Genomic DNA, 57,671 nt, shown 5'->3' on the forward strand with positions numbered 1-57,671 from the left:
TCTGTCTACTTGCCTAATAAAGTATGACTGCAAATGAGTGAAAAATAGGTCGTAAAAAAGTGAGAGAATATTAATAAAGAGCGCATCTCAGAAGAGATGCGCCCTTATATATTTTCATTATTATAGTTACCTCGAAGCATATTCACATTAGTAAAGTGAGAACCTTCTCATTACTCTCTACTTTTCCCAAGTTATCATACAGGGACTTTAGAACCAATTATATAGGACCTCTATAATATTACCTTCATTTACCATTACTTTTGGATCAGAAATTTTATCCATTAAATCTTATTTTCTGTATTTATATGTTATATTCATCATTATTATTCTTTTGTTCTAATGGTTCTACATGCACATTTACATTTAGAATATTATGTTTTTTGAACAGTCTGCGCTCAATTTCATCACATATCGTATGACTCTCAATAAGTGATAACTCTGGATCAACCTGAACGCTAACTTCTACAAGTACATTATTACCATGAACTCTGGCCTTAAGATCTGTAATCTCACATACACCTTTCGTACTCGACACCGTATTATGAAGTTTTGTCAAAACCTTCTCGTCGATGCCATCGGTTAAAGCATGTGTAGATGTTGTAAAAATTTCCCACGCTGTTTTACAAATAATAATACCTACGATTAAAGCAGCCACTGGATCTAACCAAGGCATATTGAGTTGAGCTCCAAAAATACCTACAGCAGCACCAATACTTACTAAAGCATCGGATAAATTATCTTTTGCAGCAGCTTTTAACGCTTGATTATTAATTTTAGTAGCAAGTCGATTATTGTACGTATATACCGCTAACATTACAATTGCTGCTCCTATTGCGACCCAAGCAGTAAGTATATTGGGAGTATGATATTCCCCTCTAATCATTGTACCAATCGCATCAATAAGTACTTGAATCCCTACAGTAGCCATAATAAATGAGGCAACTAAAGCTGCTATCGTCTCTGCACGAAAATGTCCGTACGGATGATCTTCGTCAGGTGGCTTCTGAGATATTTTCAATCCAATCAAAACAGCTATCGAAGCAATAATATCCGTGACATTGTTGTATCCATCTGCTACGAGTGCGCCTGATAAGAAAATATAACCTATAATTAGTTTAATCGATGAAAGGACTAGGTATGCAGCAATGCTAATCCATGCACCCTTTTCGCCTTCTTTTATTTCTTCATACTGCGTCAATGCCTGATACCTCCTGATCCGTACTTAAATCTACTAACGTATCATACACGATACAACTAATGTGGGTCTACAGAAACAGTGTTGACCTAATGCGGAACTTTATGCCCCAGTGCAACAAGTTATGATGAATCCAACAATGTGAGCTTCACTAAAAACCTCAATATATACATAAATAAGCATAAAAAAAAGCCTCTGATGACCTAGATATAGAACAACTAGGTCATTAGAGGCTTATTTATTATTAAAGTGTACCACCGTACATTTTTTCACGAAGTTCTTTAACTTCAGCATTTTCAAGATATTCATCGTAAGACATTAGACGATCGATTACACCAGTTGGAGTAAACTCGATAATACGATTCGCTACTGTTTGAACGAACTGATGGTCATGAGATGTGAATAGAATTGTACAATCCGTATCCATCAAACCATTATTCAATGCTGTAATGGATTCAAGGTCTAAATGGTTCGTTGGCTCATCCATAATGAATACGTTAGCACCTTCAAGCATCATTTTGGAAAGCATACAGCGAACTTTTTCTCCCCCTGAAAGCACACTTGCTTTCTTCATAGCTTCATCGCCGGAGAATAACATACGACCTAAGAAACCACGAAGGAATGTTTCGTCTGGATCTTTGGAATACTGACGTAACCACTCAACTAGGTTCATGTCAACATTATCAAAGTATTCGGAGTTATCTTTCGGGAAGTAGGTACGAGTTGTCGTAACTCCCCAAGAGAATGAACCAGCATCTGGCTCGCGCTCTCCAGAAATAGTTTGGAAAAATGCTGTTTTCGGAAGACCGTTAGGACCTACGAAAGCAATTTTATCACCTTTGTTAATAGCGATCGTCAAGTTATCAATTACTTTTTCACCATCGGCAGAAATCGTAAGAGCTTCTGTCATTAACAAGTGCTTCCCAGCTTCACGTTCACCTTTGAATTGAATAAACGGATATTTACGATTGGATGGACGAATATCGTCAAGAGTAATCTTTTCAAGCGCCTTTTTACGAGACGTTGCTTGTTTAGACTTCGACTTATTCGCACTGAAACGTAAAACAAACGCTTGAAGTTCTTTAACTTTATCTTCTTTTTTCTTATTCTCATTACGCATAAGAGCAAGAGCCAATTGACTGGACTCATACCAGAAGTCATAGTTACCAACATACATTTGAATTTTACCAAAGTCGATGTCAGCAATATGCGAACAAACTTCATTTAAGAAGTGACGGTCATGGCTGACTACAATTACAGTACCTTCATAGTCACCTAGGAAGTTCTCTAACCAACGAATAGATTCAATGTCAAGATGGTTGGTAGGCTCATCCAGCAATAGAATATTAGGTGAACCAAATAGTGCTTGTGCAAGTAATACTCGAACTTTCTCACTACCATCAAGTTCAGCCATTTGCTTGTAATGACTATCTGGACCAATACCTAGACCATTCAGCATTTCAGCAGCTTCCGATTCAGCTTCCCAACCGTTCATATCTGCGAAATCAGCTTCTAATTCTCCAGCACGCATGCCGTCTTCATCAGTAAAATCAGCCTTAGCATACAATGTATCTTTTTCTTTCATTACATCGTAAAGCTTTTTATGACCCATAATAACTGTTTCAAGCACTTGGAAATCATCATATGCATAATGATTCTGACTCAATACTGCAAGACGCTCACCTGGTGTAATGTGAACTTCACCTGATGACTGTTCTACTTCACCAGAAAGTATTTTAAGGAATGTTGATTTACCCGCACCGTTAGCACCGATAAGACCATAACAGTTACCAGGAGTGAATTTAATACTAACATCTTCAAAGAGCGCACGCTTACCAAATCGTAGCGTGATGCCACTTGTACTAATCATTACGTAATCCCGTCCTTCATTATCATTCTCGTTATCTCAGACTATTATAGCATAGTCTTACCTGTAAAAACGCCGTTTTCCATGAATTTTCTTATTCATTGTTCATAATTTACGTAAATCGCTTTATTAATACGTCTATATTTTGATATTGTATAAATAACTGTTACTCTTATAGTGATGAAATAATGCGGGTATCGTTGCAAGAACCAATTGCTGTTCCAATCGGTGTGTTGCGGGTATCGCTGCAAGAACCAATTGCTGTTCCAATCGCCGTTGTCCTCGGATTTATTGTAATAAGCATTAGCTGTAAAAATCCGAGGACAAAAACGAACGCTATCGCTTTTCCACTAGCAATTAGTTCTTTTCGCTACAGCATGTGTGGGGAAGTATAAAAATAGAGTACCGTTACTTTAAACAGCCGAAGTACGTACTTGTGAGTCAATTTAAATTAAGTTGTTACTAGGCGATGGAATAAATTGCATAGGTCATGTAACATCTATGCTTCCAATGTAACTTTTCATTTGCGAGAAGTTACATCAAGAAGCAAATAAATAGTTTTAGGAGGAATTATTATGAAGTTATTATCCATTGAACCTACACCAAGTCCGAATTCTATGAAGTTGAACTTGGATGAATCATTACCTAGAGGTCGCAGACTTACTTATTCGACCAAAGAAGCAAATGAACTTTCTGAACCATATCGCAGTCTTCTTACTATTCAAGGAGTAAGAAGCTTATTCCATACAGCCGACTTTATTGCGCTTGATCGTAAACCTGGAGCAGATTGGGCTGCCATCCTTGCAGAAGCGAGAACTATTTTACAAGCAGATCAAGAGTTAGGTGCAGCGATTGCTCAAGGCTCAGCAAGTTTTGGAGAAGCACAGGTACTCGTGCAAATGTTCCGTGGAATTCCTATTCAAGTACGAGTTCGTACCGTTGATGGCGAAGTTCGTGCTGCTTTACCACAAAAATTTATTGATACTGTTACGAAGGCTGCCGGTTCATCGATGATTCGTGAGCGAAAACTTGAAGAATTCGGTGTTCGCTACGGCGCTCCCGAAGATATCGCTACTGAAATTGTGCAGGAACTAGAAGCAAGCTATACAAGTGAGCGCCTTCAAAATCTCATTGAAGCTTCTCTTGCTATTGGCAGTGGCGATGATACCCCTATCGAAGTTGTAAGACCTTTACCACTTACTGGAGCAGAAGTATTAGAACAATTACATGAAGATGAGTGGCAAGTACGTTATGCCGCTTTTGAACGTTATACATTAGATGACGATGCAGTAGAAGTGTTACAAATTGCATTAGCAGATAGTAATGCATCGATAAGAAGACATGCTGTTATACTGCTTGGTGATCTACGTACAGAAGAAGCTATGTCACTATTATACAAAGCACTAGCTGACAGCTCTCCATCCGTTCGTAGAACTGCGGGAGATACATTGTCTGATCTAGGTGATGTTGGCGCGATAGAGCCTATGATCGTTGCTTTAGCAGATAAAAACAAACTTGTTCGTTGGCGCGCTGCCCGCTTCTTATACGAGGTTGGTGATGAACGTGCATTGGATGCATTACAAGTAGCTTCCAACGATCCAGAATTTGAAATTCAACTGCAAGCAAAAATTGCAATTGAACGTATTGAACGTGGTGAGGAAGCAGCCGGCTCAGTATGGCAGCAAATGACTGCTGCTCGGCAAAAGGAACAACAGTAAAGTAAGCGACATCTACGTTGACATTGCCCATATATATAAAAAGCTCGACTAACGTATCACTTGTTAGTCGAGCTTTTTCTTATATGCGATGGAGGAAATTCCATTCATACAATTCAAGCTAATCAATTACTTATATTCTATTGTAATAGTAACAAGTAAATCTCCTGCTTTGCTCCATTCCTGATAACTAATTCGGTAGGATAGACTCTTGTTCAATGACTTGAAAGCTTTATTGGTGTCATCTACTAATTGATCTCCATCCGTATAGCGAAACTGCAGTTCAGTCTCGCCTTTTCCAACAGCAGACTTGACCATAGTTTTCAACTGCTCATAATTCTCAATCGTATTACTCGAATCTTCCATATGGTAGCCTAATTCTTCTCTTGATTGTTGAATCGCAGTATAAGCTTCTGAAGAAGGATCAGCTGTTGCAAGTTGCTCATTCAGTAATTGTTGGTAGCTCATCGTCGCGATAGGATAATTATCTTCCCACACATGATCTTGTGCTAACTGCGTATCACTAATCAAATAATACTTATATGATACTGCATCTTCAGCCTGACCAATAGGATCATCCCAAGTCAGATCAATCTGATACCATTGCCCATCGATTTTCACTAAGTTCCAAGCATGCTCCCCTGTATTAACACTACCTTCAACAATTCTAACTTCAAAGCCAGCTTCACTAAAGAAACGATAACCTAATAAAGCATAACCTTGACATACTGTCGTACCCTCAGTTATTGCTTCATATGCTGTATACTTCGTTAAGCTTTGATCGTATTGGACATGAGTCACAATCCAATCATGTATTAGTTTTACTTGTTCAAATTTAGAGTGTTGATCTAACTCCAGTACATCAATAACCTGATTCACATAACTTGTAACTTCTGCACTCATCTCACGACTTTCTCTGTAAACGACCTTAATTGTAACCTCAGATCGCAATAATCCACTACTCATAGTATAACTATATGATTCCATCGTATATTTGACGTAATCATCTACATCCATAGCTTGTTGAAGCCAATTAGCGAATTGCTTTTGTATATCATCACCATTACCTCGAATCGTAATAGCAATTTCTGTACGACCTTTTGCAAGCTCATCCGCTATATATTCCACGACTCTTTCACTATCATTGGATGAGAGTTTCTCTTCACCTTCATTACTAGAAGACGAAGATGAATCTACTTTGAGACCATCCTTAATAAGTAATGCCGTTTCATCAACTGTCGCTTGGATTGTAGTTGTGACCTGTTGTTTCCAGTCAATATCTGCGTTTTGCTCAAGCCATTGATAACAGCCAATAGCAATTGCGATGATTACCACTACACCGAATAATTTCCTCATAAGCATCTCCCCCCTCAATCTCGAGTTGAATACTCGCTGTATGAGCATGATTAACAATACTCTCTTAATGCTATGACTTAATAATATGCTATGCTAAAATTAGTTGCATGAACACTCTGCATACAATACTTTGAATTTATAACGTGGCAGCAAGAGTAGTATAGGATTGTACCTGCTTCGTAATTTCGTGAAATTTACCTAATTTAGCATTTTCCAAATTAACTAGTTTCGTTCCCATGCCAACGGCATTAGCGCCTGCTTCAAAGTATTGCCTAAAATTATCATAATTAACACCGCCAGTAGCTATAATAGGCACGTCTTTTATTGGACCACGAATCTCGTTTAAATAGTTCACACCTAGCGAAGCCATGGGAAATAATTTTATAGCTTCCACGCCTGCTTTCATCGCTTGAATAATCTCAGTCGGTGTCATTACTCCAGGCCAAATTGGTACATTATGCTGCTGAGCGTACTGAACAACTTCAATATCTAAATTAGGGGAAATAAGAAATTGAGCTCCTGCTGTAATTGCTCGCTTCGCGTGATCAACATCAATAACTGTTCCAGCTCCAACATAAGCAACTCCATCAAACGTTGTACGCCATTGATGAATCATATGTGTCGCACCATCTGTGTTCATCGTAATCTCCATAAATTTAATTCCACCGTCGACAATGGCCTGACCTGTAGCCATAGCATATGAATCCTCGATACCTCTTAATATAGCAATTATCTTATGATCTAATAATTCGTTAAGCAACGCTGATCTCATAGTATCACATTCCTTTCTTCATCCAATACTTCTGAATGACTTTCAGAAATAAATTTGGGAACGGAAGAGTTTTCATATCCCCTTCATTTATAAATCGATATTCACTATTTAAAGCTGGGTTACTAGTGTACTGTTCACTTTGTTCTGCAACCAGCTGCTCTGAATCACACTGTAACATTTCTGAATTTGCATCCATATCTGCTTTATAAAAACGCATTTTCCAGCGTATATGACTAAAAATATGCTCTTCGTCACTGTACCACTCATATGGACGTACAAGTAGTTTTTCGTCTTTATAGATAGCAGAAGAGATCGCTTCACCTAACTCAGGCTGTTCTTTCGGTTCTGAGGTGAATAATGGTGTAGCACTACTTTCATCTATAAGGACATGTGGTAGTTCCCACATTCCTGCAAGCAATCCTTCAGCAGGACGCTGACGTATAAGGATCTTGCCCTCATTCTCTCTAATACCTTCAACGATTGCGGCAACTCTATACTCAACTCTAGCTTTTTTGGCTTTGGTCTTGATCGGTATTTCAAGTTCTCTACCTTGAATTCTCGCTTCGCAATGCTCCATAACTGGACAAATCAGACAACTAGGAGATTTAGGGGAACAGATTAGAGCTCCTAGCTCCATTAGTGCTTGATTGAAATAACGTGCCTTGCCCTCTGGAATCATCGTTACAACTAGTTTTTCTATATTTGTTCTTGTAGATGCTTTGGCGATATCATCTTCAAGTAAGAAAAACCGTGATAAGACGCGCATTACATTGCCATCTACTGCAGGTACAGGTTCATTGTAAGCTATACTCATTATAGCGCCGCAAGTATAAGGTCCTACACCTTTCAGTTTAGCTACTTCCTCTACACTGGTAGGTACTTGACCATTATATTGTTCCATGACCATGCGTGCTCCCGCTTGCAAATTTCGAGCACGGGAATAGTATCCTAATCCTTCCCAGCATTTTAACACTTCATCTTCAGGTGCCTCCGCTAATGCTCGGACAGTCGGAAACTTCTCCATGAATGTATTATAATAAGGAATTACTGTATCTACTCTAGTCTGTTGTAACATAATCTCTGATACCCATATGCGGTACGGATCATGATTTTGACGCCAAGGCAAATCGCGCTGTATATGAAAATACCACTCTAGTATGTCTAACCCGTATTTTTCTTTTTTCTGTTCAATACTTAATATTGTCATGTAATGTACTACCATCCCTTGTGTACTTGCGTTAGTATTTAACTATAATATATATTATATCATCTCTAGTAAAGCCATGCTTCCAATGTACTTTTCATTTACTGAAAGTGCTTCAAGGAAGTTATGAAAAGTTTTAGCTTCCCTTCCGATGTACTTTTCATTTACTGAAAGTGCTTCAAGGAAGTTATGAAAAGTTTGAGGAGGTTAGTAATGAAAGCATCGATCACTATTATTTCTGTTGTTTGTGCCATTATTGGCATCAGTTATCTTCTTACAGCATGTGGAGAGCAACAAACTTCGAATACACCTGCGAGTGAAGAGCAACAAATTTCAAAGCCAACATCACTTTCGACTGCTTCAAGTGATGTCCAATCGATTTATAAAGCTCGTTGTATTAGCTGTCATGCTTCTGATCTTTCGGGTAAAATGGGAGAGAAAACTAATTTACAACAGATCTATGATTCAAGTAGCTACGACGATATTGTTGTAATGATTACTAATGGTGGTAGCATAATGCCATCATTCAAAGATAAACTATCCGAACAAGAAATCAATTCATTAGCCGCTTGGTTATCTAATCAATAATAGTTTAACAATATATAAGGGGTACACTAGAAGATCTTCTTCTAATGTACCCCTTACTAATTACTGTCTATGTTCAACGACGACAAATGCCGAAGCAAGTTCTCGCTCATGTGTTATGGAAACATGAATTTCAAGATTCATATCAAAGTAGCCAAGTGCTTCAATTGCGGTTGCTGAAACGCCACAAATTGGCTTTCCATTGCTAGCACGCGTCACTTGAATGTCTTGAAATGCTAGCTTAGATCCTATCCCACAACCAAAAGCTTTACTTACTGCTTCTTTCACAGCAAAGCGACCTGCTACATATTCAACCTTACGTAGCTCGCCAACTGTATTGCCTAGTTCTACATATTCATGTTCGGTAAAAATACGACGAAGAAACTTTTCGCTAAGTGCTCCTGCTAGTATTTTTCTAATTCGTGTGAGTTCCGTCATATCATGACCTATGCCAATTATCATTCTAGCTTGCTCCATCCTTCTGCTCTTGTTTGTACAACATATTTAATAATGCTGATTTGTTTGGTAAGAAATGAATAATCTCATCTTTGCTAATTGGTCTGCTAATGTAAAATCCTTGAATGTAATGACAACCTAATTCGTCTAATAACTCCAATTGTGTGCTATCTTCTACACCTTCGGCTACGATACGTAAATCAAGACTTTTAGCAATATTTATTATCGCATTAACGATTTTATAACCCTTATCATCGGTAACCATTTCACGAACAAAGCTTTTATCAATTTTCAAAATTTCAATTGGGAAGTTTTTCAGCACAGATAATGATGAATAACTAATACCAAAATCATCTATGGCTATAGAAATACCAATCTTTCTAATCTCTTCAATTACATTCAATACAACATGTGATTGATCGATAATCGTGGTTTCCGTAATTTCAAATGTCAGATGAGCAGGATTCATCCCAGTGTCCTCTAATATAGCTCGTACAGAAGACAAAAACTGAATGGACTTCAACTGTAGCCCGGAAATATTAATCGATATTTTGATTGGCTCATAACCTTGTCTAATCCATTCTATTCCCTGTATACAAGCTGCACGAATAACCCAAGCACCAATAGGTACAATTAATCCAACTGATTCTGCAATAGGAATGAATTTATCCGGAGATAAAATTACACCACTTTCAGTCCGCAAGCGTAGTAGTACTTCTATCCCGTAGATACGTTTGGAGCGTGCATGTACTTGGGGCTGATATACTAACACAAATTGGTCATTAGCAAGTGCTTCACGTAAAATTTTCTCCATCTTACGTTTATCTTGTTGAAAATTAATCATGTATGGCTCATATTTCATAAAATTATTTTTCCCATTATGTTTCACTTGATATAACGCAATATCTGCTTTTTTCAACAAATCATCGTATTCTTGCCCATCACTAGGATATAGACTAATCCCAACACTAACTGATAAGTTAATATCCCGATTCATTCCTACAATTCGCTCTGAAATAGCTTCTGATATTTCCGCGGCAAAAGCGTCAATCTCATCAACATGAACATACTGGAATAAGATTACGAATTCGTCACCACCAAAACGAGCTATTTGATCGCCTGGTTTAATACAACGTGTAAGTACGTCAGAAAGTGTATCTATTATATCATCGCCAACATGATGACCGTATAAATCATTAATTAGCTTAAAATTATCAATATCTAACACACATAATGCAAATTCACGACTGCCGTCATGAATGACTTGTTTTATTTCCTCGTAAAACCTTCTTCGATTAACTAGTCCATTTGCAAGTTCCTCAATATCATTATTATTTCTCAATTTAGATATATCGCGTATTGAACCAATTAATTTCTGGATATTTCCGATATGATCTCGTGTACTTTCAGCACTAATAATAGCATAGTAATATTGTCCATTATTTATTTGAATTCTTAATTCCGTATAAAACGGTTTGTTATCACGAAAATGTTCATAGAAATGTTTCTTAAGCAGACTTACATCATCTGGATGAACGAATTCTTCCAAACCCAGTAATGTTGTTGGCTTTACTTGAAAATTAAGATTTCGGTTCAACCATACTTTCTTCTTAGCAAAATTCACTTCAAATAAGATATCTTCACTTAATCGGGTAATTACATCTTGACGCTCAGTTAGCTCTTGTTGCTGTTGTCTAAGTGTTGCAGATTCATCTAATAATGAAAGTCTATCAAATGTGTTAGATACGATATCAAATAGATGTACTATTCTCATATAATCAGAAGAACGCTGTTCCGTCTTCTCATGAGATGTACCAAACGAAAGCAAACTCCAATTATTTTGAGTAAGTCGATAAGGAAGCACATAGACAACTTCATTATCCGATTTCAGATGTTGAGATGAAAATATAGGAGGATTAGCGGGAAGGGTTTCATATCCCTTCAGATTGATATGTTTCAGTTCATTTTTTCGAGTTGTAAAATTGAAATATTCTTTCATTACAAGATGAGGTTGCCCCTGAGTATTATATCCTTGTTGCCCCGTAATTGAACCCCAATTAAAGTAATTTTCTAGTAAATCTGCAATATCTCTAACGCGCTTAAAATGATAGCTTAATATATATCTGTTAAATTCATAGTTTACATTGTTTTCAGTGCGTAACGCGTTGATGTGATTTGCATATTCCAATTGTACTGTATTACTCTCTTTGTTCTCTTTTCTCTCTTGAACTTCATTCTCTTCATGAACTTTATTATCAACACAACCACATGATTGACGTGTAATAAGTTTGCAGTCAATCACATCTAATTTGAATGATTGAGGCTGATCTATACGATTCAATAAATTATTAACAGCTCTCATTAATACAATATCCAAATTTTGTTCAATACTTGTAATTGGTATTTCAGAGTATCGTGCAGTACTAGAATTATCAAATCCAATTAAGGCAATGTCCTCCGGTACGCGATATCCTTTTTCAAGTAATTTATCAATCATCCCAAATACGCACATATCGGTGCTTACTAAGGCAGCAGTCACAGGGAAATTTTCCTTAATGATCTTCTCTGCCATTTGTTTGCCACCGAACACGCTCATATTCCCAGGATCAAATACATAGTTTGATTTAACTTCTAATCCTAGATCCTTCATAGCTGACATGTATCCTGCGTAACGATATTTCATATCGTCCATAGTCATACTACCGAAGTAACCAATTTTCGTATGTCCATGTTTATGTAAATGAAAAATTGCTTCTTTTGCAGCCTGCTTATTATTAACAACGACCATTCCACCATTCATATTCAACTTTCGAATATCTTTGGCAACTGTTACAACAGGTTTTCTGTATACTTCTTCTAACTGCTTCAAAAAATGATCTTCAACGGCAAAATTCACAACTAGCCAACCATCTACTTTTTCCATCCCAATAGGAACATCAAAGTATTTACCGCCTGTGCGAATAATGATTAAACTCACATCAAGTTTTCTAGCAGCCATTTGAATGCCTTGGATCACATCTGTATAATAATTTCCACCTAGAAAAGGAGTTAAGACGCCGATTGTTCGTTGACGTTGCATTTATGTTCCTCCTTTTACCCCCATAATATTTCTAATATTAGTAAGAAGTATAGCATATTATGTAAGGCTAATATATACATTTCATGAATTGGGAGCAAAAAATGAAAGCGTTTCAATCACTTATCGTTTTTGAACAAAAAAACCTACCGCTAAGTATGCGATAGGCTCTGTCATCTAGATCCCGGGAATAGGCGATCTTTTATGTTCTGTTTTTACGTATTGTTTCTCAAGTTTCTCACGTACATCGTCTGGAATTTCTTTACCTTCCAAATAATCACTATTATGTGTGTACGTAATCCCTAATTCATCTTCATCCGTTTGACCATGCCATAAACCAGCAGTTGGTGCTTTTATAAGGACAGCTTCTGGTACCCCAATATGTGCACCTACTTGATTAACTTGTCGCTTATTCAGGCTACTAAGTGGTGTAATGTCTACTGCTCCATCGCCCCATTTTGTATAGAATCCAGTAATGGCTTCTGAAGCATGATCAGTCCCTACAACAAGTAGGTTCATATCAAATGCCAGAGCATATTGAACAACCATACGAGTACGAGCTTTCACATTACCTTTGCCACCACGGCTAATATGTTGATGTTTTCCAATGGTTTTGAAAGCATGTTCAACTTCTAATGAAATTTCATCAACAGCTTCTTCAATGTTCGTTTCGACTTTATGAGTTAAATTGAATGCTTCTGCTACAGCATAGCTATCTGCAATATCAACTTGTTCGCCATATGGTTGGAATACGCCAAGTGTAATGTACTCTTTTCCAGTTTCGCTGCTTAGTTCGTCCGTAGCTTGTTTACATAGTCCTACTGCAACAGCACTGTCAAGACCTCCACTAATTGCAATTAACAATCCAGTAGTACCCGTATTACGTACATATTCTTTTAAGAAGTCGACGCGCTTTCGGACTTCATCAGAAGCATTAATACTAGGTTTAACACCAAGTCTTTCAATGATTTGAGCTTGTAATGTACTCATATATTAACCGCAGAATTTATCAAACGCCGCAGTCAAATCAGCAGCAATATCAGCCGCAGAGCGATTTTCAATACTGTGTCGTTCGATGAAGTATACTAATTCGCCATCCTTCATTAGCGCGATGGAAGGTGAAGAAGGTGGGTATGGCGCGAAGTATTCGCGAGCTTTTGCAGTTGCCTCTTTATCTTGACCAGCAAATACTGTAAATAAATGATCAGGTGTAATCTCATGTTGAAGTGCATCAGCTACACCCGGACGGCATTGACCTGCTGCACATCCGCATACTGAGTTTATTACAACAAGAGCTGTTCCTTTTGCTGTAGGAAGGTTAGCTTCAACCTCTTCTGGTGTACGCAATTCTGTAATACCAACGCTAGTAAGATCATCACGCATCGGTTGAATCATATCTAACATATATCTTTCAAATGACATGGACATCCATAACACTCCCTTGTTTTTGTATCTGATTTCTATTATACCTTTGGAGCATGAATCAGTGCAACTCGATAAAGTGAATTTATGAGCTTAAAAGCTGCGTCTCCATCTGCTTCTCAATAGGAAATAATATTTGGAATATTGATCCTCGATCTATATTATTAAGTACTTCTATATGAGCATTGTGTCGTTTTGCTATATCAGCACATAGCGGAAGTCCTAAGCCCGTTCCTGTAGTTTTTGTTGAAACAAATGGCTCAAATATTTTGATTTTCATATCGTCAGCTATTCCTGGACCTTGATCGGAGACTGAGAGCAGTATTCCTTCATTACATATCCTCGTACTAATATGCAAATGACCATCTTGATCCATTGCTTCCATCGCATTGCGAGAAAGATTTAACATAAGTTGCTTAATTTCACGTTCATTAATCGAGATAGAAGGAAGTTGATCAGCTAATGTAAATTCCATCGTTTGACCTCTTAGATTGGCATCTGCAAGTAATAACGGGTATAAATCATCTATAACTTTATTAATTTGTTGCAACTCTTTTTTCACTTCACGTTGCTGGGCAAGAGCAAGAAAATCCGAAATAATCGCATTCGCTCTATCTAGCTCATCTATAATAATACGATAGTACTCATGCCCCTTAGAACCACTTTTTTCTTCGAGTAGCTGTACGAATCCCCGAATAACTGCCATTGGATTACGTATCTCATGCGTAATACTAGCAGCCATCTGGCCAACTAAACTAAGTCTATCCATATGATCAAGTTCATGACGAAGTACATGTAGTTCCGTTATATCTTGAACAAATAATGACACTGCTACTATTTGTTCATTCTCTTGCGAAATGATTGGTACAGCAGAAAACATATAGCAATTCTGACCATCAAATTGTGTAGTATTCGTAGCGAGTTTGTTCATAAATACTTGCTTCACTAGTTGCGTAATGGAAGAATTTACAGGTGAGGAAAGTACATCATCTAACTTTTGAATATATCCTATCTTATTACTTACGCGTCGAAGATTAGTATGCTTCTCATATGCTTTGTTATTTGCATACATAATTTCCCCGTTAACATTTACATTAATTATTGCAATCGGAGCATTTCTAATGACTTGGATCCATGTGTTTAATTCGTATTCAGTGCTATAGCTCATTGATTGGTACAAGTTTATTAAGTTATCTTTATTCTCTTGTCTAATGAGCAACATAAATGAATACAGTATTGTGCAATAAAAAATAATGCCATATCCGATTTCTTCCCACCATAATAGAGTATTGTTACCACTAATTTCAGTACCTGTACTTTGTAAAAAGAGGAATACGCAGACGATAGTTGTAACAGTAATACTACACAATACTAAAATAATTTTCCTTGCACTATGTAATGTTTGATACTTAGAGTATATGGTGAAGTTCACAATAGAAACAATAAATACATACGTTGTAAAGAGTAGGAACTCTTGGGCTGTAGTAAAATACAGTATGTGAAATAATACTGCGCAAACTGCTACCATTGCAAGATAACACCTACCTGCGTAAAGTCCAGCAAAAAATAATGGTATTAGAGCAAAAGAATATTGATAATTATTCATATCTAGTATGTAATGAGTTTGTAAAATGAAAGAGAAAAGTGAAATGGCACTAACAATTAATTTGCGTGAAGTTTGTGATTTAACATTCGTTGGATAGAAATACATATATGCAGCGGGTAAGGCAGAAATAGTAGCGTATAATATAATTGGATAGAACATATAAGAATCCCCCCTCAGCAAAATAACAGCTATAATAGCTCTAGTAAATTTCTGCAGGCAATCATAATCTATGACCATTTATATCGTAATTGAACTTCTATATGGTCTTTTACATATCATGTCATACGATTATTTAGAAAATTTTATGATGGATTCTTGTAAGAAAGGATATGTACAATAAGTGAGTTCTTATACTGGCAATGCTTCGCCTATCTTCTCGATTTATGTTAATATCTAGTATACACAATTACAAGTACCTTTTGTGGACATTTTTACATATTTAGCCAAAATAATTATGTGCAATTTATTAGCTTTTTCGACAAATCATTAATATTAAATGAAAATGAGGATTATTATGTACTACGATATTATTATCATTGGTGCCGGTTCTTCTGGACTAATGGCAGCTGTTGCAGCAGGAAAAAGCAGTACTAACGTCTTGCTTTTGGATAAAGGAGATAAACTGGGAAGAAAATTAGGTATCTCTGGTGGCGGAAGATGTAATGTAACTAACGCAAAAGATATTGATGAATTAATCAAAAATATACCAGGAAATGGAAGATTTTTATTTAGTTCATTAGCTACGTTCAGTAATTATGATATTATGAATTTCTTTGAATCTCTTGGTATAGCATTGAAAGAAGAAGATAATGGTCGAATGTTCCCGGTCTCGAACAAAGCAAAGTCGGTCGTTGATGCTTTAGTTGGAGAAGTTCGTAAGCTAGGAGTTCAGATTAAAGTAAATAGTCCTGTTGCTAAAGTCATTTATAAAGATGGAAAAGTGGCTGGGGTGGAGTTAACTACAGGAGAAATATATCATTGTCAGAAAGTAATCGTGGCTGTTGGTGGGAAATCTGTTCCTCACACTGGTTCGACTGGTGACGGATATGCATGGGCTGAAGAAGCAGGTCATTCAATAACTCAATTATTCCCTACTGAAGTTCCTCTTATATCAAGAGAGCATTTTATTACTGACAAAGAACTTCAAGGATTGTCATTGCGCGATGTTACTCTTTCTGCTTGGAGTTTAAAGGGAAAGAAACTTATTACACATCAAGGAGATATGATCTTTACTCACTTTGGAATTTCTGGACCAATAGTACTTCGTTGCAGTCAATTTGTTGTTAAGGAATTAATGAAGAGCTCAGGTACACCTATTAGAGTAACGGTCGATCTAAAACCTGAGTTAACAGTACAAGAAGTACACGATGAATCTTATCTGCTTTGTCAAAGTGATGCGAAGAAAATGGTGAAAAACGTACTCAAATCATTCGTTCCCGAAAGAATGATTCCACTATTGATGCGACGAGCGAATCTAAATGAAGAAATCACTTTCGATCATATTCCTAAACAAGAATGGCTTGAGTTAGCTAATCTAATTAAAGCCTTTCCGATCCGAATACATGATTCCTTATCGATTGAGGAAGCTTTCGTAACAGGCGGGGGAGTTACTTTGAAAGAGATCAATCCAAGCACATTGGAATCTAAATTAATGAGTGGATTATACTTCTGCGGTGAAATTCTTGATATTCATGGTTATACAGGCGGTTACAATATTACAGCTGCATTCACTACTGGCTATAATGCTGGTCGTGACGCTGCTGAAAGCTTAATGCCACACGAATAAATAATAAAACAGGCTATAGAACTGAAGAATGTTGAATTCCTCAGTTCTATAGCCTGTTTCTAGTCGTACGCTGAAAAGGATGAAAGACCTTCAATCGTTGGAAGCCCATCTTCTTGCGCAATCAAATCTTCATTAACAACATATGCAGGAATTGATATCGCATCTAGTCCATATGCTGTAGAAGCAATTAACTCATCTTGAATATGAGCTTGTTCAACTAAAGTCCCTCCATTAGCTTGAGTGATCTCAAGTGCCGAGGTAAGATCTTCATTAATTACATGAATATGTAACCTCGTTGCATCATGTAAAGAAGGATCGTAACCTAGCTCTTGTAATAATGAAAAAGCATTTAACGTACTTTGTTCATCTGGGAAATCAAATACAATCGCAGTCGGCGATGACATAAAAACAGCTCCTTCTATTGGACAAGTTCATTCCTAAATATAAGCTTTAGGGATATAACTTAGTTATCCAACAAGAAGGAGCTTTTTATACATATGAATTATCCACGGAATGGAACTAATTGTTCATTAATTGAAACTGTTTGTGCATAAACTTGCTGATAAATACGGAATAAACCAGCATATTGTTCAACAGCTTCCGCATTAGGTTTATAGCTATCCGCATGCTTCACAAATTGATTCGCACATTCTTCTAGACTAGTAAACCACTCGCATCCATATGCTGCAAGCATTGCTGCGCCAAGACCAGGACCTTGTTCATTCTCAAGTGAAACAACAGTAGCATTGAAAATATCAGCTTGCATCTGAAGCCAAACTGGATTTTGTGCACCTCCGCCGATCGATACAACTTTATCTACAACTTTGCCCGCTTGACGGAACATATCTACCGATTCATTCAAGCTGAAAGTGATCCCTTCCATTACAGCACGAGCAAAATGGACACGTTCATGAGAACCATCTACACCGATAAAGCTTGCACGAATGTTAGCATCTGGATGTGGTGTACGTTCACCAACTAGATATGGTGTAAACAGTAATCCGTTAGATCCAGGTTGAACGTCTTCAATTCCTGCTAGCATTTCGTTAAACGATTCATTAGCAGCAAAAGTTTTCTTGAACCAGCTCAAACTGTAGCCAGCTGCAAGCGTAACGCCCATTGCATAGAATGAATTTTCCTTACCATGGTTGAAGAAGTGAACTTTTCCAGCGAAATCTTTGTTTTTGTCATTCTCATAAGAAAGAATAACACCTGAAGTACCGATGCTGCTTAGCGTTAATCCTTCAGATAAGATACCAGCTCCGATTGCACCACATGCATTATCAGCACCACCTGCAAATACTTTTGTAGATGCAGATAGTCCAGATGCAGCTGCAACTTCAGGAAGAAGCGTCCCAACAAGACCATGTGATTCTACAAGTGGAGGACAGAAACTGGCAGGAAGATCGAATGCTTTCAATACTTCCTCGCTCCATGTTTTACCAGCCACATCTAATAGCAATGTACCTGCTGCATCGGAATAATCCATATGCAACTCACCAGTTAAACGGTAACGCACATAATCTTTCGGCAACAAGAAGATCGAAGCTTGATCAAATAATTGTTTCTCATGCTTACGAACCCATAAAATTTTCGGTAATGTGAATCCTTCAAGAGCGGGATTACGAGTTACACTAAGTAATGTTTCGCCAAGCACGGTTTCTATTTCACGACACTCTGCAGTAGTACGAGTATCGTTCCAAAGAATCGCATTACGTACAACTTCGCCAGATTCATTTAATAGAACAAGACCATGCATTTGACCGGAGAAACTAATACCCTCAATAGTCGATGCATCAATACCATTTGCAGAAGCTACTTCATTCATAGCTTCAATTGTTGCAGTTACCCAATCTTCGGGACGCTGTTCACTATAACCTGGACGGTCATGGAAAAGTGGATAGCTACGAGTAGCTTCCGCTGCAATATTACCTTTACGATCCATGAGCAAAGTTTTAACCGCACTTGTACCTAAATCAACACCAATAACATAGCTCATTGATTGTAACCTCCTAAAACTTTTTGTGTATTACTTAATATACTTCCTGCCAACAGAAAGTTACTTCGGAAGCCTTGAATTTGTCCGTAATTTCAGATAATGCTTCCTGAAACGAAAGCTCGCTTCGGAAGCATTATCTAATTCTTATATATGATTGAACTTCCTCTTCCAATAAAGGTTCAAAAAACGGGCTTTCAGAACCGAGAAGATGAGGCGCTACTTGAGGAAGGAGGAAGCGCAAGTGTACGTTATCGGTACACGCGTACCGGACTTCCCAAGTTCGCCTCATATTCGATGCCGAATCGACTACGAGGTCATTCATCGTTATCAAAGTCCGCTTTTTGAACTACCTATACGCTGTAAATTGCTTCACTTAGTTGCAGACGTAGTCTCTCGATACGACCAGATTTGTTATCAACAACTGGGTTTGTTAAAGCATGTGCTTCAAGAGCTTTAAGAGAAGATTTACCTGCAACAACATCTGCACCAATGCCAGTTGTGAATGTTGCATAACGATCATCAATTAGGCTATCGAAAGTTTTTTCTTCGATAAGTTTCGCAGCAGCTTTTAGGCCCCATGCGAAGCTATCCATACCAGCGATATGACCTAGAGCTAGATCATCCATTTCGAATGAAGTACGACGAACTTTAGCATCGAAGTTAACGCCACCGCGACCAATACCGCCAGCTTTAAGAACTTCATACATAGTAAGCGTTGTTGTGTAAAGATCAGTTGGGAACTCATCTGTATCCCAGCCAAGAAGCATGTTACCTTGGTTAGCATCAAGTGATCCAAGCATACCGTTTGTTGCAGCAACACGGATTTCGTGTTCGAAAGTATGACCAGCTAGTGTAGCATGGTTAGCTTCAAGGTTTAGTTTGAATTTATCTTGTAAACCGTATTTTTGTAGGAAAGCAATTGTAGTAGCAGCATCGAAATCATATTGGTGAGTTGTTGGCTCTTTTGGTTTAGGCTCGATTAGGAATTGAGCATCAAAACCGATTTCGTTAGCATAATCAATTGACATTTGGTATAGACGAGCAAGGTTATCAAGCTCAAGTGCCATATTCGTGTTAAGAAGAGACTCGTAACCTTCACGACCGCCCCAGAATACATAGTTTTCAGCGCCTAGTTCTTTACCAACTTCTAGACCTTTTTTAATCTGAGCTGCTGCAAAAGCATACGCATTTGCATTAACAGCTGTACCAGCACCATGTACATAGCGAGGGTTTGTAAAGTTGTTAGCTGTATTCCAAAGAAGTTTTTTACCTGTTTGTTTTTGGTAGTCTTTCAACATGGCAACGATTACATCGATGTTTTTGTTAGTTTCTTGTAATGTTGCACCTTCAGGAGCGATGTCTGCATCATGGAAGCAGTAGTAAGGAATGTTCAATTTATCCATGAACTCAAAGTTAGCTTCAACGCGAGCTTTAGAGCGATCTAGACCATCGTATTTATCCCAAGAACGAATCATTGTAGCAGAACCGAAAGGATCTGTACCGTTAGCGTTAAATGTATGCCAATATGCAACTGCGAAACGAAGATGTTCTTCCATCGTTTTACCTGAAACTACTTCGCTAGGATTGTATTGTTTGAATGCAAATGGGTTTTTAGAAGTTTTACCTTCGAATTGGATTTTATCAAAGCTAGTAAAATAAGTCATATAATGAATCCTCCTAAATTTTTTGTTACTTCTCGATATACTTCTTAGTAAACAAAAAGTAGCATCGGAAGCATAAACCTAATAAAATTAGTTTAATTACGAATGAATTTCTTACGAGATAATAACCTCAAAACATATAATTGAAATCGCTTTATCTTGTAACCTTGGTATTACAATAACACAGAAATACTTAGTTTGTCTATTAAATAAACTAAGTTTCTTTAAATAAATTAACCTTCTAATTTAATCTCCTGAAATACATCCTTTACAGCTTCCAGACTTTCGATAAGTTGTTAAATATGTTTGCTACAGAATGATCTAAAAATGAAATAGGCTGGATTCTATTAACACCGAATCCAGCCTATACATCAAACTTCATTTACAACTACTCATATATTATTATCTTAATTTAATTTTAGCTTTTTCTCCGTTATTATCTATTGATAATACAAGACTATCTTCTGAATCTGCAACTAAATCTGGAACTTCAATTACTACAAATCCTGTTTTGGAAGATAACGGCTTCACAGTACTCTTACTCAAATCGCCATCTATCATCGTAGTAGTACTACCATACTCATATTCATCCTTATAAAGAGCATTCATCTTTATACTACCGAGCATACCTGTAAACTTAGAAGATTCTTTTCCGTTATTCAGCACCGTGTAGTTCAAAACAATGAATTTATTTCCTTCTTCAGCACTAGAAGTAAATACATCATCACTAACTTTTTCATTAAACTCGAATGAATCCAATGTTATATCCCATTCGCCTAATGTAATTTTATCTCCTTGAGCGTAAGAAGCTTCACTTTCATTTGGTTCCTCAGTTGGCTCAGGTGTTGGAGCAGTTTCCCCACTAGCATCAGGTGTAGGCGTTGAAGTTGCATTGGTACTACTATTATTTTGTTTAGTTGCTGCGCACCCTGATATAATAATAAGTGCGACTAATGTAATAATCATCAAATAAGTCTTTTTCATAAAATATGTATCCCCTCTCTTTTTAATATTTCTACATTTTACCACGTTTTGTGATATTTAGGGGGTATTTTTGATTAATTCACCAAATTAACATAATTTAATTCAATTTATTAGTTTATGTATAAATTAATAAATAAAGAAAATTTCTTAAAGTTAATAGCGAATTTCTTAAGATCACTGACTAGACATGATAGAGTAATGCAAATGAATGCTCTACTCTCATGTAATCAAAATGCCAACACTTAGTTTGTCTATTAAATAAACTAAGTGTTGTGCTATAATATTTATAGAATCAAATCTACGGACGGAGGTTTCTCTTTGAACGCAAAATCTACAGGTGATCTTGCTCTAGTAAAGAAATTGAATTCTTATATTGTTTTGAGTTGCATTCGAAAATATGCTCCACTATCCCGTGCTCAAGTATCTGAGCAAACTGGATTAAATAAAGCTACTGTTTCTAATTTAGTAACGGAATTGATTGAGCATAATTTGGTAATAGAAATTGGTCCTGGCGAATCGAGTGGTGGTCGTAAGCCCGTCCTGCTACTATTTAATGATAAAGCAGGTTATGCCATTGGGGTCGACCTCGGAGTCAATTATATTCGCGGAAATCTCGTTGAACTTAACGGAAGTATTGTAAAGGAATACTACCAAAAACTTTCTAATCAGAAGCGCGAGTTGGCATTTGATGCATTAGTTCAATGTATAGATTCGTTATTAAAACAAGCTCCTGAGAGCACGTATGGCATTGTCGGTATCGGTGTTGGAGTTCCAGGTATTGTAGATCAAAATGGGACGATTCTGTTCGCGCCGAATATGAAATGGCGTGAAGTACCACTTAAACAGATGTTAGAAGAACGATTTGATTTCCCAATTATTATTGATAATGAGGCAAATGCTGGTGCTCAAGGAGAACAAAAATATGGTGCTGGTAAAGGTATTCGTAATCAGATCTATCTAAGCGTAGGCTATGGCATTGGTTCAGGAATCATTCTAGATAAAGAACTTTACAAAGGTACATCTGGCTTTTCCGGTGAGCTGGGGCATCTGTCCATCGATTTCAATGGGAAAGAATGTACTTGCGGAAATCTAGGATGTTGGGAACTATATGCCTCAGAAAAAGCACTTTTAGAAGATGCTGCAGCGTATGGATTTGAGAATCTTGATGATTTGATACACGCAGCCGAAAATGGCGATGAGCGTGTCCTACAGTTATTTGAGAAGATTGGATTTTACCTAGGGGTTGGAATCGCTAATATCATTAATACTTTGAATCCAGATAGCGTCATGATTGGTAATCGGATGAGCCGAGCTGCCGAGTGGATTATGCCATCTATTGAGAAAACTGTACAAAAGCGTGCTCTTTCATTCCAAACAGAACAACTACAGTTTTTATTTGCTGAATTACAAGAACAATCTGCCGTTAGAGGCGCTGCTTACTATGCGATTGACCGCTTCTTCGAACAATTCAAAGCGATGCATTAATAGTATTAATCAGAAAGAGGATGCTTACTTGTCATATTTCATGACTTGTGTAGGCATCCTCTTTTCATACATTACATTTTCATTTATTACCTACAATGCTCATTCAACGTTTTACCAAATCTACTTCCAGCGGTGTAAACTTACGAAGGATGTAGCTTTTCCGATAATTTCTAAAGTTACAGTATGATGTTTGACAATGCCATTTGAGTACGTTGCCTCAAAGATTACATCATACATCCCTTTTTTCAAATTTGAAAAATCGGAATGCCATAGCTCCCCTGTCCAATTCATAACATTTTGCCGGAGCATAGTCGTTTCATATTTATTAAGTAGTGATACGGTTACTGCACTAGCATAAGTAATCCCGTTCGGACTTGAACTAGAATCCATAGCCCCCGTATTCGTAGTCCTAGCCTTCAATATGAATTTTTCTCCCGCATAAAATTGATTACTCTGCCAAATTGGACCTCCACTCGTTATTGCTGATTGATTATAGCGTAGTCTATATTGTTCCCATTGATCGGTATGGACGACTTCACCGATGATATCTAACTCATTTACAATTATATATTGGATAAGCTTTACAACATCGCTCTTCCCATCAGATACCGTTTGCTCAATCATATATCTCCCTATTAAGGCACGTTTGATCGCAAATGCATCGCTAGAATATTTATCTTTTGTTAGAGAGTAGCTATTATTCGGATTTGGATACACCGTAACCGTTCCATCTGGCGCTGTTACTTTATATTGAACAAGCAATGTATCATCATCAGTGTCTTTAACTTGATGTTTAATCTGAATATTATCCCCTTCCCAAATGGCAGATGGTGACCATGTAAAACCCGCTTCTGGTGGTTGATTCGTAATTATATTAAAGTATTTATCCGGTGCATATTGGCTCCAGTCATAGCCATCAAACGCTTTAACAGTAATTCGATATATCGTATTTTCAATAAGATTCCAGTTGCTAGGAATGATGAATGATTGACCAGAACCTGCAACCACCGTTGAAGTTTGTAATACTGTTCCACTAGCAGATTTTAAGACAACTTCATATTTTTCTTGTAAGTCATTATCTTCATCTATCATTTTCCAGTAAATTGTTGGTGTTAATGAAGTAAAAGTAGTAGCTGTAGTGGGGGATGTTCCTGTAGGAGTAGTAATATCAACAATAGGGAGACGATTAATAATCGTAATTGGCTTAGTAATAACCGCTGTAGCACCGTCATTATCTGTTACAGTTTGTCTAATATTCAAACTGCCAATTGTGGTAAATGATCTAGTGAAATCTGCACTTGCACTTACTGTAAATATGGTTCCATCATCTGTTACATATTCGTATTTATGTTTATCAATATATCCATCCATATCAGTAGCTGAACTAACGAACTTAATCTGCTCTCCACGATAGGTGATAGACGGAGTGGCCGTAAAGCCTGGAATTGGTGCTTGATTCAAAATTGTAATATTCTTTTTCTCTACATCGCTTTTCGCTTCCAATTGATCGACTACCCAATTCTCTAGTAGATAAGATCCTTTTTCAACATACGTAATAGATATGTTCTGCGTATACCATTCTTTTACCTTACCGGATGGTGACGTTAATCTCCAAAAAGATTGTAAGCTTGCTACATCTTCGGTATCTGCATCGGAACGACTAGAAGTATATGCATAAGGTTCATTAATATATCCAGTAGAACGACCACTTGTAATTGTAGTAGTTGGCGTTTGATTTAACACATTAAATGAGCGTGTCATATAGCTACTTGCTCCTAATGGATCACTTGCCTTTAATTCTAGCTGCCATGTGCCTACTGCTAATTTCCCTAGTCCTAAATCTTTCACTTTGAAACTCGGATGTTCAACAGTTCCTAGACTGTAGGTTTTACCGCCATAAGTAAGCTTCCATTGATACGTAACATTGTCACCGTCTTGATCGGGATTAGCAGTTGTATTGGTCACTTTATTAGTACTATCTCTATACGTGTCTGCCAATGGTTCAAAATCCGCAATCGGTGGGAAATTGATAATTTCTAAATAATCAGTATAGGTTTCTGACCAAAGCTCTGCATCTTTCACTCGTAACGATAATGTATAATTGCCTAAAGCGTTAGATCCTGCGGATACAGCTGCAGTTTTGATTTCATTAAATGTAGGGGTCGTACCACTACTAAGAATCAGTTGATTGTCTCGATATACCTTCCATTCTCTTGCAGTAATGCTGTCACCGTCGGGATCATAAGAAAGATCCGTTATTGTCGCTTGCTTGCTCCAGGAGACTGATTTAGGATCAATCGTAAATAATGCAACTGGTGGTTGATTGAATGGATTCGTGGTGACATACTTCACGACCTCACTTGACCAAGCCCCATCAATATCTTTTACTTTCAAAGAAACAAAATAGTCGGTATTGGCTTGTAAATGAGTTGGTGGCTTGCCAATTGTCCAATCGGTATCGTCTACCTTCTTCCACTTCCAAACCCATGTTGTTATCCCTTTGTTACGTTGTGAGTAACGATCTAAGTCGAAGGAATAATCGCTTATGGTTAACGCCTTACTTGAGTTAACAATAGCGGAAAACTCGGCTACTGGCGCACGATGTACATACAGTATTAATCGAGATAATGAGTCTTGACTCCATAAATTGTAGTTACTAAAGTTAGCTTTTCCTGTAGGATCATCTTGCACTTGAACCACCATTTCATACAATCCAATTTTTGTGAATTTGGTTGTCGGTGACTCCTGGTACTGTCCGATCCCTTCCATTACACCTGTGTTATTTTCATAGACACTTGGATCATGGGTCGTTTTGAATCGTTCATTAATCTTGCGGTCGTTCTCGAAATCTTCATAGTACGTATTAATCAACACATCTGAGCTGTAATTTCCTGTTGTGCTGTCATAGTTTAATACTAATGTGTCGGAGACACGTTTCGGATTTTTAACTGCGGTCTGTACCATATATTCACTTAGTTTTGTCGACATGTAAGAAAAATTCGTTCCTGCAAAGAAATAACCATTGCCATTATTAGAAGCAATCAAGCTTTCATTCGCTACTTTATTGTTGGCACTTCCCATAGCGGTAAAGAACGCATAATTTCCTTTTAACAGTAATGAAATCTCTTCTTCTACGAGTGGATCACTGAATTCTGACATTGTGCCTTGATGAAGGAATAACACATAATTGTTACGATCATCACGCCAATTCACTTGATTTAACAGTTCATAAAGCGTTGAACTTTCCGTACCCTTTACATAATTCGGAGTAACAATAATATTTTGTTTTAATAATTGTTTTGACATATCATTAACGGCTGCTTTTATACTTGCATCGTCTACGCCTGGTTTTGCCATTAAGATATGAATATCTACATTTTTCCGATCCGTAATATAACTTCCAATTTTATTAAAAGCGGTTTGGATCTCACTGATATTGTAACGTTGCGTTTGTCCTAAAGCGGTTTGAATTTTATTGGTTACCACTTCATTATTACTGTTACCAATACTAATATAGTCTACTTGCTGTTTGGATAGCTGTGTAATGGTATTACCTAGTGTGGATTGACGATCTAAATGAGGAATAGATAAGTCATCGATCCGAACATAATATTTTTCCGCATCAGCACGATAAGGCACTTCTTGTAGAATATCTGTGATATATCGTTTTTTTGCAACATACCATGAAGGGTATCTCACAGCAGAGTAGTAAACATTAGAACTTAAGGTAACCGTTTCCCCTGTAATAATGTCTATAAATTTTATTGCACCATTATAAATATTACCGCCTATCGCAATCACATTACCAACATGTGTTTTTGGGATATCAGTTATGTTGAGCAATACCCTTGTTGAAGGGTCTGTATAATCCTCATAGTAATAAAATTTCCCATCAATGATACTTCGATAAATGAGTTGGTTTTCATCCATAAAATAAATTAAAGGTTGTCTAGTCGTATTAGCATTAAGTCCAGTTTCAAATTCTCTTGATTTCCCTGTTTGGGGATTATAAATTTGAGTCGAATAATATTTGAGGACTGTACCATTACTATTATAAGTAGCCAAAGCATACATTATCTCGCCTGTTTTTTTTGAATACCCATAAGAATTTTTAAACGCTCTCACATTTGCGCTGAGATTTATATTGTTTAATGGTGTCTTATTATCACTTGCATTGTAATAAACGTCTGGAACTGATTTGAAATAATCATATGAATTTTTCAGTACTCTTATCGAACTGGTGTCATTACTAATTGGATAATATAATAACTCTTGATCGTTTAGTCCTGCTTTCATCATACCTACCAGGTTACCCGCTGAGTTTCTCCCTAGTGAAAATCGAAGTTGATCTGTGGTGTTCTTTTTCGCTAATATATCCTCAATTTTGATGACTTGTGCAAAATAACGTTCTTCCGTGCTATAAAAACCAAAAGTTTGTACTGCAAGATGACCGCCTGCGGTTACCTCAATTTGTTCTGTACTACTTCCTGCACACCCTCCACCCATTGTGGCATAGTAGCAAAAACTTACTGCTCCATCATTCACATAACTATCTAAAGGGTTAATTGGAACGACTTTAAGCCCATAAGATGATGCAAAGATCGTCTCCGAATTTGGATCATATACGGAGTTAACCCCTGTTGAATATCCTTGTATCTTAGTATCTTTAACGAATGTATGTTGTTTTGTCATAATGTCATAGTAATACAATCCTGCATTACTACTCGTTTGTCCTGGCAATCCACTAAAATAGTAAAGCCTACTACTTCCTTCACTAGATTTCTCGACATGAACCTTATAATCTGCACCACTTGCTTGCAATTGTGGTCTAAGCTGCTCATTGACCATACTATTGATTTGTTCCTGGGTATAACTCGTATTACCTACATCAACAATTACATCTACTTTACGTTTCTCTTTTACTTCAAAATCCACAAAAGGGGGGAGATTTAGAATCTCCCCCCTTTTCATCCTTCTTTTCAACTGCAAAAGTAGTTATGGATAATGAAGAAAGAGTAACTAGCAGTAAGAGCATAATTAGAATGGATTTACTGGCTACTTTCTTCATAGTTGTTAGTCTCCTTTATTCCCACGTATTGGATTTTCTTCGGTCACTGGCTGTTACAAAGGCATCAATTGTTGGTTGTCCAAATTCTTCTTGTACTTCAAGCAAGAATCTATATTTCCCTACATGCGTACTGTTATAGGTGACGGTCGTTTCATTACCACTTTGGAATAATACTTTCGCTTCGTTGAATATGCCATCGTTATTCGCATCGAAAATGACATACCAATTACGACTAACAATCTGGTCACCATCAGTAGAATAGGAACGATCGGTAAGTTCAAACGTTGCTAAATTCCCTTTCACTGGATCTCGATAGATTTTCTCTTGGAAAGTAAAGGTTGTATATGGCACTTCATCGGGAAGAATCGTATAGATTCTTGAAATTTCATCCGTATAGCCTAACGTGTTTTCCATATAAACGGTTACTTTATATTCTCCTGGTTTTTTGAATAAAACATCGATGATTTTACTTCCTTTGAGGGGGCTGTTTGTTTTAATTTGTGATTGGGGGATGTCATCATATGCAGATTCGATCTTCCATGTTGTTTTACTATCTACAATAGGATAACGAGAGGAGGTTGTTCCATTTGCGGTAAAGGTCACTTTTCTGTTTTCTTTCAATGTACCCGTTTGCCTTATATCTGCTTTCACTATAGGCTCTGTGACAACAAGAGAATGTTTCGTACAATCTTGCAAACTATCATTATCTACTACACATAAATTTATTGTTTTTGCCCCTAATGTGTCGTACCATATCCATCCGTCACCTTCATTTTTAGTAATCGGATTTTTAGCACCACTCATTGTCCAACGATAGGTTTCAATTGTTCCATCGGTATCATAGGAATCATAACCATTGACATAAACATCATCACCTAGCAGCACTTCTGAATCTGAACCAATGATCGCTTTAGGTATACTTCTCATTGGTGGAGGAGTCGGCGCGGGGATGCTTTCTTTAAATACTAATGAGGAAGCTTTTAACTGCCCTGAGTCTAAAGTTCCTGTGTAATATGAACTTGGCTTATAGTAGGCGAATACTCGCCCAACATAGATTTCTGTAAATTCGGTTTTATTGGTAAGCTTGCTTTTTGGTATTGTAAAATCTATTGAAGCACTTACTTTTAATTTGCTATTCCCTTCTACTCGTATTCCAGGGGGATTAATCGTACTATCTTCGGTACGAATATAGATCATGTAATAATCTATCGCACCAGGTTCACTAAGGTTGAGGACTTCCCCATCAAGCGTTAATTTTACGGTTACATCTTTATCCTCAAATTTAGTACTTGTTGGATCTGCTGTTAATGTGCCTACAATATAGGCATTAGTTGGCTTGGTGTATTGGTACGATATTGTTCCGTTATAGTCGTAGGCTTTACCAGGTAGTGTCTTAGCCGTTACATAGTATGACATTGGACTAGCGTACATATAACAAGCTGCATGTCCAGTGAGGAATGCCGGGTTAGATGTTGCAATAGTAGGTAATGAGTTTAATGGTTTAGCTTCAGGTATATATTGAACACCAACTTTAGGTGCTTTTGAATTGTACCCATTTGGATATATAGGACTACCCATAGTTGATTTTACTGCACCTTTAGGTAAATCTATTGAACTTGTTTCTACTTGATTTGAAGGAATACTATTACCTTTACTATCTACCCAATATACCCCTGTCGTTTTAAGGGTTATATTCACAAATGTTGCAATGTTCGTTAGTTTGTTGTAGGGTACATTACTCGGTATAGATCCCGATGTATTAGAGAAACGTTTCTGATCTTGGGAAAAGTCTGAGGTTTTTACCGTAGCAATTTGCCAATCTATACCGTCACTATATCGACACATTGCATTACCAGGGTTTGATGGAAACCATTCACCCTTACTATTTAAATATCCCTTTACACTTGTAGGATTTATTATTTTTTCTTTTCCTTTAAGAACTACTGTTATGGTTCGTTTATCTTGATTAATGGTCGTAGATTTTATAGTTACTGATCCTGAAAATGTGAAGCTATCTTTTACAATGTTTTCAGCTTCCTTTGGAAAAGTAAGAGTTATCGTTCGTTCATCTTTATCTGAATCTATTACCGATACAATAACTTCGGTTTGTAATAAAGTGTTACTTTCTGCCCTAACACCACTAGAAATTAGTGGTGTTAGCAACACTAAAGAGAGTAATACAGATAAAAACCTTTTCATTACTTATTCTCCTTTTCAGCTAAATCTCTATAATCTGATCCACTACCATTTCTTACACTAATTCCAATAAACTCTAATTTTTTATTTTCTAAATCTAAGAATGGAATATTACTTGTTACTTTTTCTCCTGGTTTAAGCACCCAATTATATAGTAATGTGGTATCGTTTAATGGCTCAAATCCATCTAACCATGAAGCAGAGTAGTGTAAAGAGTTACCAAATCCATTCATAACATTAACTTTCATAATCATATCTCTGTAATCCGTTGTAATTAACTTCTTTGACACGTTCTCAAGAGTTACATTTACCCATACAAGGTAATAAGCATCTTCAAATTTCCACAAGTCATATTTGTTATCTAGCGCCTTTGCTTCTGCTGCTGTTGTAGGATAAACATAAACTTCATTTACTGTCATTTTCAGTCCACCGTAAGTTAATTCAAGTGGCAACTCCACTAGTAGAGTTAGACCATAATCTTCAAAATTGTGTTTAGCCACTTCGCCTGTGTTGAACGATACTGTACCAGTAGCAGAATCATAACTAATCTTTACGCCTAAACCTTGTGCAATGTATCGAGCAGGAATGAATACACGACCTTTTTTCATTTCAGAAACAGTATCCATCACAACTTCCTTACCATTCACCGTAATTTCTTTTTTTCCAACAACTACAGAAACCGTATTTGTACCACGTACTAACGTCGCTGTATTCGTTGCTGACGACCATTTAATATTTTTGATTTCAACGCCTAATGCACTAGCGATCAAGCGTAGCGAACCCATTGTACGATTATCTTTATTGACATATGGAGCGGGCTCGCCCTCTGGAGTTACGAATAATTTACCGTTCACCTTAAACATTGGTACATCCTGTGCAGCCGCACTTATATCACCAGTTCCCCCTACAGCTAAACAACAGATAATTACGATAAGTAGTAACTTTTTCATATTAATTCTCCTCTTCTCATTATATTTTGATCGTTATTTTGCGAGATTTATCCTCAATTTCTTCTATAAAGCAAAAAAAGAAGCACCTCTGAGACATCTCAGGAAGTGCTTCTTCGCTATTCATAATATATCATAATCAATAATTAATTTCTATATTTTTCCTTTATTACTTCAAAAAGTGCTTAACCACCATTTGAATAAGTACATCCTCATATTAACCTTTAACAGATCCAGCTGCGATACCTTCAACAATTTTATCAGATAGGAATAAGAACGCGATTAAAATAGGTAAAATACTAATCATCAACGTAGCACCAATCGCGCCCCAGTCTGTTGTATACTGACCAATAAAATTCTGAATACCAACAGTAAGTGTCTTGTATTTATCAGAACTAATAAATGTATTCACAAAAATAAACTCATTCCAGTTGTAAATGATGTTAATAATACCCGTCGTTGCAAGTACTGAACTTGTCATTGGAAACACGATTCTGAAGAAAATTTTATGCACAGAGCAACCGTCAATAACCGCTGCTTCTTCCACTTCTTTCGGAAGCGTGTAATAGAATCCTAGTAATATCATAATTGTAATGGGCATATTGAATGCCACATAACTTGCAATTAATGATAGTGGATGATCGATAAGATGAGCCTTACTAAACATATTAAATAAAGGAATTAACGTGGAATGAACAGGAATCATCATTGCCACCATAAATAATCCAAGTACGAATGAGCTGCCTTTCCATTTCATTCGTGTTATTGCAAATGTAACCAAGCTTGCTACTAAAATTGTTATTGCAGTAGCAGCAATCGTAATCCATACACTATTTAAGAAATATAGATCTATATTTCCTGAATTCCATACTTTTGCGTAGTTTTCCCATTTAGGATTGGTAGGCAAAGCTAATGGTGACATATTGAATATTTCTTGATTATTTTTCAATGAGAAGAACATTAGCCATACTAAAGGAAATAGTTGAAATACCGCTACGCCTGCAAGTACAACATATAGTAAGCCGTAGCCGATCTTACTAACTACGCCTATACTATGTTGGCTAGATTTTTTATGTTTGATTGGAATTGTTCCCTGCATCATTCATTCCCTCCTAAAACTTTTCATTCACTTCCTGATATGATTTCTTAAATATGAAAAGTATCATCAGAAGCATAATCTATGAATATTGAATCTGTTCTTTTGTTGCTGTTAATTTTCGAACAATCCAAGTTACTACTAGACAGATGATCAATAGGAAGAATCCTATTGCACTAGCGTAACCAAAGTCATAAGATTTGAATGCAATGCGATACATATAGGACGCCATAACTTCACTTGCTCCATTAGGACCACCATTAGTCATAACATAAATCAAATCAAAATATTTCAATGACCCTACAAGAGCCAGAACAATCGTAACTTTAATTACTTCCATCGCTAGAGGTAATTTGATTTTGTATGCAATTTGGAAAGCATTTGCCCCATCAATCGTTGCTGCCTCTTCAAGTGAGGACGGTATATTTTTCAATGCAGCATAGTAAATTAAAATGTAAAACCCAGCATATTGCCAAATAATCGGAATGATAAGTGCATATAACACAATGGAAGGATTTGCTAACCATTCTGGAGTATTGGTAAAACCTAATGCTTCTAGTAGAGTATTAATAATCCCGTTCGTCGGATGATAGATTTTCATCCATAATTGTGCGATCGCCACCGATGATAATAACATAGGTATTAGATAAATCTTACGTAATAAATTTGATCCTTTAATTTTGGAAGATAACACTAATGCCACTGCCAAATATAGTACTAAACTCAATGTAGAAAAGACTGCTAATAAAAGCGAGTGACCTGCACTACTCCAAAAATCTTTATCTTGCAGTACAGCACTGTAATTTTCTAGACCAATGAACTTCATTGAACCGATACCATTCCATTCATGAAGTCCGTAATACCCGGTTAATACAATAGGTACATATACAATCGCAATAATGAAAAGTAATGCGGGTAATACATAAAGTGCAATAATCTTTTTGTTAGACATAACTTTATCCATTAGTAATAACTCCCTTCATGCGCCAATAATTTAAAGAAATGGCTTATCTGATTAATGTACAGATAAGCCATTTCTAGATATAGGTTATACGCTATATCTTATTGTCCCGCAGAAATTGCTGTATCATGTTCTTGTGCAAATTGCTCTGGAGTAGTTGCTTTACCGAATAAAGCTTGGATTTGATTAAGATGTACTTCAGCATCATCTGCTTCCATCTGTACATCAGCAAATAGTGTAATACTGCTAGCTTTGTTCATTTCATTAAACAAATCGATATATAGTGCTGGAAGATCAAGTGTAGAAGTATCTACTTTAGTCGCTGGAATAACACCCGCACCTGTTACAGCACGCTCGCCCCATTTTTGAACAAAATATTCTACAAATGCTTTTGATTCTTCTTTAACTTTAGAGTTTTCAGAAACGAATAGTCCAACACCAGGACCACCAACCCAACCATCGATATTACCTTTTCCGCCTTCCACTACAGGGAATTTGAAGAAGCCTACTTTATCTCTGAACTCTTGTGAATAGTCTTCATTTGTTGTGAAGTTTGGTAATTCCCAAGTTCCCATCAAGTACATAGCTGCTTTCTCATTAACAAATTCGGATTTACCTTCGTCGTTAGATAATCCATTGAAACCTTTGTTAAATGCATTTGCATCAACTAGTTTTTGTACTTCTGTAGCTGCTTGAACCAATCCTGCATCAGAGAAAGATCCTGATCCTGCAATAGCTCCTGCCAACGTTTCTTGTCCAGCAATTCGATCAGCCAAATACATATACCAAAGTGAACCTGTCCAACGATCCTTGTTACCAAGAGCAATCGGAGTAACACCATTATCTACAAGCACTTTCACAACATTTTGGAACTCTTCGTATGTTGCAGGTACTTCTAAGTTGAATTTCTCAAAAATATCTCTGTTATAGTAAATTGGTGCAATATTAAACTCTAACGGTAAAGCATAAGTATGATCATTCATTGAATACGCTTCCGTTGTACCTGCAACGAATTGATCTTTAAGCGAACCATCTAATAGTTCTTCGATCGGCGCAAATAAGTTACCTTCTACATAAGGTTGCATGAAACCAGCCGCCCAAGTTACACCTACATCTGGTAGCTTGTTAGAAGCTGATAATACTTTTAGCTTATTTTTATATTGCTCATTTTCAAGTACTTCTGTCTTAATCGTAACGTTTGTATGTTCAGCTTGATATTCTGTAATAATTTCATTAACAATTTTATTCTGACCAGCTGAGATACCTTCAGGCCATAAATGCATGAAATTGATTGTTACTTTTTCTGTTCCTGCTTTGTTACCACCATCTGCAGGTGAATTTCCTTCTTTAGATGAGTTATTACCACATCCAGCAACCAATAATGTGAAACATAACGTTAATAAAACCAACATCTTTTTGTTTTTGTACACGATTACACAACCCCTTTTGTTTTGTAAGCTTTCGTGGACTTATTAGCTTCTTATTCATTCTAACAAGCACGCAATCGAGATGTAAGGGCATACATTTTGGGGAAACTACCACTATTATTGGATTGTAGTATCGTTATGAATGCTTTTTTCCTTGCGATATTGCGCTGGACTAATACCTGCTACTGTACGAAATACTTTTCCGAAGTATTTATCTGTCTGATAACCTACTTGTTCTGCTATATCTGCCATAGAATCATTAGTGGTAAGCAATAGTTCTTTCGCTAACTGCATTCTTCCTCTTGTCACATAATCTGAAAATGTTAAACCTACCTGTTCTTTAAACAATACGCTAAAGTAACTTGCATTCATGTGTAAATAATCAGACATCTCTTTCATCGTAATTTGCTCTGATAAATGTTCGTGTATATATGTTAATGCCGCATTAATATGTGGATTTTGACTAGAATGTTGGGAAGCTTCTAATCGTTTCGTATCGACTACTTCAGCCATTACCTTATACCTCGCTTGCTCTTCTACACGTAACATAGCTTTTTCAATTGCCTGTATGAGACTAGCTTTATCAATGGGCTTCAATAAATAATCAACTACGCCAAAACGCAATGCTTGCTGTGCATAAGAAAAGTCTGAATAACCTGACACTAGTATTACGTTCGGTCTGTTCTTAAACATGTCTAGTCTCTCTACTAATTCTAAGCCTGTTAATTCTGGCATCCTAATATCACTAATTAGTAAATGAGCATCGTTATGTTCTAACCACTCTAATGCTACGATGCCATTAGCCGCTGTCTCAATTCGATATTTCCCTCCAGACCATATATCAAGAACCTTTCGTATTCCATCTCTTGTACGAGGCTCATCATCTACTATTAAAATTGTTTTCAACATTATTCCCCCTTAAGTGCGATCGGAATATCAAACGAAACCGTTGTCCCTTTGCCAGTTTCACTTTCAATCATCAACCCTTCGCTTTCCGTCCCAAAGTATAATTTAATACGTTGCTCAGTAATACTAAGACCTACTCCTGTCGATTTACCCTCTTGATTGTTGCGATTTTTTCGCTTGATTCGTTCCATCACTTGCTCAATCTGTTGCTCACTCATTCCAGGTCCATTATCACTGACTTTTATCCGGATATGTTGTTCAGTCAAATTTTCAACTACGCTTAGTTTTACAATACCTGATCCAATCTGTTGTTCTACCCCATGATGGATTGCATTTTCAATTAAAGGTTGTACAAGCAGCTTAGGCATAACAATTACTCTGCAGTCTGGATCAACTTCGATACTCCATTCCAATCGATCCATCATTCTCATTTTCATAATTTTCAAATAGCGTTCTGCATGATCTATCTCATCACCAAGCGTCACCCATTCATCTTGCTCATCTCGATTAATGACATATCTGAAAATCCCCGACATCGCAACAATTGCTTCAGCAAGCTGTTCTTCTCCACGAGTCTCCAACTCCCAATACAATGCCTCTAATGTATTGAATAGGAAATGAGGATTAATCTGTGCTTGCAGTGCTTTCAATTCTGTCTGACTTTGTAATATTTCTTTCTCATACACCATTTTAATTAATCCATTCAGCGATTCTACCATCTGGTTGTACGTATGATTCAATTCATTAATTTCTATCGTGGCAGATTCTATTGGGATTACTTTAAGTGTACCAAGTCTTGCCACTCGCATTGCCCGTATTAAGCGAAGAATAGGCTTGCTAATCATTCCGGAAAGAAAATAAGTTGCTATTAAAAACAGTATAATTCCAGCTAGCAAAGAAATAATGATTCCGGTTCTAAGCACCGAGATCCCTTCTGTAGCTTCGTCTACCGGTGTTAATATCGTAATTTGCCAGTTTACATCCTCAATCGTACGCTGCACACCGTAATAATATTTACTATCAATTTTGATCGAATGTTGTGCGGTAATTGACTGAGGAAGGACTATGTTCTGAGGACTATTCGTATTCAGGACAGTACCAATATCATCCGTCAGCCACATATATTCATTACTTGCAACAGAATTAACACCATCTACCGAAAGATCGGTCAACTCAAAATAGTTCACATCCAGATAAATAAGCAAGTAACCAGCTTGCGAAAATGATTGATTCATTAATCTAACATGTCGCATAGCAATAACTATATCCGGATTTTTCTCATCTGTACCTAGCCACACCAATCCACCTTTCGCTTTATCTGCTTTGGCAATCCACTCTGCAGGTAAACGATCATTTAATTTATTTTCAGTAAGTGGTAATAGTGTCGAATAATCTGTTGTATAAAGTTCAATAGAACGGACACCTTTCATATAGGCTTCATGCTTTCTTACTTCTTGTTGTAGTTGTTGCCTTGCATCAAATGATAAAGGTTTGCCATTCAATTCTTTTTGCATCATTGATTGTACAACTGCATTAGTAGCGATCTGTGCGGTGAAGTTATCCATTTGATTCAATAATAGCGTTATGTTTCCCGTTGCTTGTACTGCCGTATTCTCCATATGACGCTCTGTATTCACTTGTAGTAATTTCGATACTTGATCGTTCAAATAAAATCCAACTGACGATAAAATCGCAATCATAATGACCATATAACTAAGAAAGATTTGATTTCTTAATGTCTTGAAATTAAATAGATTTTTAAATATACTAATCACCTCGTATGATAACGTTTACAAAATTAACATTAGTACAATCTTAGATAACTATTTCAAATTTGTCTAATGAAGAGTCTCTTTACTACCATTCTTCATATATTGATCATTATCTCTGTGCTAAGCATTATACCTTATTTAAAGTTTCAAGCAACACAAAGAAGCTATTCCATCGTAGTGAATCACTACTTGGACAACAGCTTCTAAACTAACCAGTTCATAGCTCACAATCACGTTGTTATAAATGACCTCTTAATTTTTTGCGAAATTGTAATGGTGCAATTCCTTCTTTTTTTGAAAAACAAGCAGTAAAATATGCACTGTGAATAAAGCCAATTTCCTCAGCAATTCTAGTAATACTCCATTCTGTTTTTAGCAGTAATCGCTTTGCTTGTTTCATTCGATAGAACAATAAATAGTCCATTGGCGTCATTCCATACACTTTCAACATACAGCGTGACAAGTAGTTAGAATGATAGTTTAGTGCTGATTGTAAACTTGCATTATTAATTTTTTGTGTGTAATTTTGCCTAATATATATTTCAATTTTTTCAGCTAATTGAATAGCAGTTCCGTCTGAGCTAGTAGTAAGTTCTCGATCCATATATTGAATGAATTGCTGAAATACAGATTGACGTTTCCAATTACGTAAAGAACGCGGCTCTTGTTCCAACTGAAAAGATTTGTTCAAGTAACGCCATCGCTTTATCAGATAATATCGAATGCTTCGGTAATAGAACAGAACAAACCTCAGTGTGATTAAGATATGCAACTTGTTTATGTTGCTCTATTAACGCTAACTGTTGGTCCAGACAATTCTCCATGCTCACATACTCATTTCATGAACCAAAAGTATGAAAGTGAATCCATATCATTTCGGTAACTTGATCACAAGCATTAGCACCTTGATGCTCAGCATCTGGTCTTAAAACAAGTGCTTCACCTGGCTTTATATTCCATACTCGCTCACATTCCAAAATGCTTAATTCCCCTTTGGTCACGACAATTAAATCAAATACACCTATATGTTTTCTATGAATATGACCTTCCCCAATTTGATAAAAAGCTCTACCGCAATCGATAAAGCAAGGAATAGGCGGAGACACAAAATGAACAATATCGGAATACATTCAATCCCCTCCAAAGGTTGATATTTCTAGGTTTATAGTTGCGTAAGTAGATAAAATTCCTTCATATATCCTTTATCATAAAACACAACAACATTTCTATAAAGTGGATAAGTTAAACGTCTACCGTATAGTGTATTTTTATTTATTATTTACAAACAAGTACATGGTTGTCCCACTTAACTTAGTATAGCCCTTTATAGTCATTAACAGTTGTTTCACACATGCTATAATAATGAAGTTGCTTGTTCACTTAGAAAGGGGAATTGTTACTATGGTACAAGCTTGCTGTCGTATATTAATTATCGATGATCACGAGCATGCTCGTGAAGGTATCCGGACGATTGTCGAAATGGATCCTCATTTCGTTATTATAGCTGAAGGTACTTCTGGAGAAGAGGCAATTGAGCTTACATCACAATATATGCCTGATCTTATTCTGATGGATATTCAGATGCCAGGTATTGGTGGCCTTGAAGCCACGAAGCGTCTGAAGAATAGTTTTCCTTATATTAAAATTATTATGGTGACAGTCTCTGATGATATTACGCATTTATTCGAAGCGATTAAGTATGGAGCGCAAGGATATCTCTTAAAAAACTTACAGCCAAGCGCTTGGCATGATTATCTTCATGCAGTTGCTTTAGATGAAGCACCTGTTACAAAAGAACTTGCATTTCGTATGTTAAAGGAATTCAATATGAGTCCTACCGCTTCAGATGAGAATCATCCTCTTACTACAAGAGAACAGCAAATTTTACAGCTAGTAGCTAAAGGAAATTCCAATCGAGATATCGCAACAGAACTGAATATTTCTGAACATACCGTTAAAAATCATTTGAAAAACATATTACAGAAATTACATCTTAGTAATCGTGTTCAGCTAACAAGGTATGCTTATGAGCAAGGCTGGATTAATATGCAACAAGACGATCGCTTCTAATCCTATACATTTACGGAGGAATCTCTTAACCATGTCATATAAAATGATCAAATGGCTGATCCTTATTATTCCTACATTAACGATAGGTCTATGGGAGTACGTTCGTCATGATTTTTTGCTATCTTACATTTCAATGGAGTTAGGTAATATGCTGTCACCTATCATTGTATTTATTGTAACGATGGTGTTCCTTACTAAATTATTTTCAATGATGGAGAAAAGTCAGAATGATCTTAATGAAGCTAAAGCGATTCAAGCAATATTGCTTGAGCGCGAGAAAATCGCTGCTGAACTTCATGATGGTATTGCTCAATCGTTATTTCTACTAAATGTACAAATCGAGCAAGGACAACAAGAGCTAGATCACGATAAATATATAAAATTAAAAACTAATATCCATAAGACGGATGCTTACGTTAGAGAAGCGATTACTAGCTTACGATCACCAATACATCTGCAAGGCTTTAGTTGGAACGATAGCTTAGTACAATTTATTGCGGAGCTTCATGAAGACATGGATATTGAGGTTATTATCAATTGGAAGCTAGAAGAAGATACGCTTCCACTAAAAGAGAAAATTGATTTGCTACTTTCGATTCGAGAAGCACTATACAATGTGAAGAAACATTCTCAAGCAACTTGTGTATGGATTGATGCTTTCCCTACCATAGATGGTTGGTATTGCTGTGTAAAAGATAATGGTATTGGTATGCAGCTTGAACAACAAACCCCAACGCAGAAATTTGGAATTCGAATGATTCATGAGCGTGCTAGCATATGGAATTGGAGCTTTGACATGGAACGAAAAAAAGAACTTACTTATTTTCGTATTCAAAAACATTGCTAATACTATCGATTTTCGTTTATTGAAACTTCCATTGCACATAGAAAAGCCGTATTCGAACTGTAGTTAGAATACGGCTTTTCATTCTGTTTTCCATTATTTTAGTTTGCACCATCTAATTTACGTAAACGAAGCAAAGCAATTACTATGATTATAAATGCAAGTAATGCTAGCATTGGGATCGTAATAAATCCAAACCAGTTTAAGTAATCCTCTTGGCATGAAGTCGGACCACATGCCGCAATTGTTGAATCAGGAGGTATCTTCTGAATGATTGTATGGTATATTGAGAATCCGCCTCCAATAATAGCTAAGGGCAAAGTATACTTAACAATCGCTGTATCTTCCTTAACAAATGCTATTCCTAATACAATTGAAAGAGGATACATAAAAATACGTTGGAACCAGCATAGACTACATGGCGTGAAGTGCATAACTTCACTCATATATAAGCTTCCTGCAGTTGCAAATGTAGCTACTGCCCAAGCTAGAAATAACCAAAACGATTTACTCTTTTTTTTATTTGTATCTTTCTCATCCACTCTAGTCTCCTCCTCCCCAATATTACGAAAAGATCAACTCTCACTTAAATGTTGAAGATCATCTAGTAACTTGTTGAAATCTGTTATTTCACCTTGAACTATAGACTGTATCGTACCTTTATCAGTAATCATAATTGAAACAGGGTAACCTGAAACTTTGAAAAGCTGCTTCATCTGTAATTGTGGATCGAGTAGAATCGGCATAGTAAGGTCATATCGAGTTTGAAATGGTTCGATCTCTAATGTGGTCTCCCCCATATTGATTGCAACGACCTCAACTTCAGGGGCAAATTGTTGCACTTCATTTAGTAATGGAAGTTCATTAATACACGGCGTACACCAACTTGCCCATAGATTAATAAGCATTGGCTTTCCTGTAAATTCTGCTAAAGCAATTTTTTCATTATTCATATTCGAAAGCTCTATTGCAGGTAAAGTATCGCCCACTTTCAGAATGGATACATCGTTATGTCTTGAGCCTACTACTAGATATATTATAATCAAGATTCCAACGACAATAATCGACCATTGCATTGCTTTTCGACTATTTCTGTTCACGTTGTAATGGTCCTTCCTTACCCCAAAATAATGAAGCATATGCCTGCTGAATTCCTTCTCCACCATAAATTTCACTGATCTCATCGTAATTACCGCTTAATTCAACTTTACCATTATTAAGAAATATAATTTGATCCGCTATTGCTTCAGCAACTTGCAATTGATGTGTTGAGAAAATAATTAAACAACTATTTTTCGCAGCTTCAATCATCATCGCAGCAAATCGTTTCATCCAATAAGGATCGAGTCCATTGGTTGGTTCATCTAACAATAGAATGGAAGGATTAGAAAGCATAGCTTGTGCTAGTAATAATCGTTGTCTCATCCCTTTTGAGAACGACTGGACCTTTTTCTTTCCCGTGTCTTGCAAGCCAACCTCAATAAGTAGCTCTTTAACTCGAGCTCGTGATACGCCCTTAAGATCGCCCCAAAAAGATAATACTTCATAAGCTGTAAATCCACCTGTAAATTGAAAATCATCTGGCATATATCCGATATGCTGTAAATATTGCTGTCTTGAAGTGTGAACATTCAATCTATCTATCGTTATTTCTCCACTACTGGGTATGGATAATCCTGCAATCATACGAATAATTGTACTCTTTCCCGCTCCATTACCACCGCAAAGGGCAACAATATTACCTGAAGAAAAAGTAAGATCGAGAGGCTCTACTAGCTGCTGTTCACCTACACATTTGGAAATATGATGGAGATCAAGCTTAACCATGTCGTTTCCCCCTCTCCCATAACCAACTTGCACATCCAACATATAAGACGACGTGGAATATTAGTAACAGACCAAATGCAAAACTTCCAGAATCATCTCTTATCCACGAAACCCAGTTATAGTACTCTGGACCAATAATAGAACCGCCACCTAAAGTAACAATTGTATAGATACGAATCCATTCAGCGGGATTTAATAATGTAGCGATAGTAAGTGCAGGCTTAATCCATACATAAGGAAGCTGTCCTAATGCCGCAATAAGAATTGGAACCCAACCAATGATAGTGAAAAACCATACAGCAATAACATAGGTTAATGCTTGCCAACGGTTTTTCGTAATAGCTCCAATAAGAAAAGCAATGCTAAGATAAGCGATAATGATACAACTAGCAAATATAAATAGTAACAAATAGGTAGACAACGCGAATCCTTCTGTAAATAAAGTACTTACAATACCTGTTACTGCAAATGCTACTGTAACTATAGTTAGTAAGACGATTAATACTCCTATATATTTCCCAATAAGAAGTGAGCTAGATGATAATTGATAGGTATATAATAATTGTGCACTTCCATCTTCCTTCTCACCAGTAAGCGAAAATGAGCCTAGCATTAATGTAATAAGTGGAAGAAGATATAAGGTCAAATTAATTAACATTCCTGTCATTCCGGAGTAACCAGACGTATATCCTTGCCCATTAATAAGGAGCAAGCTAAGCATAAAGATAATAAATAATGCTAGAAATGCATAGGACCAAGGGTTACGAAATCCAAGACGTACCTCTCGCTTCATTACTGTTATGATTTCATTCATAGAAATTCCCTCTAATGACTAGCAGAAGCTGCATCATTATTCGCAGTCTCGTCCATCAACATAGGCTCATGTGAGGCAGAAACGTCCTCTTCCATTGTCATCTCGTGCGTTCCATCAACTTCATTGTCCACCGCTTCGTGATCGTGATCAGCACCATGTGATTGCATCATCGTATGATTAACTTCCCAGCTATGCGCTTGTAGATCAGTAGCCGTCATTAATGTCCCAACAGCGTGTTCAGCTATATATTGCTCCGCACTTGCTTGATCTTCGAACGAAATAATCCCGTAAGCCATCGGTGTTTGAATCGATGTGTCATAGACATAATATGCTTTTTCATATTTAATCCATTGCATGGTATTATAGTCACGTACATAAGTAGCACCAACTGTGGCAGTACCGTTTTGTTCCTGCCATGTGTGCAGACATCCGATATCATCAAATTTCAGCGCTCGTCCTTCAGTAGTAATAATTTGCGTAGCAAATTGATCATCTTTAATTGCCATATTGCATATTACGCATCGATCCGTATCCTCATTAATAGCAACGGGCTCATAAGCTTCATCGGAGCATGCTACAACAATCATCGTGCTTACTATCATTAACAGAATTAACTGTAGTAATTTCTTCTTCATCATATTCTCCTCGATTTGTATATTATTATTATTGAACCTATTAATAATGGTATCCAGATTAATAGCATCAGCCAACTTGAGCGATCGACTCGATTACTTTGCATGAAATTCATAGATTGCAAGCGTGGGGCGCGATCTTGTAACCACTGCTCTTTATTGTCCTGATACAGTTGCTCGACGAATTGAATTCCATTGCTACCGAAAAACAATTGGAAACCTGGTTTTCTCTCCACTAACTCCATAAAAAATGGTGAGCTTGCATAAGTTAAATTACTAAACTCATCACCATCTATATCAACTCCTTGAAATGTATCCCAATAATTATTAATAACATTTGGAATTGATGAGCTATCGCTCCATATATTCGTTACATTACCGATGAAATTATTATCTTGAATATTTTGCTCTGAAGAACCAATGAGCTGTAGTGCAACAAAATTATGGTGAATATCGTTCTCACTTATCTCTACTTCACTTGATTTCTCTACATATATGCCAACGCGACTTTCGGCAACCGTATTGTTCATTATTGTAATATCGATTGCATCAAATAGTAATATGCCTTGCGAATTAACATTACCAGCTTGTTTTTCTAGTACATTATTTTGTACAACAATGTTCTGACTAGTCATAATCATCATGCCTGTTATATTAGCGATACTGTTATTCTCTAGTAACTGAATGTTAGAACCATACATCAAATGATAGGCATATCGAGAGTTTTGTACCATATTGTTCTTTATTATTAAATTGAGATTATTCTCATTATAAATTCCATCGTACATACCATTAATTTCATTACTAGTAATCGACATATTTTCTGAGTTATACAGCTGAATTCCATTACCTCGATTACTCAACTTCTCTGTAAATTTTCCGCTCCAAATTATTTCATTATTAGCAACCGTACTCTCCGTTGCATTATCAATGGCTATTCCTGTAGCTCTCGTCTTAATCTTAAGTTTTTCTAGCTGTAGATTTCTCCCTGTAGCTGTAATAACAGCAGTTTGCGGATGTCTACGTTTATCGTTAATCTCGACGGTTGACACCATTACTGTGTCGCTAACGATTGCAATAGCTTCCTGCCCGTCTTCGATAACAAGCTTCACATTTGATCCACCAATAATGGTAATTGGCTTCTCAATAATTATTGAACCGTTGTAATCTCCAGCCGCTAGTTTTATTATTGCACCTACTTCGGCTTCATCAATAAGTTGCTGTAAGTCCTGCGGTACTTTGTTACTATTGCTTTTTAACGTTGATGTGGCAGATGAATGTGGTACATTGCTAATAGAAAGAAAACATACTATCAATAAGATGTAAAATAAACGAGATGGTAATGCTTTCGTCATTCTGGCAACACCTCAATCGTCTTCTTCTGCATCATATGTGTATCGTCAACATTGAAATGAAGATATACTTCGTTTTCTCCTGCTTGTTCAAATCGTACATTGGCTTCATATGCTAGACCTTCCTCTACCTCTACTTCTGTTGTCTCAAATATTTTTGTTGATGAGCTGTTGTTACGAAGCTCAATTCTCAGCCCACCGCGAACATTTACATCTTCTAGTAAATGAACAGTAAGTAAGTTATCTTCATCAATTGTCGGCGATGAAGGCTGGCTTGTTAGCTCCGTCGTAACTTTAGGAATAACCAACTCCATCATTGGTTGAGACGAACTAGATTGTGATTTACTACAGCCGCTTAAGAACAACATTACGATTAGGATCAGTATGCATATTGTAACTAGCGCTGTTTTCTTCATTTGTTCACCACTTTTCACTATACATTTTCCTGAAATTACTATTATCTCTATTAGTATAGTGAGCTTAGTACTTATTCAAATGACTACATAGAGCTATATTCCCTTCCTATTTGTGGATGAATTTTGACAATTACAATCCAATTTATTTCGAAATAGTTCAGCCACCAAACCATACTAATGAGACAAGATGAACCTTTTCCTACGAAACTATTAGTACTTTAGCAGAGTAAGTAGGTAGTTTAGTGATGGCTATGCCCTTCAGAAGTCACAGGAATATCTGTTATTTGCTGTTCAAGCTGGGCTAACTGCTCCAAAGCTTCTGAACCAATCGCTAATCTTTTAGAAGGCATAACTTCCATACCAGAAGATGATACATAGCTCTGTATAATATAAAGACCTTCAGAGGTGAAGATGTGATTGACCTCATAAACACCAGGAGTTCGCTGAATAGCTGGCAATATTATAGCCTCGTCGGGTGAATTCTCCTGCCATATCTTGAATTTTGCTTCCTCAGCCTGCTCAAACGGTTGACTACTTTTTTGAACGGTTAACGATAGAGTAATAGCTTTATTCAGTTCTATATCTGAAGGTAATTGGAGATCAACAGTCAAATGAGGAGTTAATCCATTCTCATCCGTATTCTCTACTTTAGCAGTACATGCACTTATAATAAAAACAAATAGCAGTAGCATTGACAAGGATAACGCGCGATTAAATAACTGATTCATACTATCACCTCTTCTACGAAGAAAACCAATGCCGTAGCGGCTTGATTCTACGAATAATTAATAAGTCAAGCAACAAAACAATAATTATCGACAAGCCGACAAGCGGCATGAGTGCACCACAGATCAACATGATGATTATTAGTCCTACTGTTACTTTCTTATTTCTGGGCTGAGAAGGAGCGCCAAGTTTTCCTTTAGGTTTTCTCTTTTTCCACATGATATATGAGCTAATTGCTATTAATATTAAACCTATACAAGCAATTAAACCTACAAGCTGATTGACTAATCCAAACAATCTCCCTTCATGAAAGGCAATGCCTAACGATATCGCTTTGCCCATAACACCATAATCTGCATATCGTACGTCAGTTAAGATTGCACCACTATATTGATCGATATGTAATGTTGCATCTTTACCAGGCTTAATATGAGAGGTAGAGAGCGTGAATACACCCGTTTCCCCTTGCGGTAATGTTATTGTATAAGGCAATAATACGTTATGATTTGCTGCAGTGTTGACGATGGTATCGATGTTTAAAGGTAAATAGTCACTACTTGCGGAGATTGGTACAGGAAGATTCTGAGTAGCCCAAGGCAAATCTTCAGCAATATCCTTCGCCACGGTAACCGATTGTGGTTTTTCACCGAAGCTATAAGCGTAAGGGGGAGTATTCGTATTTGTTGAGTTAGCTAATTTATCAATCTGTCCACCTAAGACACCAGACCACGGTAAACCAGTAGCAATCAAAATCACAAGCAGTAAAGACAACCAGAAGGCTGGAACTGCATGAATATCACGCCAGAACATCCGACTACCTGGTTTGCTTAATCTAGGCAATATCGTCCCCCATATAGATGATTTATTACGTGGCCACCAAAGAAATAAACCCGTAATGAGCAAGATAATAGCCCAGCAAGCTGCAAGTTCAACAAGCCTATTTCCCAAAGTACCACCAACTATAAGTTCACTATGCATTTTTTTGAAAAAGGCAGAGAAGGTCTCATCACTGTTCATAATTCCCAAAATATTACCCGTATATGGATCAGCATACATATTAGTCGAAGTTCCATTGTTAGTGGTCGACATCATTATAGTGGCTTCAGGTGAATCATTAAGTGTTATGGACGAAATTGTTGTTCCAGGATAGGCAACTATCGTTTTCTCTATAATCTCTGATGGTGATAATGCAGAGGCTCCGACTTCTCGGACAGTTAGCATATCCTTATACAAATAGCCCTCGATCTGTGGTTTAAATAAATAGACTCCTCCACTGAAAGCCAAAATGATTAGAAATGGGGCAAAGATAATCCCTGCGTAGAAATGCCATCTCCACATAGATTGATAAATAGCTTGACGAAAACTAGATTCTCTTCGCTTCTCATTATTAGCAGGTGAATTGTTCAAACTATCAGTAGGTATAGCACTCATTATTTTCAACTCCGTTCATGGAATAAATACTACTAATTTAGTATAAATACCCGATAAGTAAGATTGAATGACTCTAAGTAGCTATTTATTCAACTTTTTGCAACGGAATTGTAACTGATTTTTTGTTCCTTTGGGCCGCAGACAACAAAAAAAAAGTGTCTACGCTATCACTGTAGACACTTCTAAATATACAAATAAAAACGATTATTATCTTGCGCGATCCTTAGGTAGAAGCAGTGACAGGAATCCAAAGAGCGGTAGTATACTTGCCCCTATCATTACAAATTCCATCGTCTTTACATCTGCAAGATTCCCAAGTACAACAGCACCAACAGCCCCCATGCCGAAAGCAAAGCCAGTAATTAGCCCTGAAGCTGTTCCAACTTTACCTGGCATTAACTCTTGAGCGTAGACGACACTTACAGAAAATCCTGATTGAAGAATAAGACCAAGCAACGCGATAACAGGATACACCCACATTAATGGTAGATGAGGAAGTATTAACGCAAGCGGAATTGAACCTACGAGTGAAGTAATCATCATCGTTCTTCTGCCGATTCTATCAGCAAACATCCCACCAAAAAATGTTCCCACTACGCCAAAGATCATAAACAGATATAGTGGAATCTGAGCTTGCTGAATCGTTAAAGAATATTGCTCTTGCGCATAAAATTGATAGTAGTTTCCAATTGCAGCACTATACCATGAACGAGCAAATACTATGGTCATCAAAATTCCCATACCGAAATATACAACTTTTGATGGTATTACATTCTCTAATGATACAGCGGATTTCTTCTTCATTGAGATTGCTCCGTTAATTGCTAGTTGCTTGCGATACCACGGTACAACATATAATAAAATAATAATTGCTGAGCCTGCCAATAAAGTACCCCAGATCGCTCCACGCTGCCCTAGAGGTACGAAAATAAATATCGTCATAAGCGGAGCCAACGATGAACCAAAGTTACCACCGACCTGATAGATGGACTGTGCAAGCCCGCGCTTCTGTCCAGCAGCTAAGTATACGACACGTGAACCCTCAGGATGAAAAACGGCAGAACCAAGACCGATACAGACGACCGCTAACACAACAAACCAAAATGTAGGGGCAAAGGAAAGTGCTGCTATCCCGATTAAACTACTGCCCATCCCAGCTAATAGTAACCATGGGGTTGGACGCTTATCTGACCACAATCCTACGATTGGTTGCATAACAGACGAGGTCATATTTAATGTAAATGCAATCCAACCAATTTGTGCATACGTTAATTGAAGTGATTCTCTAAAAATAGGAAATAGGGCGGAAACTACAACTTGCATTGAGTCATTTAACATATGTACGGCGCTTACAGCAAATAAAATAGAATAAACAGTTAATGATTGCATAGTTGTAGCTGATGAAGAAGTTCTAGCTGTACCAGACACAATAAGGACCTGCCTCTCAATTCATTCACATACTTTAGTAGTAAAGTATTTCTCATTTGACATTACCATATGGTGCTTATACTATACAATATTTTTTTCAACTCTACCCAAGATTTTCATTTCATGTTATAATGTAAACGCTAACATTTCAGTTATTAGATTATCTAGGGGGTATTCGAATGTTGAGTGTTGCGTTAAATGAACGTACAATGTGTGAAGATTTTGATCTAGAGCAAGAAATCCTATTCTACAAAATAGGAACTGACGGGCTTGTGAGTTTTCACGGAAAAAATTTCAGTCGTAAAGTTCAACTTTCACAGTCTGAACTGAAACAATTGATTAGAACACAGGGATACTTCGCTATTAGCTCTAATTGCTATATTAATGTATCTCGAATCAAAACAATTGGGTCAGGAGCAATTTCCTTTGGTGGCGATTTAACAAGTTCCAAAATTCTTTCAGTAAGCAGACGAAATGAATTGAAGTTGAAGCAATTACAGCAGATCAGCTAATGACATAGAGTTAACGAAACAACCGCTAATCTTATGTTTAGCGGTTGTTTGTTTTCTCTATTGCTGATATGCTGAAATGGTACTGGTATGTCTTACATAGTAAGGTGCATGTACAGTTTACCTTATGCTTCCGATGGAACTTTTCATCCATGTGATGATTACCAAGAAGCAATGAAAAGTTTACCTTATGCTTCCGATGTAACTTTTCATCCATGTGATGATTACCAAGAAGCAATGAAAAGTTTTAGGAGGAATTATATTGACTACACAAAGCAAGGCATTCGAGGGATTATTTCATGATGAATCTGCAATTTGGCTTCAATGGGGACAGTATGAAAGCGCTGTTCTTCCTAAAGTAGGAGCGAATCTAATTGCATTTCGTGATCATGAGCGTAATCTTACTGTTTTAAGAGAACCATCCGCTACTGAAATGAATGATTTTCGTGCAAATCCAGGGATTCATGGTATCCCTGTCCTATTCCCACCGAATCGCTATGAAGACGGTACATTTACATTCAACGGACACAAATATGTATTTCCTGTAAATGAAGAAGCTACCGGCAACCATCTTCATGGATTTTTCCATACGGCACAATGGAATGTTGATGATTTCAATACAACGGCTACTGAAAGCTATGTTGTATTGTCTATTTCTATTGATGAAAATCATGAAATCTATCAATATTTGCCTCATCAATTCACATTAAAACTTCGCTACTCTTTAAGTGATCAAGGTTTGCTGCAACATGTATCTGTTCATAACCATGGTACAACAGCTATGCCTTGTATGATCGCTTTCCATACTGCTATCAATGCGCCTTTCGCAGCAGATAGTTCTAAAGAAGACTATACATATACAATGACGATGGACAAACGTTGGGAATTGAATGAAAGAATGCTTCCAACCGGGAATTACCAAGCTCTAACGAGCGAAGAACAAAACATGAATGGCTCTGGTCTTAATCCATTTTGGGAATCAATGGATAACCACTACACAAGCTCAACAAAAAATGGTCGTAACATGATGGAACTTACTGATCATCGTCTAGGACTGAAATTAATCTATGATGTTGGCACTTCATATAAGCAATGGATGATTTGGAACAATGGTGCTGGCGGTACATTCTTCTGCCCAGAACCGCAGCTTAATCTTGTTAATGCTCCAAACAGTTCACTTCCAGCTGAACAGATCGGGCTTGTTACACTTGAGCCAGGTCATATTTGGGAAGAAACAAGTCGTATCTATATCGTGAACGCTTAATACACGGTTTCATACAGTGCTAAAATCGATAAACGGGGATGTCCTAAGGTCATTATTTCAATGACTTGTTGGACATCCCCGTTCTATGTTTTGAACTACCTATTACAATGAAAGTACTACCTCTATTAATTAATTTTGAACCGTTGTGATTCTTGTTGCAGCTCAACTGCCACCTTCGTCAAATCCTGAACATTATCTTTCACTTCATACATAACTTGCTCTTGTTCGCTTGTAACTTCAGATACTTTTCTAGCTTGTTGTGATGCTGCATCGGATAGCTGCGTCATCTCCATTAATGCTGCTGTAACTTGCTGCGAGCTTGCAGACATTTCTTCAGATGAAGCTGTTACCTCTTGTAGCTGGAAGTTCAAGACACCGATAGATTCAACAATATGTTCGAAAGCATCATGCGTTAATTGAACTTCTTGCATCCCTTGAGTCACTTCAATTTTTTCACGTTCAACAACTTCAACTGCAGCCTTTGATTGTATTTGAATCTTAGTAACTAACCCAGAAATATCTTTGGCAGCTGTCTTGGAAGAATCGGCTAAATTCCTAACTTCACTTGCTACCACTGCAAATCCTTTGCCATGTTCCCCTGCTCTAGCCGCTTCAATTGAAGCGTTCAATGCAAGTAGATTGACTTGTTCCGCTATTTCTTCAATGTACATGACAGAACGACCAATAGCATTAGATTGCTCAGAGAATTGCTGTATTACTTCTGAAGTTTGCATAGAACCTTTGAGTATTGAACTCATCTGATTCTGAACAGCTTGCATTCGCTCCTGACCAATGAGCGCTTGTTCATTAGCTACATATGCTAATTCTGATACATTTGCGGCTGATTCAGAGATACGTTGTATTCCTATTGCTACTTCTTCCATAGAACGAGTAGATTCCTCAGCATGAATGAATTGAGATTTCGCTTGCGTAGCGATGTTGTTCACATCAGCTGCAATTTGGGCAGTATGACTAGTAGATTGTTCTGCTGCTGCAAGTAATTGCTCTGCGCTCGAAGCGACTGCTTCTGAATTACTAGACATTTTATTCACTATAGCATGTAAGCCAATAACCATATTATTGAAACTTGCGGCAAGATCACCGAATTCATTGTTCCATTTATACTGGTTTCTTATCATTAGATCACCTTGCTCCACCTGCTTCATATCAGCAATAAGTCGATTAATCGGTTGTTTGATCGTTATATAAACAAAGTAACCAAATAGTCCAGCAACAATAAGAATAATCAGTAAAGAGGATACGAGAATTATTCTACTTAGATCAGCATCAGCTTTGTTCGATTTATTAGTATTGAAAGATTCATCCATATTAATTTGTTTTATATCATTTAATGTAGAAAAAATTGTATCCCTTACGCCGCTTAGGCGATTATTGAAATACATATAAGCTTCTAAAGTTTTCCCTTCTTCAAGCCGTGCTTCTACCTTCAAAAATTCCTCATGGACAAGAATAACCTGTTCTTTATAAAGCGCATATAAAGCAGCTGACTTATCATCCATCGGAATTTTCTCTACTTCCGTCTGTAGTTCATCTCTCATGGCTTCTAACTCTGCAATGGCTTCATTAAGAGCGTTAACGTCTACATTGACTTGACCTAACACGAGCTCAAGTTCAGCAGACTCAATTTGCACATTCGTTGTAATAAGCTGACTTAAATATTCATTAGCCATCATCTTATCTTCATACATCTCTCTAGCATTATTGTTAATTTTGTTAACTGAGCTAATTCCGATAATTCCCATTAAAATCATAAAAACAAGTAACGAGATAATGAGAATCATTAACTTTAAGGACACCTTTTGGTTCATTACAAGCTGCTTAATCATGTTGTACTCCTTCTTTTGTCGTTAAATTATGTAAAATATTTTATTCCAATACTAACATTATAATAAATAGTTAAATATTGTACTAGTTTTTTGAGTATATATTTTCCAAACTCTACTTATTCATAAGCTGATGAGCTTGTCATAGGTGTACGTAAACTTCTAGCAAAACAAAATTGAGCTCCATAGTATGTACTCATAATTAGAAGCGAGGCAATATCAATGGATGCTACAAACATATTCCAAGCTAGTATCGAATCCGAGACCATAAAGCATAAACTCCCTATCATGATCCATATATTTTTCGTTAACCATGCTGTCCAAACCATTAATGATATGACAACAATATACAATATAACTGGAACAATTAGTCCACCTTTTTGTCCATCAATTAATGACATAACCATAATAATCGCCATAATAATCGCATATGCACTAATGATAAATCCTATTGATTTGTTACGTATTCCTTTACTTCTCCTTAGATTAAAGGCAAATATGTAGAATATATGACCAATTAAAAAGCTAAATAAGCCAATAATAAACCACTGCAAAGTATAATCACCAAGCATACAAAATAGTAATCCAAGAATAACTAAATAATGATGAAGTTCCTTCTTTTTCGGTAATTGCATACAGCCAAAGGTAATAATAAGAACCATAGGAATAAGCTTAAATATCATCGAATCCCATACAAATATGTACAAACTACTCATGAAGATAATCACAATTGGAAGCAACCAATCACGAATGTTTTTAATAATAACAACCTCCTTCAACTTTTTATTAACTTCCTGTTATGCATCATCGCAAATAAAAAGTAACTTCAAAAGCATAATCAATTTTTATGAACATCTTGTTAAGTTTCATCCTTACATTATATTGGTTCTTTTTCAATAAATCACTAACTGAATCAATTTCATAAATCACAAATGAATGCAAAAAAGAATACCCCTCAATTGTAAGCGCTACTCAAACAATTGAAAGGATATTCTTTTTCTATTCCCTATTAAGATCATCAAAATAGCATACTTATTAGATACCTTTAAGTACAAACGAGTAATGATAGTTTCTACTGCTGTGTAGAATTGCCGTTGGGTCAGGTCGTGCTCCCCAGCTATCATTACCAGCGACGCCCATTTGATAACCATTAATCGATAATACGGTTTTACTTGGTACTGGTAATTTGTGCAAATGGTCGTATTGTTCCAACTCTTCGGCAGTGTAAGGAATTGCATTAATCTCAACACCGTTCGCAGATTGAACGAATAAACCATCTCCAAATTCATTACTTACCATCGCTTGACGAACATGCATCTTATTTCCAGATTCCTGAGGTCGAATGTATCTTGCTAATTGATCTGCAACCATCCCTGAGTAAATTCCTAACTTTCCGCCAACTTGTCGGTCAACATAAGTTTCACTAGGACCTTTTCCATACCAAGAGATTTCATTATAGAGCACATCCATCTGAAGATTCATCCCGATGACAGGAATTTCAGTAACTTTTTCTTGGGCATGTAAAGTGAAGTCTACTTTAACTTCTCCATCACCATTAATATTATATTGTATTTGAAGTTTTGTTCCATTCGCTAAGAGATAGCTTGTAACTACTGCACAATGTGTTTCTGTTTTCGTATAACTAAGCCCTAGTAATTTGCGATCTCTTGCAGCGTGTTGCCAGCCTTCACTACGCACATGTTGCTTATTTCCACGATCATTATCTGTCATTGCTCGCCAGAAGTAAGGCACTAGTGGTGCTTGTAATCGCTCCGTGTCGTTCCATACATAAGATACTAATTCTCCCGTTTGTGCATTGAAGCTTACTGAGAATTGCGGCTCAGTACCTTCAATAGTCAATGATGAATAGTCTCGTTTCACTTGAATCTGTGATATTTGCTCATCATTTGAAACTGTACTCCATTTTGCAGGTAAGATGAATTGTTCAAATGCAACTTCATGCCCCGCTTCTACCCACTTCTCTTCTTGCTTCAGTACAATACTGATCGTTAAAACTGCCTCGTCACTTTCTTGTTCTAAATGCGGCAGACGATACGGTAGTTTCCATTCTGCTTCCGCTAACGGTGCAAGTTCTGCTTGGAATATCTGTTGTTCTTCTACCTCACCGTTAATAGCAATAGACCAACTTATCTCATATTCGCTAAGATCGGTAAATAGATTCCAGTTCTTCACATGAACAATTCCTTGTTCTAAATCAACAGCATTCATTTGAACCATTTGATATACTTTCTTCACTTCTTGCAGCTTAGGAGTTATCGTTCTATCTGCAAAAATCAATCCATTTCCACAGAAGTTTCCATCATTCGGTGAATCTCCGAAATCACCACCGTAAGTCATACGAACCGTTCCATCTTCATCTACTACTCGAATCGATTGGTCGATCCAATCCCATATGAATCCACCTTGCAGTATCGGGTATTTATCGAACATATCACGGTATAATTGTAATCCACCACAAGAGTTACCCATTGCATGCGAATATTCACACAAGATAAATGGTTTCGTTGGATTGTTAAGCGCATATTGCTCGATCGCCTGAGGGGTAGTATACATATGACTTTCAATATCTGATGCCGCATCACTAGGGCGATAATGGAATGTCCCTTCATAATGCACAGGACGCGATTGATCAACATCATGGAAATAATCACGCATTGCTAAGAAGTTATCTCCACCGAATGATTCATTGCCAAGTGACCACATTACGATTGACGTATGATTTTTATCTCGCTCATACATAGACTTACAACGATCTAAGACAGCATCCGTCCATTGTGGATTGCTACCAGGAATAGCAGTTCCTAATCCTTGTTGGCCATACGTCCATGATCCATGTGTTTCTAAATTATTCTCATCGATAACGTATAAACCATACTCGTCACATAGTTGATACCATAGTGATTGGTTAGGATAATGTGATGTTCTAACTGCATTAATATTATGTTGCTTCATGATAATAATATCTGTAATCATGTCTTGCTTAGTAATTGTTCGCCCTGTATCACATGAGAATTCATGTCGATTAACTCCATTAAACAGTACGCGTTGACCATTAATAAGCATTAAATTATCTTTTATTTCAAATTTACGGAAACCGATTTTCGATACGATACTTTCTCGTACTTGTCCTGCTTCATCTTTAACGTTAATTACAAGTTCATACAAGTAAGGTTTCTCAGCACTCCACTTATATGGATTACTAACCATTTTGCGTAATGATAGCGATTGTAGTTCCAGTCCATTTACATCAATATTAACTTGAGCTTGCAATGGTTGTTCCCATACAACTTGCTGATTAGCATCATACAACAAAACTTCAATATTAGCCTCAGATGCCAAGTTCATATAGTTCATAAGCTGAATATCTACAACTAACTCAGCATCCTTATAATTAAGATCTAGTAAAGTTTGTACTTTATAATCATAAATGTGTACGTTTGGTACCGTGTACAAATACACATCACGGAAAATTCCACTCATTCTCCAAAAATCTTGATCCTCTAACCAACTAGCATCACACCAGCGATATACTTCCACTGCAAGCTTATTATTTCCCTCTTGAACATATGGTGTAAGATCAAATTCAGCAGGTGTAAACGTATCTTCCGAATAACCAACTAATTCACCATTGAGCCATACATAAAATGCTGACTCCACACCTTGAAAACTTATGAACAATGGTTGATCTTGCCAATCCTTATTCCATTCAAATTCAGTAATATAAGATCCGACTGGATTATACTTTGTAGGAGCAAAAGGTGCTTGTACATCTTCATTACCTACCCATGGATAAACGACGTTACTATATTGAGGATAGTCATATCCTTGCAATTGCCAGTGTCCTGGCACTTGAATAGTTGCCCACTCGGTACTATCATAATTGGTCTGATAGAACTCAGTAATTCTCCCTTCTGGATTACTAGCAAATGAGAATTTCCATAAGCCGTTAAGTAACTGCATATTAGAAACAGCATATGGTTCATCTTGCTGCGCTTCTTCATAATTTATATATGGAATAAGTGATGCATGGGCGTTCATACGATTCAATGCATAAATTTCAGGATTATTGTTCCATTCGGGATACCCATTACTTGGTGCGACATATTGAAATTTTTTCAACACAGCTACAATCACTCCATTCATTGCTATTACACTCTTATCGAAGAGGTTGCATCTATTATAGTATGATCATCAATGAAAAGAAAGTTTCATATATACATGTAACTTCACTTTCTATAAACTCTAATAGTTCTTGTTAATCTAGTGACTTAAGTTGATTATTCTTATTAATTTCAGAGTAATTGCCTTCATCATAAATACAACATTTGTCCATATCTGAGCTGCAACATTTCTCCATATCGAAAGACAGTCTGCACGTTTCAACTCGTCAATTCTTGCTTCAAACAAAAAAACGAAAAAAGTTTCAGGCACGGTTTATGTTCAGCCGTACTTTTATCTTTTTTCGCTTACATGTTTTCTGTAACTTATAAACAGATGAAACACTTTTACAATAGTAGCTATTCATTATTGATTTATTTCTTTATATTCTCTCGGCGTAAGTCCCGTTACTTTTTTAAACAATTTTTGAAAATAGACAGGATCGCTATACCCTACAGATTGTGAAATCTCATAGTTTTTCATATGCGGATAGTTAATCAAAAATTGTTTGGCTTTGTCTATACGAATATCGATTAAGTAATCTGTAATGGTTACTCCTGTTTCTTGTTTAAATAGTCGACTTACATAATGAGAACTCATTCCAATCGTTTCAGCTATTCGTTCAAGATCAAAGTTTCGATCATATTGTTTTAATAATATCGCTTTTATTTTCTCAATCGCATGATGTACTTTACCAGCATCTGTTTGATCACAAGATAGCACTTCAACACTCTTTGCCGAATTATCATTGAATTGGACTTGTTTCTGCTGCTTAATGCGTGCTAGTACATCA

48 protein-coding genes (1 of these 48 running past the window's edge) are annotated in these 57,671 nt (G+C 36.8%); 9 read left to right on the top strand and 39 right to left on the bottom strand.

Annotated features, from left to right (window positions below):
- Positions 1–301 precede the first annotated feature (301 nt).
- Positions 302–1,198 carry a cation diffusion facilitator family transporter gene (locus tag NV377_RS19580; protein ID WP_258202487.1) on the bottom strand — a complete coding sequence of 299 codons (897 nt, stop codon included), beginning with the start codon at positions 1,196–1,198 and terminating at the stop codon, positions 302–304.
- Positions 1,199–1,439: 241 nt separating this feature from the next.
- Entirely contained in the window at positions 1,440–3,065 is a 1,626-nt protein-coding gene (locus NV377_RS19585; RefSeq protein ID WP_258202488.1) for an ABC-F family ATP-binding cassette domain-containing protein, read from the bottom strand.
- Between the two features lie 185 nt (positions 3,066–3,250).
- Here NV377_RS19585 and NV377_RS19590 point away from each other — a divergent pair, with 185 nt between their 5' ends.
- The gene (locus NV377_RS19590; protein WP_258202489.1) at positions 3,251–3,457 is read left to right on the top strand and encodes a hypothetical protein; all 207 of its coding nucleotides are present in this window, start codon (positions 3,251–3,253) and stop codon (positions 3,455–3,457) included.
- Positions 3,458–3,637: 180 nt separating this feature from the next.
- The gene (locus tag NV377_RS19595) at positions 3,638–4,780 is read left to right on the top strand and encodes a virulence factor (protein ID WP_258202490.1); all 1,143 of its coding nucleotides are present in this window, start codon (positions 3,638–3,640) and stop codon (positions 4,778–4,780) included.
- Between the two features lie 126 nt (positions 4,781–4,906).
- On the opposite strand, the gene NV377_RS19600 is transcribed toward NV377_RS19595, so the two are convergent.
- The 3 genes from NV377_RS19600 to mutY form a co-directional block, all read right to left on the bottom strand.
- Positions 4,907–6,133: a transglutaminase domain-containing protein gene (locus tag NV377_RS19600; protein WP_258202491.1), complete on the bottom strand. Its 1,227-nt coding sequence runs from the start codon at positions 6,131–6,133 to the stop codon at positions 4,907–4,909.
- Positions 6,134–6,269: 136 nt separating this feature from the next.
- On the bottom strand, positions 6,270–6,905 hold the full coding sequence (locus NV377_RS19605; RefSeq protein ID WP_258202492.1) for a bifunctional 4-hydroxy-2-oxoglutarate aldolase/2-dehydro-3-deoxy-phosphogluconate aldolase: 636 nt from the start codon (positions 6,903–6,905) through the stop codon (positions 6,270–6,272).
- 4 nt (positions 6,906–6,909) lie between these two features.
- Complete coding sequence (gene mutY, locus NV377_RS19610; protein ID WP_258202493.1) at positions 6,910–8,112, bottom strand: A/G-specific adenine glycosylase; 1,203 nt, start codon at positions 8,110–8,112, stop codon at positions 6,910–6,912.
- Positions 8,113–8,322: 210 nt separating this feature from the next.
- On the opposite strand from mutY, the gene NV377_RS19615 reads away from it, so the two are divergent.
- On the top strand, positions 8,323–8,697 hold the full coding sequence (locus tag NV377_RS19615; RefSeq protein ID WP_258202494.1) for a c-type cytochrome: 375 nt from the start codon (positions 8,323–8,325) through the stop codon (positions 8,695–8,697).
- Between the two features lie 60 nt (positions 8,698–8,757).
- Here NV377_RS19615 and acpS read toward each other — a convergent pair whose 3' ends face one another.
- From acpS to NV377_RS19640, 5 genes are all read right to left on the bottom strand, one after another.
- Positions 8,758–9,156, bottom strand: a complete 399-nt coding sequence (gene acpS / locus NV377_RS19620; RefSeq protein ID WP_258202495.1) for a holo-ACP synthase — start codon at positions 9,154–9,156, stop codon at positions 8,758–8,760.
- 1 nt (position 9,157) lies between these two features.
- Positions 9,158–12,229 (bottom strand): EAL domain-containing protein, encoded by a 3,072-nt coding sequence (locus NV377_RS19625; RefSeq protein ID WP_258202496.1) that lies wholly within the window; start codon positions 12,227–12,229, stop codon positions 9,158–9,160.
- A 174-nt stretch (positions 12,230–12,403) separates the two neighbouring features.
- Positions 12,404–13,216, bottom strand: a complete 813-nt coding sequence (gene nadE, locus NV377_RS19630) for an NAD(+) synthase (RefSeq protein WP_258202497.1) — start codon at positions 13,214–13,216, stop codon at positions 12,404–12,406.
- A 3-nt stretch (positions 13,217–13,219) separates the two neighbouring features.
- Positions 13,220–13,654, bottom strand: a complete 435-nt coding sequence (locus NV377_RS19635) for a BrxA/BrxB family bacilliredoxin (protein ID WP_258202498.1) — start codon at positions 13,652–13,654, stop codon at positions 13,220–13,222.
- A gap of 79 nt (positions 13,655–13,733) precedes the next feature.
- Positions 13,734–15,413 carry a two-component system sensor histidine kinase NtrB gene (locus NV377_RS19640; protein WP_258202499.1) on the bottom strand — a complete coding sequence of 560 codons (1,680 nt, stop codon included), beginning with the start codon at positions 15,411–15,413 and terminating at the stop codon, positions 13,734–13,736.
- A 355-nt stretch (positions 15,414–15,768) separates the two neighbouring features.
- Here NV377_RS19640 and NV377_RS19645 point away from each other — a divergent pair, with 355 nt between their 5' ends.
- Positions 15,769–17,040 carry a BaiN/RdsA family NAD(P)/FAD-dependent oxidoreductase gene (locus tag NV377_RS19645; RefSeq protein ID WP_258202500.1) on the top strand — a complete coding sequence of 424 codons (1,272 nt, stop codon included), beginning with the start codon at positions 15,769–15,771 and terminating at the stop codon, positions 17,038–17,040.
- Positions 17,041–17,099: 59 nt separating this feature from the next.
- Here NV377_RS19645 and NV377_RS19650 read toward each other — a convergent pair whose 3' ends face one another.
- From NV377_RS19650 to NV377_RS19665, 4 genes are all read right to left on the bottom strand, one after another.
- A complete protein-coding gene (locus tag NV377_RS19650) occupies positions 17,100–17,444 on the bottom strand; it encodes a hypothetical protein (protein WP_258202501.1) in 345 nt (114 codons plus the stop codon).
- A gap of 98 nt (positions 17,445–17,542) precedes the next feature.
- Positions 17,543–19,039 (bottom strand): xylulokinase, encoded by a 1,497-nt coding sequence (gene xylB / locus NV377_RS19655; protein ID WP_258202502.1) that lies wholly within the window; start codon positions 19,037–19,039, stop codon positions 17,543–17,545.
- Positions 19,040–19,389: 350 nt separating this feature from the next.
- Positions 19,390–20,703, bottom strand: a complete 1,314-nt coding sequence (gene xylA / locus NV377_RS19660; RefSeq protein ID WP_258202503.1) for a xylose isomerase — start codon at positions 20,701–20,703, stop codon at positions 19,390–19,392.
- A 399-nt stretch (positions 20,704–21,102) separates the two neighbouring features.
- Positions 21,103–21,684 carry a DUF4352 domain-containing protein gene (locus NV377_RS19665; RefSeq protein WP_258202504.1) on the bottom strand — a complete coding sequence of 194 codons (582 nt, stop codon included), beginning with the start codon at positions 21,682–21,684 and terminating at the stop codon, positions 21,103–21,105.
- 318 nt (positions 21,685–22,002) lie between these two features.
- Between NV377_RS19665 and NV377_RS19670 the strand changes: the two genes are divergently transcribed.
- Positions 22,003–23,169 carry an ROK family transcriptional regulator gene (locus NV377_RS19670; protein ID WP_258202505.1) on the top strand — a complete coding sequence of 389 codons (1,167 nt, stop codon included), beginning with the start codon at positions 22,003–22,005 and terminating at the stop codon, positions 23,167–23,169.
- 120 nt (positions 23,170–23,289) lie between these two features.
- On the opposite strand, the gene NV377_RS19675 is transcribed toward NV377_RS19670, so the two are convergent.
- The 11 genes from NV377_RS19675 to NV377_RS19725 all read right to left on the bottom strand — a co-directional run bounded on the left by NV377_RS19675 (position 23,290) and on the right by NV377_RS19725 (position 38,672).
- Entirely contained in the window at positions 23,290–28,140 is a 4,851-nt protein-coding gene (locus tag NV377_RS19675) for a hypothetical protein (RefSeq protein ID WP_258202506.1), read from the bottom strand.
- A 112-nt stretch (positions 28,141–28,252) separates the two neighbouring features.
- Complete coding sequence (locus NV377_RS19680; RefSeq protein WP_258202507.1) at positions 28,253–30,436, bottom strand: hypothetical protein; 2,184 nt, start codon at positions 30,434–30,436, stop codon at positions 28,253–28,255.
- The gene (locus tag NV377_RS19685; protein ID WP_258202508.1) at positions 30,436–31,383 is read right to left on the bottom strand and encodes a copper amine oxidase N-terminal domain-containing protein; all 948 of its coding nucleotides are present in this window, start codon (positions 31,381–31,383) and stop codon (positions 30,436–30,438) included. The genes NV377_RS19680 and NV377_RS19685 overlap by 1 nt, the downstream gene beginning before the upstream one ends.
- Before the next feature lie 214 nt (positions 31,384–31,597).
- The gene (locus NV377_RS19690) at positions 31,598–32,479 is read right to left on the bottom strand and encodes a carbohydrate ABC transporter permease (protein ID WP_373425840.1); all 882 of its coding nucleotides are present in this window, start codon (positions 32,477–32,479) and stop codon (positions 31,598–31,600) included.
- 79 nt (positions 32,480–32,558) lie between these two features.
- Positions 32,559–33,440, bottom strand: coding sequence for a carbohydrate ABC transporter permease (locus NV377_RS19695; RefSeq protein WP_258202510.1), 882 nt, complete (start codon positions 33,438–33,440; stop codon positions 32,559–32,561).
- A gap of 98 nt (positions 33,441–33,538) precedes the next feature.
- Positions 33,539–34,849 carry an extracellular solute-binding protein gene (locus NV377_RS19700; protein WP_258202656.1) on the bottom strand — a complete coding sequence of 437 codons (1,311 nt, stop codon included), beginning with the start codon at positions 34,847–34,849 and terminating at the stop codon, positions 33,539–33,541.
- Positions 34,850–34,981: 132 nt separating this feature from the next.
- A complete protein-coding gene (locus NV377_RS19705; RefSeq protein ID WP_308860183.1) occupies positions 34,982–35,773 on the bottom strand; it encodes a response regulator transcription factor in 792 nt (263 codons plus the stop codon).
- The gene (locus NV377_RS19710; protein ID WP_308860184.1) at positions 35,773–37,437 is read right to left on the bottom strand and encodes a cache domain-containing sensor histidine kinase; all 1,665 of its coding nucleotides are present in this window, start codon (positions 37,435–37,437) and stop codon (positions 35,773–35,775) included. The genes NV377_RS19705 and NV377_RS19710 overlap by 1 nt, the downstream gene beginning before the upstream one ends.
- A gap of 343 nt (positions 37,438–37,780) precedes the next feature.
- Positions 37,781–38,233 carry a helix-turn-helix domain-containing protein gene (locus NV377_RS19715; RefSeq protein WP_258202511.1) on the bottom strand — a complete coding sequence of 151 codons (453 nt, stop codon included), beginning with the start codon at positions 38,231–38,233 and terminating at the stop codon, positions 37,781–37,783.
- Positions 38,187–38,366, bottom strand: coding sequence for a hypothetical protein (locus NV377_RS19720; protein ID WP_258202512.1), 180 nt, complete (start codon positions 38,364–38,366; stop codon positions 38,187–38,189). The genes NV377_RS19715 and NV377_RS19720 overlap by 47 nt, the downstream gene beginning before the upstream one ends.
- A 15-nt stretch (positions 38,367–38,381) precedes the next feature.
- Entirely contained in the window at positions 38,382–38,672 is a 291-nt protein-coding gene (locus NV377_RS19725) for an AraC family ligand binding domain-containing protein (protein ID WP_258202513.1), read from the bottom strand.
- A 271-nt stretch (positions 38,673–38,943) separates the two neighbouring features.
- On the opposite strand from NV377_RS19725, the gene NV377_RS19730 reads away from it, so the two are divergent.
- Entirely contained in the window at positions 38,944–39,612 is a 669-nt protein-coding gene (locus NV377_RS19730) for a response regulator (RefSeq protein WP_258202514.1), read from the top strand.
- 31 nt (positions 39,613–39,643) lie between these two features.
- A complete protein-coding gene (locus tag NV377_RS19735; protein WP_258202515.1) occupies positions 39,644–40,459 on the top strand; it encodes a sensor histidine kinase in 816 nt (271 codons plus the stop codon).
- 98 nt (positions 40,460–40,557) lie between these two features.
- On the opposite strand, the gene NV377_RS19740 is transcribed toward NV377_RS19735, so the two are convergent.
- The 10 genes from NV377_RS19740 to NV377_RS19785 all read right to left on the bottom strand — a co-directional run bounded on the left by NV377_RS19740 (position 40,558) and on the right by NV377_RS19785 (position 49,043).
- The gene (locus NV377_RS19740; protein WP_258202516.1) at positions 40,558–40,998 is read right to left on the bottom strand and encodes a disulfide oxidoreductase; all 441 of its coding nucleotides are present in this window, start codon (positions 40,996–40,998) and stop codon (positions 40,558–40,560) included.
- A gap of 33 nt (positions 40,999–41,031) precedes the next feature.
- Positions 41,032–41,556 (bottom strand): TlpA family protein disulfide reductase, encoded by a 525-nt coding sequence (locus NV377_RS19745; RefSeq protein WP_258202517.1) that lies wholly within the window; start codon positions 41,554–41,556, stop codon positions 41,032–41,034.
- Positions 41,543–42,283 carry an ABC transporter ATP-binding protein gene (locus NV377_RS19750; RefSeq protein ID WP_258202518.1) on the bottom strand — a complete coding sequence of 247 codons (741 nt, stop codon included), beginning with the start codon at positions 42,281–42,283 and terminating at the stop codon, positions 41,543–41,545. The genes NV377_RS19745 and NV377_RS19750 overlap by 14 nt, the downstream gene beginning before the upstream one ends.
- Positions 42,276–43,097 (bottom strand): ABC transporter permease, encoded by an 822-nt coding sequence (locus NV377_RS19755; protein WP_258202519.1) that lies wholly within the window; start codon positions 43,095–43,097, stop codon positions 42,276–42,278. Before NV377_RS19755 ends, NV377_RS19750 begins: the two co-directional genes overlap by 8 nt.
- A gap of 11 nt (positions 43,098–43,108) precedes the next feature.
- Positions 43,109–43,735, bottom strand: a complete 627-nt coding sequence (locus NV377_RS19760) for a nitrous oxide reductase accessory protein NosL (protein WP_258202520.1) — start codon at positions 43,733–43,735, stop codon at positions 43,109–43,111.
- Positions 43,732–45,084 (bottom strand): right-handed parallel beta-helix repeat-containing protein, encoded by a 1,353-nt coding sequence (locus NV377_RS19765; RefSeq protein ID WP_258202521.1) that lies wholly within the window; start codon positions 45,082–45,084, stop codon positions 43,732–43,734. The genes NV377_RS19760 and NV377_RS19765 overlap by 4 nt, the downstream gene beginning before the upstream one ends.
- Positions 45,081–45,497: a hypothetical protein gene (locus tag NV377_RS19770; protein WP_258202522.1), complete on the bottom strand. Its 417-nt coding sequence runs from the start codon at positions 45,495–45,497 to the stop codon at positions 45,081–45,083. Before NV377_RS19770 ends, NV377_RS19765 begins: the two co-directional genes overlap by 4 nt.
- Before the next feature lie 239 nt (positions 45,498–45,736).
- Complete coding sequence (locus NV377_RS19775) at positions 45,737–46,225, bottom strand: FixH family protein (protein WP_258202523.1); 489 nt, start codon at positions 46,223–46,225, stop codon at positions 45,737–45,739.
- Positions 46,226–46,238: 13 nt separating this feature from the next.
- Positions 46,239–47,654, bottom strand: coding sequence for a PepSY-associated TM helix domain-containing protein (locus tag NV377_RS19780; protein ID WP_258202524.1), 1,416 nt, complete (start codon positions 47,652–47,654; stop codon positions 46,239–46,241).
- Between the two features lie 207 nt (positions 47,655–47,861).
- Positions 47,862–49,043, bottom strand: coding sequence for an MFS transporter (locus tag NV377_RS19785; protein WP_258202659.1), 1,182 nt, complete (start codon positions 49,041–49,043; stop codon positions 47,862–47,864).
- Between the two features lie 218 nt (positions 49,044–49,261).
- On the opposite strand from NV377_RS19785, the gene NV377_RS19790 reads away from it, so the two are divergent.
- Positions 49,262–49,594, top strand: a complete 333-nt coding sequence (locus NV377_RS19790; RefSeq protein ID WP_258202525.1) for a hypothetical protein — start codon at positions 49,262–49,264, stop codon at positions 49,592–49,594.
- A 259-nt stretch (positions 49,595–49,853) separates the two neighbouring features.
- Positions 49,854–50,855, top strand: a complete 1,002-nt coding sequence (locus tag NV377_RS19795) for an aldose 1-epimerase (protein ID WP_258202526.1) — start codon at positions 49,854–49,856, stop codon at positions 50,853–50,855.
- A gap of 125 nt (positions 50,856–50,980) precedes the next feature.
- Here the strand turns inward: NV377_RS19795 and NV377_RS19800 are convergent, their stop codons facing one another.
- The 4 genes from NV377_RS19800 to NV377_RS19815 all read right to left on the bottom strand — a co-directional run.
- Positions 50,981–52,702, bottom strand: a complete 1,722-nt coding sequence (locus NV377_RS19800; RefSeq protein WP_258202527.1) for a methyl-accepting chemotaxis protein — start codon at positions 52,700–52,702, stop codon at positions 50,981–50,983.
- A 116-nt stretch (positions 52,703–52,818) separates the two neighbouring features.
- Positions 52,819–53,478 carry a lysoplasmalogenase gene (locus NV377_RS19805; RefSeq protein ID WP_258202528.1) on the bottom strand — a complete coding sequence of 220 codons (660 nt, stop codon included), beginning with the start codon at positions 53,476–53,478 and terminating at the stop codon, positions 52,819–52,821.
- A 256-nt stretch (positions 53,479–53,734) separates the two neighbouring features.
- Positions 53,735–56,863 carry a beta-galactosidase, LacZ type gene (lacZ, locus tag NV377_RS19810; RefSeq protein ID WP_258202529.1) on the bottom strand — a complete coding sequence of 1,043 codons (3,129 nt, stop codon included), beginning with the start codon at positions 56,861–56,863 and terminating at the stop codon, positions 53,735–53,737.
- Positions 56,864–57,244: 381 nt separating this feature from the next.
- On the bottom strand, positions 57,245–57,671 hold the 3' portion of the coding sequence (locus tag NV377_RS19815; RefSeq protein WP_258202530.1) for a response regulator transcription factor. Its footprint extends 338 nt past the window's final position; only the last 427 of its 765 coding nucleotides appear in the window; the start codon falls outside the window, past its right edge — the gene reads right to left on this strand; it ends in the stop codon at positions 57,245–57,247.

The organism is Paenibacillus endoradicis, from assembly GCF_024721975.1.

Bases quoted from the DNA above. Each gene is read 5' to 3' on its own strand.
- NV377_RS19585 (WP_258202488.1), bottom strand. From the start codon at position 3,065: ATGATTAGTACAAGTGGCATCACGCTACGATTTGGTAAGCGTGCGCTC.
- NV377_RS19590 (WP_258202489.1), top strand. From the start codon at position 3,251: ATGCGGGTATCGTTGCAAGAACCAATTGCTGTTCCAATCGGTGTGTTG.
- NV377_RS19595 (WP_258202490.1), top strand. From the start codon at position 3,638: ATGAAGTTATTATCCATTGAACCTACACCAAGTCCGAATTCTATGAAG.
- NV377_RS19600 (WP_258202491.1), bottom strand. From the start codon at position 6,133: ATGAGGAAATTATTCGGTGTAGTGGTAATCATCGCAATTGCTATTGGC.
- NV377_RS19605 (WP_258202492.1), bottom strand. From the start codon at position 6,905: ATGAGATCAGCGTTGCTTAACGAATTATTAGATCATAAGATAATTGCT.
- mutY (WP_258202493.1), bottom strand. From the start codon at position 8,112: ATGACAATATTAAGTATTGAACAGAAAAAAGAAAAATACGGGTTAGAC.
- NV377_RS19615 (WP_258202494.1), top strand. From the start codon at position 8,323: ATGAAAGCATCGATCACTATTATTTCTGTTGTTTGTGCCATTATTGGC.
- acpS (WP_258202495.1), bottom strand. From the start codon at position 9,156: ATGATAATTGGCATAGGTCATGATATGACGGAACTCACACGAATTAGA.
- NV377_RS19625 (WP_258202496.1), bottom strand. From the start codon at position 12,229: ATGCAACGTCAACGAACAATCGGCGTCTTAACTCCTTTTCTAGGTGGA.
- nadE (WP_258202497.1), bottom strand. From the start codon at position 13,216: ATGAGTACATTACAAGCTCAAATCATTGAAAGACTTGGTGTTAAACCT.
- NV377_RS19635 (WP_258202498.1), bottom strand. From the start codon at position 13,654: ATGTCCATGTCATTTGAAAGATATATGTTAGATATGATTCAACCGATG.
- NV377_RS19640 (WP_258202499.1), bottom strand. From the start codon at position 15,413: ATGTTCTATCCAATTATATTATACGCTACTATTTCTGCCTTACCCGCT.
- NV377_RS19645 (WP_258202500.1), top strand. From the start codon at position 15,769: ATGTACTACGATATTATTATCATTGGTGCCGGTTCTTCTGGACTAATG.
- NV377_RS19650 (WP_258202501.1), bottom strand. From the start codon at position 17,444: ATGTCATCGCCGACTGCGATTGTATTTGATTTCCCAGATGAACAAAGT.
- xylB (WP_258202502.1), bottom strand. From the start codon at position 19,039: ATGAGCTATGTTATTGGTGTTGATTTAGGTACAAGTGCGGTTAAAACT.
- xylA (WP_258202503.1), bottom strand. From the start codon at position 20,703: ATGACTTATTTTACTAGCTTTGATAAAATCCAATTCGAAGGTAAAACT.
- NV377_RS19665 (WP_258202504.1), bottom strand. From the start codon at position 21,684: ATGAAAAAGACTTATTTGATGATTATTACATTAGTCGCACTTATTATT.
- NV377_RS19675 (WP_258202506.1), bottom strand. From the start codon at position 28,140: ATGAAAAGGGGGGAGATTCTAAATCTCCCCCCTTTTGTGGATTTTGAA.
- NV377_RS19680 (WP_258202507.1), bottom strand. From the start codon at position 30,436: ATGAAAAGGTTTTTATCTGTATTACTCTCTTTAGTGTTGCTAACACCA.
- NV377_RS19685 (WP_258202508.1), bottom strand. From the start codon at position 31,383: ATGAAAAAGTTACTACTTATCGTAATTATCTGTTGTTTAGCTGTAGGG.
- NV377_RS19690 (WP_373425840.1), bottom strand. From the start codon at position 32,479: ATGCAGGGAACAATTCCAATCAAACATAAAAAATCTAGCCAACATAGT.
- NV377_RS19695 (WP_258202510.1), bottom strand. From the start codon at position 33,440: ATGGATAAAGTTATGTCTAACAAAAAGATTATTGCACTTTATGTATTA.
- NV377_RS19700 (WP_258202656.1), bottom strand. From the start codon at position 34,849: ATGTTGGTTTTATTAACGTTATGTTTCACATTATTGGTTGCTGGATGT.
- NV377_RS19705 (WP_308860183.1), bottom strand. From the start codon at position 35,773: ATGTTGAAAACAATTTTAATAGTAGATGATGAGCCTCGTACAAGAGAT.
- NV377_RS19720 (WP_258202512.1), bottom strand. From the start codon at position 38,366: ATGGAGAATTGTCTGGACCAACAGTTAGCGTTAATAGAGCAACATAAA.
- NV377_RS19725 (WP_258202513.1), bottom strand. From the start codon at position 38,672: ATGTATTCCGATATTGTTCATTTTGTGTCTCCGCCTATTCCTTGCTTT.
- NV377_RS19730 (WP_258202514.1), top strand. From the start codon at position 38,944: ATGGTACAAGCTTGCTGTCGTATATTAATTATCGATGATCACGAGCAT.
- NV377_RS19735 (WP_258202515.1), top strand. From the start codon at position 39,644: ATGTCATATAAAATGATCAAATGGCTGATCCTTATTATTCCTACATTA.
- NV377_RS19750 (WP_258202518.1), bottom strand. From the start codon at position 42,283: ATGGTTAAGCTTGATCTCCATCATATTTCCAAATGTGTAGGTGAACAG.
- NV377_RS19755 (WP_258202519.1), bottom strand. From the start codon at position 43,097: ATGAATGAAATCATAACAGTAATGAAGCGAGAGGTACGTCTTGGATTT.
- NV377_RS19760 (WP_258202520.1), bottom strand. From the start codon at position 43,735: ATGATGAAGAAGAAATTACTACAGTTAATTCTGTTAATGATAGTAAGC.
- NV377_RS19765 (WP_258202521.1), bottom strand. From the start codon at position 45,084: ATGACGAAAGCATTACCATCTCGTTTATTTTACATCTTATTGATAGTA.
- NV377_RS19770 (WP_258202522.1), bottom strand. From the start codon at position 45,497: ATGAAGAAAACAGCGCTAGTTACAATATGCATACTGATCCTAATCGTA.
- NV377_RS19775 (WP_258202523.1), bottom strand. From the start codon at position 46,225: ATGAATCAGTTATTTAATCGCGCGTTATCCTTGTCAATGCTACTGCTA.
- NV377_RS19780 (WP_258202524.1), bottom strand. From the start codon at position 47,654: ATGAGTGCTATACCTACTGATAGTTTGAACAATTCACCTGCTAATAAT.
- NV377_RS19785 (WP_258202659.1), bottom strand. From the start codon at position 49,043: ATGCAATCATTAACTGTTTATTCTATTTTATTTGCTGTAAGCGCCGTA.
- NV377_RS19790 (WP_258202525.1), top strand. From the start codon at position 49,262: ATGTTGAGTGTTGCGTTAAATGAACGTACAATGTGTGAAGATTTTGAT.
- NV377_RS19800 (WP_258202527.1), bottom strand. From the start codon at position 52,702: ATGATTAAGCAGCTTGTAATGAACCAAAAGGTGTCCTTAAAGTTAATG.
- lacZ (WP_258202529.1), bottom strand. From the start codon at position 56,863: ATGAATGGAGTGATTGTAGCTGTGTTGAAAAAATTTCAATATGTCGCA.